Here is a 57,671-nt window from a genome sequence, read left to right as displayed (position 1 = left end):
CGATAGAGGCTGTTCGACGTTTCTTTTTCTTGTGAAGACATAATCTAGTGCTTGAACTTGGACTTAAATGAATAAAATGATGCTGTGGGACACAATAAGAAATCTTCCTGCGTTAAGCAAGTCTTCATCTGAAAAAACTAAGATGATTTTAATAACGCAATTTGACACAACTTGAGCAGTTACATGCTGTACCACTTTGCAAAAATGATGCATAAATAATCAAAGAGAAGCAACATATTTATTGATGGCATATATATTGCTTTATCTAGTTCATAAAACATGAGAAAAACATGGAGTTGCTATGCTGAAAGAAAATCGTAATACAACTTCAAATGGAATTGATGGTTATGAGGCAAAGTTGGTCAATACTTCTGTCTCTACATTAAAAAATTTACCTCTTGCTCGAGGACATGCGCTGTTTAATCAATTTAATTCGGATTTTTTTAATGAAATGCGCGACAGTAAAACGGTAGCTAAAGAATCATGCCAACGGATAGAGCAGTGGTTATCACAGCATACACTTGATGAATTAAAACAACTAAATCAGGTAGCAAAACAACATTTTCTCTATGAGGGTATTACCTTTACAGTGTATGGCGAAGATGAAGGCATTGAACGCACTATTCCTTATGATCTTATTCCTCGTGTGATTGCACGAAAGGAATGGAATAATTTATCACTGGGCTGCGCACAGCGCGTGAAAGCTCTCAATCTGTTTTTACATGATGTCTACCATCAACAAGATATTTTAAAAGCAGGAATTATTCCTGAACTGCAAGTCTTAACGCATGAAGCCTATTTGCCACAAATGTATATGCATGGGCTAAAAGGTAAAATTTATAGCCAAATCAGTGGTATTGATATCATACGTGATCAATCAGGCGAATTTTACGTCCTTGAGGATAATCTTAGAACACCGTCGGGTGTGTCATATATGCTAGAAAGCCGTAAGATCAGTCAAAAACTGATGCCTGAACTTTGCCAGCAAAGCAACATCATGGGGATTGAGCAGTATCCGCAGCTTTTACGTGAAATTCTTGCAGAAAATGCCTACGTCGATAACCCGTTTATCGTGGTTTTAACCCCAGGGCGTTTTAACAGTGCGTATTATGAACATGCCTTTTTGGCAAGGGAGATGGATGTACCCTTAGTGACATCGCGTGACCTTTATGTAGAAAACGATAAGGTTTATGTGAAAACCATCAAAGGTCGACAACAGGTTGATGTAATTTATCGTCGTGTGGATGATGCTTTCCTCGATCCATTATGTTTCAAACCTGACAGTACTTTGGGCGTAGCAGGGCTCATGTCAGCGTATATGCAACATAATGTGGTCATTGCAAATGCACCGGGAACAGGCGTAGCAGATGATAAATCGATTTATCCATATGTGGATAAAATGATTCATTTCTATTTAGGCGAACGAGCGATTCTGAAAAATGTGCCGACCTATCAATGTCGTGAGCAGAACGACTTGGACTATGTGCTGTCGAATATCGAAAAATTGGTGGTCAAAGAAGCACAGGGTTCAGGTGGATACGGCATGCTGATCGGTCCACAAGCCTCTTTACAAGAATTAAATAGCTTTAAAGATAAAGTGGCCGCAGCACCACATTTATATATTGCACAGCCGACTTTAAATTTATCTGTCAGCCCAACCCTAAGTGAGGCCGGTGTTTCGGAACGCCATATCGATGTGCGTCCATTTGTACTGAGTTCTCCATATCGAACTGAAATTGTACCGGGTGGCTTAACTCGTGTCGCGATGCAAGCAGGTTCATTGGTAGTGAATTCTTCGCAGGGCGGCGGTATTAAAGATACGTGGGTAGTAGATGATTTACGCTCATAGCACTCCAATGAAGGAGCAAAACATGATTTTATTAAACAGTAATGCAGAACATATTTTTTGGTTGGGACGTTATTTAGCACGCACTCAATATTTATGCAGTATTTTTCCATTTCAAGATGTCGATACAGCATTGAACTATGCACATGCTTTTTGTTTACCAGCATTTGATGCCGACTCAATGAATGAATTGGTTTTAAATGCCGAGCAACCGGCGTCATTTTCGAGCCAATTTAAATATGCACAAAGTAATATACAGGACTTAAGGGGTGTACTTTCAGCAAAAAGTTATGCAGAACTCAGCCGTTTAATTCGCAATGCGAGTGATAACCCGGGTTATATCTGTGACGTGGTAACAGATTGCCAAGATGTTTTAGAGTCCGAATCTGAAGATGTATTTTTATTTTTTAGTTTAGGACAAGCCATAGAGCAGCTTGATCGTCAGCTACGCATGCAGCAAGACATTCAACACACCCTTGCGAAGATTGAACATATCGTAATCGCTTTAGTTCAGTTTGGCTGGCAAAGTGTGCAAGAGGCATGGCAGGCACTAAAGCAACAACCGAATAGCCAAAATTTTTACCATTTCAGTGATCATATCCAAAATATGTTTGAGGTGGCTGTATGAGGCTCATGATCAACCATCAGACCCATTATGTGTACACTGATGTGGTTAGCAGAAGCATTCAATATATCAAAATGACCCCATCCACTAATGCGCATCAACAGGTGCAAAATTGGGATGTGAGTGTGCCGGGGCAACGTGATATGCAATTGGATACTTTTGGTAATGTGTGGTTGACCACAACGCAGAGCGAACCTTATCTTCAAATGACCATTATGGCGCAGGGCATCGTAAAGATGAATTTGAGTTCAAATGATTCAAATGCGGATGATTTAAACCCGAAATTATTTTTACAGCCAACGCCGAGTACGCAGTGCGATATTCACATGAAAAGTTTTGCCGATTGTTATGTCCCTCGTATCAATCGTGCCAATCTGATTCGTTTGGCTGAAGCGATATTGGCGCATATTCCCTATGTATCGAATCAAACATCGGTACATACTTCAGCGATTGATGCTTTTCATCATAAGCAAGGGGTATGTCAGGATCATAGCCATGTCATGATCGCAATGTGTCGCTATTTGGGTATTCCTGCACGTTATATTTCTGGGTATTTATTTGTACCGAATAGTAGCCACCTTGCCAGTCACGCTTGGGTAGAAGTCTATATCGAAAATAAATGGTTTTGTTTTGATGTCAGTAATCAGTTATTTACACCACAATCACATATTTATGTTGCGATTGGGCGGGACTACTGGGATGTAGCTCCTGTTCGAGGCGTTCGTGATAAAGGTGGTATTGAGTCTATGAGCTCAATTGTACAAGTGCTGAGTTGTTAATCATTTGAGGGGAGAAAAATGACCTATTGTTGTGCATTACGATTAAAAGATGGCATGGTATTTGTCAGTGATACACGTACAAATGCAGGAGTTGACCATATTTCAGTTTTTCGTAAACTTTATACCTTTGGTATTGCGGGTGAGCGATTTATTACCATCCAAACCTCTGGGAATTTAGCTACTACACAAGCGGTCATCGGGCATTTACAAAATAAACTAGAAGTCAAACAAGAGCCGAATCTATATAGTGTAAATACGATGTTTGAAGTGGCAGAACTGGTCGGAAATACCTTAAAAAAAGTTATCTCTGATGTCACCTCAGATATTTTAGAACAAAGTAATTATTACTGTAGTTTATTAGTAGGTGGTCAAATTGGTAGCGCTGATATGCAGCTATATAATATCTATCCGCAAGGTAATTTTATTTGTGCGACACCGGATACCCCATATTTTCAAATTGGAGAAAGTAAATATGGTAAGCCGATACTTGACCGAACTTTGCGTTACGATATGCCACTCGATGAAGCAATGCGTTGTAGCTTAATTTCTTTTGATTCAACGATACGTTCGAATGTGTCTGTAGGTATGCCTTTAGATGCTTTGGTTTATAAAAAAGACAGTTTAGAAATACCAAATGGTAAGCGCATTTATGAAGAGGACCCATATTTCACCATGATCAGTAAAGGCTGGTCAGAAGCATTGCGTCAGGGTTTGATTGAATTGGCAAAACCAACAGCTGACTATTTTCAATAACCATTTGATCAACAAATCGATCAATTTAAAAAGTGAATAAAAAAAGCGAGATAAAAAAAAGCCCAGATTTGATCTGGGCTTTTTGATTTGGCGTAATTAAGCTAATTTACGTACAGGGCGCGCGCTCATACGGCATAATAATTCATAGCCAATGGTTCCGTTCGCTTCTGCAACGTCATCAACCAGACGATCTTTGCCCCAAAGCTCAACTTCAGTGCCTATCGGTGCATGCATACCGGTGATATCAATCGCAATCATATCCATGGCAACACGGCCAATCACACGCGTTTTCTGTCCATGGATGGATACATAGTTTTGTTTAGGGAAGGCACGTGGATAACCGTCACCATAACCAATCGACACAATCGCAAGATTCATTTCTTGTTCTGCAACGAAAGTCGATCCATAACCCACAGATTCACCAGCTTGAATGGTATTTAAAGCAATCACTTCAGCGGTAAAGGTCATCACCGGTTTAAGATCTAATGCTTCTACAGAACGGTCTGAGAAAGGTGTCGCGCCATATAGCATGATGCCTGGGCGAACAAAATCAAAATTCAGTTCTGGCCATTTAAAAATCGCAGCCGAGTTACAGCACGAACCCATGATTGGCGCACAAGCTTCTTTTACGTGTAAGAATTGTTCACGTTGTTGGTCATTTAAAGGATGATTTTCTGCGTCTGCATTGGCAAAGTGCATCGCCAGTACGCAAGTAAAACCTTCCGCCTTTAAAGCATTGATGACATCAATAATTTCAGGCACTTTAAAACCTAAACGGTTCATACCGCTGTTGAGTTTGACCCAAACTTTTAGACCTTGAGCGATATAGGCATCTTTATGTGCACGTAACCAATCTAGTTGTTGCTGATGATGCACCACACATTCAATTTTTTTATCGATGATAATTTGCATTTCATCATCTGAGAAAATGCCTTCAATCAACGTAATAGGCTGTTCATAACCCAGTTCGCGAATTTCTAAGGCTTCTTCTAGGCAGGCAACACCGAAGGCATCACTGTCTTTTAAGGCTGCTAAGCAGTCTTTAACTCCATGTCCATAAGCATTGGCTTTCACCATGCTTACAATTTTAGCGGTTGGGGCAAGTTGTTTGACACGGTTTAAATTATATTGAAGTGCTTGTTGATCAATATAAACTGTAGCTTGGCGCACCCTAAATACTCCTACAGGGTCGATGAATTAATGGATGATAAAGAGTCTTTACTCTTCATCATCATACTGAGCATAAAACTCAGGGGAGAGGTTACTAAATTTGGTGTATTGACCTTCGAAGGCAAGACGCACAGTACCAATTGGACCGTTACGCTGTTTACCAATAATAATTTCTGCAGTACCTGCTTCTTTAGACTCTTTGTTATAAACCTCGTCGCGGTAAATAAACATGATCAAATCGGCATCCTGCTCGATTGCACCTGATTCACGTAAGTCGGACATCACTGGGCGTTTATTAGGACGGTTTTCCAGTGATCGGTTCAACTGTGACAGTGCAATTACTGGGCAGTGCATTTCTTTAGCCAGTGCTTTTAAGCTTCGGGAAATTTCCGAGATCTCGCCAACACGGTTATCACCCATACCGGGTACTTTCATAAGCTGCAAGTAATCGACCATGATACACCCGAGTTTACCGCCATGCATTTTTGCAATTCGTCGAGCACGGGCACGTACTTCCGTTGGCGGTAGTGCAGATGAGTCATCGATATACAAATTCTTTTCTTGGAGATGCACAATAGTACTGGTCACTTTTGACCATTCATCAGCATCCATTTTACCTGAACGTAAATGTCCTTGGTGTACACGACCGAACGAGGATATCAAACGCATCGCAATCGAGTCCGCGGGCATCTCCATAGAGTAAACTAGAGCGGGCAGGTTATTATTAAACAGTACACTTTCAACCAAGTTCATGGCAAAAGTGGTTTTACCCATCGATGGACGGGCCGCCACAATAATCAAATCGCCTGCTTGCATACCTGAGGTTTTATTATCTAGTTCAACAAATCCAGTGGTTAAACCCGTGATACTGCCTTCAGTTTGTGAAAGTTCATTCAACTTATCAAAAACACTAGCAACGACAGAGTTAATAGCTTTAGGGCCTTGTGCTTTGGCGTTGTTGTTGTGTTGCTCGGCAATCGAGAAAATATTGGTTTCTGCGAGATCTAAAATTTCACTGACCGTACGACCTTTGGTGTCATAGGCATTTTGTAAAATTTCTGAGCTGACTTTAATCATGCTGCGTAAAGTGGAAAATTCTTTAATTTTTGCAGCATAAGTTTCAAGATTATAGAAACTTGAAGGTGAATCTGACATCAGTTGCATCAGATATTCTTCGCCACCTGCAGCATCGAGCAAGTTTTGTTTAATCAGCCAGTCATTGACCAAGACCGCATCATAAGGAGAGCTATCTTTTGATAGCTGGTCGATGGCACGGAAAATATATTTATGACGGGTCGCATAAAAATCAGCTTCAGTCAGTACATCACCCACTTGCTCAAAAGATTCTGCAACGGTCATCAGTGCAGCAAGCACGGCTTGTTCAATCGCAAGGTTATGGGGTGGGGTACGAAACTCTTTCAACGAACTTTGTTCTGTGGTTTTTGCTGTTGGCGTAGAGTTTGGCTTGATGGCATTCGCCTGTGACATAAAAATCCCTGATGCTGAAACCATTTAATGTGATGGAAATGGGTGCTAATGACAGTTTTTTCAACTCTTCATTGAACTGAAATGATAGGCGTTTTCTACAGAAATGCGAACAAGTATTTCCGATTAATTCGTCATTCATTGAATTGAATGAAGAGTTAAAAATATAAAAAAGTTGGAGCACTATTTTTTACAGATAAAAAAAGAGCATGCTTACGCATGCTCTTTTGTTTGCAAGAAATTACTCAGCTACGATAGTAACTAGAACTTCTGCAACAACATCATGATGCAATTGGATTGCGATGTTGAATTCACCAGTGTTGCGAAGCGCACCATTTGGTAAACGAACTTCTGCACGGTCTACAACAAGACCAGCATTAGTTAACGCGTCAGCGATGTCACGAGTACCGATAGAACCGAATAGTTTACCTTCGTCACCAGCTTTAGCAGTGATCACGATGTTAACTTCGTTCAATTGGTCAGCACGTGCTTGAGCAGCAGCTAATACTTCAGCTTCTTGTTTCTCAAGTTCAGCACGACGAGCTTCAAATGCAGCAGTGTTAGCTTCAGTAGCAGCAACTGCTTTACCTTGAGGGATAAGGAAGTTACGGCCGTAACCAGCTTTAACTGAAACTTTATCGCCTAATTTACCAAGGTTTTTAATGCGTTGTAATAAGATAATATCCACAGCTCAACCTCACTTATGATTGTCAGTGTAAGGGATCAAAGACAAGTAGCGAGCTTGTTTAATAGCTAGCGCTAATTGACGTTGGTAACGAGCTTTAGTACCTGTAATACGGCTAGGAACAATCTTGCCGTTTTCAGTGATGTACTGTTTTAAAGTGTCGATATCTTTGTAGTCGATGTACGTAACGTTCTCAGCTGTAAAGCGGCAGAACTTGCGACGACGGTAAAAACGTGCCATGTTATGTTCTCCTTATGCTTCAGCAGAGTCTTGAGCTTGTTGTGCTTCTTCACGTTGAGCTTTACGCGCACGTTTTTCTTCAGCACTCTTAGCCAATAGTGACTCTTCAGTGATAGCGTTTTCACGACGGATGATAAGGCTACGAATGATTGCATCGTTGTAACGGAACAATTCTTCTAGCTCATCAAGAGTAGTTTGACCACACTCAACATTCATAAGAATGTAGTGAGCTTTGTGGATCTTGTTGATTGGGTAAGCCAATTGACGACGACCCCAGTCTTCAAGACGGTGGATTTGACCTTCAGCTTCTTTGATGTGAGTTAGGTAACGTTCTACCATACCCACAACTTGATCGCTTTGGTCTGGATGTACCAATAGTACGATTTCGTAGTGACGCATTGTCAGCTCCTTACGGTTTAGGCAGCCCCAATCATTAATTGATTGAAGCAAGGAGTCACAACCAAAGTTGTGTCGCAAAGTTTGCGAAGCGTGAATTTTAGAGCGTTTAGGTTTGAAATACAAGGTATGGATTTAAAATGCTTGAATTATTTATGGTTTAAGGCCGATTAGCGGTACGCAATAAAAACACCACATAACCTTTGAAATAAGGATCTTGAATTAAATGTTTGGGTGCTTGCCAACGGCCATGTTGTACGAGGCCTATTTTATAGGGTAGTTTCAATTTTGAGACTTTATTCAGATAACTCGTGTAATTCTCGATCGTGGCACTACCACGATAAGTTTGAATAGCGATCTCATCAATATTGTGTCGCAATAAACTGAGCGTTTGCTGATCTTGTATATTGGTCCAATCCATTAAACCCGTAATGCTTAAACGATATTTTTGAGGCATTTTCTTTCGTATCTTTTCAAGGAATACCGCATATCGATGGATATTTTGTGTCTTTGCATCAAAATCAATTTGTAAGCCTTGAATCTGATTGCCATTTTTTTCCCAATGTTTAAGCCGCTGCAAAATTTGCTGAATATTGTTATTTGACCATTGTAAATGATGGCTACGGATTACAATCCAAATTTTCTGCTGTGGTTTATGGAGGACTTGAATACCTTGTGGGATAAACTCGGATTGCTTTAACGGTTTATTCCAATTCATTTCACCTTGTAAAATATAGAGCTCCGTGGCTTGCTGTAAGTAGGGGCTACTAGAAATATTGCCCCAAATCCAAAAACTTGAATAATGTGCTGCATTAACACGTTGCTGTATTTCGGTGTGAGCTTGTTGTGTATTTCCAGATTGGGCAGGTGAACAAGCGGAACACAAAACAATGTTCAATATGAACAAAAGTTCTAATGTATTTACCCGCCTCATCACCTGTAAAAGCATTGAAAATTACCAATAATATTTTAAGGATTTAGCCCAACTTGTTTCAGGATAATCCCGTTTGATTTGATCAAACCATTGTTTGCGTACAGACTTACTCACATCTTTGTCTTGGCATTCATTATTACCACTTGGTGCATAACATTGAATAGCGCGATAGAGCGCATAGGCGGTTAATTCAGATTTGGTTCCAGTTTTAATAATATTTTTATATACATCACCGCGTGCAAAATATCGACCTTTAAAACTTTGTGGCGAATCATCTGACTGATAGCTGAGATCGACCATGCTGTAGGCTTGTGAACTACGCGCATACTCACCTAAACACAATTGCAGGCTCAGGTCTTTCGGATTTGCTTGTAATTGCTTGGTCAATGTCGCTAAGTCAGGGCATTTGATTGAATTGCTGACAGTGATGCCTTTCCATAAGAAATTGGCAAATGGTGGTTGATAGCGATATTTCTCCGCAGTATTTTGCTCACTATTAAACTGGGCTGCATTAGTTGGTAATTCGGTATAGGCTTGATTAAATAAATCAAAATTTTGATAAGCCAGTGATTTGTTCAGTAAGGTATAAAGTGCTACATTTTTTTGATCCTGAGTCGCTGCATTATTTTTCACAACACTCACTAAGCTTTGTTCATTTGCAACTTCAACTAAATATAGTTGCTGCAAAAAAGCTTGTTTAATTTTTGCTGAGGGACCGATAAATTGTGCTGTATTTTGCTGCTGAGCATAGTAACGATACAGCATAAGTTCAGCCAAACCACGTTGTTCAGCTGTTTTGCTAATGGAAAGTAGATTTTCCCAATATTGCTGCGTTGTTTGATTTTGTCCATTTGCTTCCAAAATGCGACCTTTCAACATGACTTGGCTCAATTGAAGGTAGCTGCCTATGTTATTCGGCATTTGTTGGGGAAGGTATTTCAAGGCTACTTGTGCTTTGTTTTGCACATAAAATAAGTGGTTCGCCTGCAAATACTGGAACAGTTCTGGCGCGTCTTTAAAATAATTTTTTTGTGCGTTTAATTCAGCCCAGGAAATGACAATATCATCGGAACTGTGTATTTTCCGCATGTGCATCAGATCATAGATAGTGAGGAAAAACGGATCTTTCAAATTTTTGACATTCAGACGCTTACTTTGAAATACATGACGATCTAATTCATAGGGTAGATTGGGCAGTTCTAAGTTATAAACGCTGGATTTAGGATTATTGATTTGCCATACGTATTCATTAATCAGTAAATCATGTTTTCCACTGAGCCAAAATCCACGTCTTAATAAACCGCGTGCACTTGCGACATATTGACCTTGGGGATAGAGCTTAAAGTACTGGGTGATATTATTGAAAAAATTGGTTAATAAACTTTGATTGAGTTTGTCATGATCTAAATCGCCATATTCACCTAAACCACTTTGATAAGCCTCATTTAAAGCACTTCGAATCAACATATATTGTGATGTTTCTTTCAGCCAAGGTTGATCCACATTAGTTAATACTGAATAAATCTTAGTCGCTGTGGAAAAGTTAGCATTGTAAAACGAAATTGTGGCGTTTAAATACGATGCATATTGGCGTGCAGATACTGACCAATTTGGATTTACGCTTAGCAAAGTTAGTTTATTGTCGCAATCATTAATTTTCTGACGTTCGCGAATCAGGGTGTCTTTTTCACTACTTGAAAGCTTACTGTCCTTTTTGACTTGTTCAATAAAGGCTTGTGCGCCATTTTGAATGCTGTTGCAATGTTCGTTAAAACTTAGATCAGGTGTTTTTAAAGGTTTACGTGCATTCGGCAGTTTATTGCTGCTAGTGCTCATGATACTGGAAACTTCAAATGGAACTTTGCTGTAGCTAGTTCGCCAAAGTGTGGATTTATCTTCATGAATATTAAATTTGGCAATACCTAAATCGCTAAGCAACAGCAGCATGTTGGTTTGATTGTCATTTGCAGGTGTGAGCGCAGGGAGTTCATCGCATGCGGTATAAGCATTGGTTTGAATAAGTGTCGACGGTTCACAATAAATATCCATGCCTGCATGACTTTGCATACTAAAGAAAATACCGAATGGAATACTTGATGTGAAAAGGGCAGAGTGAATAAATTTTTTTTGATATGACATAAGGCACAGTTAATTATAGTTGTGTGTGCAATGGTATCAAGTTGGGCTTAGGGTTTGAAGCTATTCATAAATAAAAAAGATAGAGTAAAACTCTATCTTTTTTAAAAAAATACAATTGGCTTTAGAGGAGCAGTGGAAGTAAAACTAAAAATTAAACTAATCACTGTGATCAATTTGACTGAAAACATGAAATATTGTTTTGCCCAAATTTGATCATCTTCAGCTTTGAATCCTTGAATGGTTAAATAAATCCAATACAGACTTAAGGCATTTAGGACAATCATATAAATCCAATTCGCATAACCAAAAAAGAATAAACCGTTCATGGTGATGCAGAACAAAATCACGTAAACCAAAGATTCAACCTTGGTTCGATGAATTGAACGTGCTACAGGTAAAATTGGAATACCTGCATTTTTGTAGTCATCAAATCGGTAAACTGCAATTCCCCAAGAATGAGGCATTTGCCAAAATGCATAACCAATAAAAATCAGCAATGCACCTAAATCAAACTGGTTTGCAACAGCCGTATACCCGATTACAGGTGGCGCTGCGCCAGAAAGACTGCCGATAATGGTTTGATGAATTGTTGTTCGTTTTGTCCATAAGCTGTAAAAACCAACGTATACGACAAAACCAATAACAGCAAAAAGAAAAGCGTAAGCATTTACCCAGAACCATAAAATGCTAAAACCAATTACACCTAAAACTAAAGCAAAAACTAAAGCAACAGGAATCGAGATTGATTTTTTTACCATCGCACGATTTTGTGTGCGTTGCATTTTTGAGTCGATGTCTTGGTCAATAACGTTATTGACAACACATCCAGAAGCGACCACAAAGAGGGTGCCTAAGAGGGTAAGAAGCAACAGAAGGAAATCTACAGAACCTTGGGCAGCTACAAAGTAGCCACCCAAAGCGGTAACAAAGTTACCAAAGAGAATTCCTGGTTTAGTCAGGAATAAATACTTTTTCAGCATGACGACCAGTTTAGATCATCATGTTGAAGTGAAGGTAGTTCATAATCCACACAGAACCTACTAAAAGGATAGCAATTGTGAGGATTGTATAAACAAATGCAATCACGTTCCAGCGTTGCTCTGAAGAAGAGTTCATATGCAGGAAGTAAACTAACTGAATAAGAACCTGAGCAACCGCAGTAATCGCGATTACGGCAACCAATAGACCGCGGCTAAAACCACCTGCCATTACCATACCGAATGGAATTACGGTAAGTAGAACAGAAAGGATAAAACCGATTGTATATTGTTTAACGTTACCGTGAGCTGCACCAGCAGAGTTATGATCGTGACTCATTAGATAACTCCCATCAAGTAAACAACGCTGAATACGCAGATCCAAACGATGTCAAGGAAGTGCCAGAACAAGCTTAGGCAAGCAAGACGACGAGTGTTTGGAAGTGTCAAACCATATTTCTTGATTTGGAACATCAACACAAGCATCCATACCAAACCAGAAGTTACGTGAATACCGTGCGTACCAACTAAAGTAAAGAACGCAGATAAGAACGCACTTGTGCTTGGGCCATGACCAGCATGAACTAAATGATTGAACTCATAAAGCTCCATGCCAATGAAGGCTGCACCAAATACCCAAGTAACTGCTAACCAAGTCAAAACTTGACCAACATTTTTCTTGTATGCTGCAAGAACAGCAAAACCAAAAGTTACAGAAGAGATAAGAAGGGCGAAAGTTTCAGTTAAAACGAAACCTAAAGATTCACCAAACAGCTCTTGTGCACTTGGCGTACCCACTGGAACGTGGCTACTTAATACAGCGAACGCGATGAAGAGTGTCCCGAAAAGAACCAAGTCACTCATCAAGTAAGTCCAGAAACCAAAGACAGTGATGTCAGTATCATCGTGATGATGATGTTCGTCATGTCCGTGGTTGTCGTGATGAAGTACTTCAGCCATTGTCTTAGTCCTTCTTCAAATGTTTTTCAAGAAGCGCGTAGCGTTCATTTTCAATACGTTCAACTTCTGCAGCTGGAACATAGTAGTCAACTTTCTTAGTGAAAGAAGAAACGATGAAGCTGATAATTGAAGCAATGAAAGTTACAACGACTAACCACCAGATATGCCAGATTAATGCGAAGCCCATAACTGTAATAAACATTGCAATTACGAAACCTGCCGCACGGTTTGTAGGCATATGGATGTCTTCGTATGTAGTTGGCTTAGCGTAAGCTACACCATTTTCTTTGTCAGTCCAGAAAGTATCAATACCATTGATCTTTGGAAGATAAGCAAAGTTATAGAATGGTGAAGGAGATGAAGTAGCCCACTCAAGAGTACGACCATCCCAGATATCGCCAGTAACGTCCATGTTGTCTTTGCGTTGAAGGAAACCAACAACGATTTGCATAACAAAACAGAAGATACCGATAGCAACTAATACAGAACCAAATAAAGCGATCGCTAAGTACGGATCCCATTCAGGGTTGTCATATGTATTCAAACGACGAGTCATACCCATGAAACCAAGGATATAAAGTGGCATGAATGCAAAGTAGAAACCGAAGAACCAGAACCAGAACGCTGCTTTACCCCAAGTTTCATTCAATTTCCAACCAAACATTTTTGGCCAGTAGAAAATGATACCCGCGAACATCGCGAACACTACACCACCAATAATTACGTTATGGAAGTGAGCGATAAGGAATAAAGAGTTGTGTACTAAGAAGTCCGCTGGTGGAACTGCCATTAATACGCCTGTTAAACCACCAATACCGAAAGTCACAAGGAAGCCAAGTGTCCAAAGCATTGGAGTTGTATAGGTGATGCGGCCCTTGTACATGGTGAATAACCAAGAGAAGATTTTCACACCAGTAGGGATCGCAATGATCATGGTCATGATACCGAAGAACGCGTTAACGTTGGCACCAGCACCCATTGTAAAGAAGTGGTGAACCCATACAACTAGTGAAAGAACACCAATTGCTACAGTTGCGTACACCATTGATTTGTAGCCGAACAACGCTTTGCGTGAGAACACAGCAGTAACTTCTGAGTAAATACCAAAAGCTGGTAATACCAAGATGTAAACTTCCGGGTGACCCCAAGTCCAAATCAAGTTTACATACAACATTGGGCTACCACCCATGTCATTTGTAAAGAAATGGAAGCCGAAGTAACGGTCAAGTGAAAGCATTGCAATAGTCGCAGTCAAAACTGGGAATGTTGCAACGATAAGCACTACAGTAACTAATGCAGTCCAAGTGAAAATAGGCATGTCCATAAGTTTCATGCCAGGCGCACGCATTTTAATGATGGTAACGAAGAAGTTAACACCAGTAAGAAGCGTACCTAGACCAGAAACCTGAAGTGCCCAGATATAGTAGTCTACACCTACACCTGGAGAGTATTCGATGCCAGAAAGTGGAGGGTAAGCCATCCAACCTGTTGCAGCGAATTCACCAATTGCAAGAGAAGCCATCATTAAGCCCGCAGCGCCGGCGAATAACCAGAAGCTAAGAGAGTTTAATAATGGGAATGCTACGTCACGTGCGCCAATTTGAAGTGGTACAGCAACGTTCATTAAACCAACAACTAGACCCATTGCTACGAAGAAGATCATGATTACGCCATGGGCAGTAAAGATCTGGTCATAGTGTTCTGGGTGTAAGTAACCTTCACCGCCACCTTTTGCAAGGAACAGTTGAAGACGCATCATAATCGCATCGGCAAAACCACGCACAAGCATGACAATTGACACGAGGATATACATGATACCAATTTTTTTATGGTCTACAGATGTGAACCATTCGTTCCACAAGTAGCCCCATTTTTTAAAGTAGGTGATACCAGCAACAATTGCGATACCGCCAAGGATCATCATTGCAACAGTAACCAACACGATTGGGTCGTGTGGAATTGCATCTGGTCCTAACTTACCTAATAAGCTCATGTCTTATTCCCCTGCAACAGTCGCATGTTCAACGCCTGCATGAGCTTCAGAAGCAGCAGCTTCGTGTCCAACAGTAGCTGTATGATCAGCACCGTGGTAGTTGCTCATGTATTTGTTAATCACTGATTCGAACAATTTAGGTTCAACTGAAGAATAGTAAGTCACTGGGTGTGGCTTAGTAGGGTAAGGCTTCATTGCTTCAGCTAGAGCCTTCTCTTCAGGAGTAGTTGCTTTGGCAACTAAAACTTCGATCTGGTGTTTAGAACGGTTGCCGTCACGTAAGGTTGCAAATTCAGCTTGGTCTAAAACAGTTTTTTGAACCGCTTCAGGATTAACTGAAGAACCATTACCAGCTTTAACAGCAGAAACCCATTCAGCAAACTGAGCATCAGTCACAGCATGTGCACGGAAGCGCATTTGTGAGAAGCCATAACCTGAATAGTTAGAAGAGAAACCACGGAAGCCTTCAGCAGGACTAGTTTCATCAGCTAATAAGTTCAAGTGAGTTTGCATACCTGCCATAGCATAAATCTGACCACCTAACGCCGGAATGAAAAATGAGTTCATTGTGAAGTTAGATGTTAAACGAAGGCTTACAGGAGTTTTCTCAGGGAAGCGGATCTCGTTTACAGTCGCGATGCCTTGTTCAGGGTAGATGAAGATCCATTTAAATTGTTCAGCAATAACTTGAACAGTTAAAGGAGCTTTATCTGACTCGAGTGGACGGTAAGGGTCATACTTGTGGGAACCCCACCAAGTTAACCAAGCTAAAATAGCGATAATAATTACGGGAATACCCCAAACTACAACTTCAATTGCAGTCGAGTGTGCCCAAGTAGGTGCATAGTCTGCATCTTTATTTGACGCGCGATATTTCCAACCAAACCAAAGAGCCATAAGTGCTGATGGAATAACTACCAACAACATTAGGTAGATCGCAGTAAGCATGAGGTTTGACTGACCTTCAGCAACTGGACCTTTTGAGTTTAGAAGTACCATATCACCACCACACCCAGTTAAGAGTGCAGCGATCGCAGATAAAGACAATACAGCTAAAATTGTTTGTCTCATTTTACAACCTCGGTGAAGAGTCCCATTCCCTAATTTTTAAAATTGGGATAGCGAATAAAGTGTCGCATGATTGTGATTTTTCAGATATGAAAAAAGTTCACAATGATGTGACACCGCTACGTTGTAGGGCATTATGCCTGATATCGGCAAACTAAGCTATACATAAAGATGCTTTAAATGACTGTATTAAAACCCTATTTTGTTGGTCGGGATTGTGTTTTTTTTATCTGAATTTTATTTTAATTTCAATGTAATGCACAAAAAAGGGATGAGAAATTCATCCCTCAATAAAAGTGAAAGTTATTGGTTTATTACCTTGGTTTTTGCTAACTTGTCATGCAAAGTTTGACGCTTTTTGCCGAAAATAAAAACGGAATCAATGATTGCGCTTAAAGGCATCGATAAAAAGTTCAGAAAAATAAATAAAACACTACGTAAAGTGAAGCCACGCATGAGGTTTACAGGTTGGCTGGTTTCAGCATCTACGATTTTAATTTTGGTGATTTTTTTACCAATACTTTGACCAGATTTAGCAATCAAATACGCTTGAATGAAAAGCATAATGAATAGATAAGCAAACATTGCAATCCAAGCTTGGTTGGGAAACATCTCAACCATTTGTGTTTGTAGTGCTTGTAAAACATTAGGGTCAGCATTTGGGGTCATCACAGCTTGCATAAACTGTTCATTTAGATTGGCAAATTGTGTCTTTTCACTTGGATTAAAAAATGCCGTTAAGATAAAAGTTGCCGGTATCCAAAGCAGTAAATCAACGATCTTAGCCAAAACACGTTTAGGAATACTTGCTAGGCTAGTTTGCAATTGTACAGCCTGAGGTTGTGTGTAGGTATTTGATGGCGTAGTTGTAGTTTGATTTGATTCGAATGCTGTTGGTGCTATATAACCTGCAGGCATATAAACCAACTGACCTTGAGTGAGTTCACCCAAAGCTTTCCATTCGGTCATACCTTGGTGCCAAACCAAGTCCGTGAGTAACACTTGTTGGCTCGCGAGCATTTGGTTAAGTTGTTCTAAGGTATAGGGACCAGCTTGTTGGTTATTTCGTGCCAAGTAAATCTGCATAAAACTAAAATCTCAAAAAACGTCTGTAAAAGTATAAATAAAAAAAAAGACCCACATGTGGGTCTTTTTTTAACACAGTTTATTAAGCTTGTTGAGCTTTTTCTTCAGAAAGGAAGAACCAAGTGTCTAATACTGAGTCTGGGTTAAGCGAAACAGACTCAATGCCTTGTTCCATTAACCATTTAGCTAGGTCAGGGTGATCTGAAGGGCCTTGACCACAAATACCTACGTATTTGCCAGCTTTACGACAAGCATGGATTGCCATAGAAAGAAGTGCTTTAACGGCTGGATCACGTTCATCAAATAGGTGAGAAACGATACCAGAGTCACGGTCTAGACCGAGTGTTAACTGAGTTAAGTCGTTAGAACCGATAGAGAAACCGTCGAAGTGTTCAAGGAACTGTTCAGCTAATAATGCGTTAGTTGGAAGTTCACACATCATGATCACTTTAAGACCGTTTTCACCACGTTTAAGACCGTTAAGCGCTAACAATTCAATAACACGTTTCGCTTCAGCAACAGTACGTACGAAAGGAATCATGATTTGAATGTTAGTTAAGCCCATTTCGTCACGTGCTTTTTTCAGTGCACGGCATTCAAGTTCGAAGCAGTCACGGAAATTGTCAGACACATAACGGCTTGCACCACGGAAGCCAAGCATTGGGTTTTCTTCTTCAGGTTCGTATAACTTACCACCGATTAAGTTTGCATATTCGTTTGACTTAAAGTCAGACATACGAACAATCACTGGTTTGTCAGCAAACGCTGCAGCAAGTGTAGAAATACCTTCAACTAGTTTTTCAACATAGAATTCGATAGGAGATGCATAACCCGCAGTACGTGACATTACAGCAGCACGAGTTTCACGTGGTAGGCTGTCAATATTAAGCAATGCTTTAGGATGTACGCCGATCATACGGTTGATGATGAACTCAAGACGAGCAAGACCAACACCTTCGTTAGGAATTTGAGCAAAGTCAAATGCGCGGTCAGGGTTACCTACGTTCATCATAATTTTGAACGGAAGTTTAGGCATAGATTCGATAGAATTACGTTGGATTTCAAAGTCCAAAGCACCTTCGTAAATAAAGCCTGTGTCACCTTCAGCACAAGAAACTGTCACTTCTTGACCGTCACTCAATACTTCAGTCGCATTACCACAACCTACGATTGCAGGAACACCAAGCTCACGTGCAATAATCGCAGCGTGACAAGTACGGCCACCACGGTTAGTGACAATCGCAGCTGCACGTTTCATTACTGGTTCCCAATCTGGGTCAGTCATGTCAGATACAAGTACGTCGCCGTCTTGAACTTTGTCCATTTCTTTGATCGAAGTCACGATACGAACGCGACCAGAACCAATACGTTGACCGATTGAACGACCTTCACAAATAACATTACCTTTTTGTTTAAGAAGGTAGCGTTCCATTGTGCCCACGTTTTGGCGGCTCTTCACAGTTTCAGGACGTGCTTGAACGATATAGATTTGACCATCATCGCCATCTTTCGCCCATTCGATGTCCATTGCTGAACCGTAATGGTTTTCAATGATCAATGCTTGTTTAGCAAGTTCTTGAAGTTCGTGGTCATTTAAAGCGAATTGTTGACGATCTGCTTTTTCAACGTCTACAACAACCACTGATTTACCAGCAGCGCCTTCTTCACCATAAATCATTTTTTGGTGTTTAGAACCAAGGTTACGACGTAATACAGCGTGTTTGCCTGCATTTAAAAGTGGTTTAGATACATAGAATTCGTCAGGGTTTACAGCACCTTGTACAACCATTTCACCCAAGCCATAAGAAGCTGTGATGAAAACTGCGTCGCGGAAACCAGATTCTGTATCTAGTGTAAACATTACACCAGCTGCACCTGTTTCAGAGCGAACCATGCGTTGAACACCTGCAGATAACGCAACGACGTCATGTGCGAAGTTTTGGTGTACACGGTAAGAAATTGCGCGGTCGTTATAAAGTGAAGCAAATACTTCTTTAATCGCAATAAGGACGTTGTCGATACCACGGATGTTCAAGAAAGTTTCTTGTTGGCCAGCAAATGAAGCATCTGGTAAGTCTTCTGCTGTTGCAGATGAGCGAACGGCAACCGCGATATCAGGGTTGCCGTTTGAAAGAGCTGTGAAAGCCTCACGAATTTCTGTTTCAAGTTCAGCTGTAAGCGGAGTGTCTACAATCCATTGACGGATTTTTGCACCAGTTTCAGCAAGTGCATTTACATCGTCAACATTGAGTGCAGCAAGTTCAGCGTTAATTTTAGCGTTTAGGCCGCTTTGCTCGAGGAATTCACGATATGCTTGAGCTGTAGTAGCAAAACCACCAGGAACAGATACACCAGCATTTGCTAGATGGCTGATCATTTCACCTAATGATGAGTTTTTACCACCCACGAGTTCTACGTCGTGTTTCCCTAATTTTTCTAGACCAATTACGCGCGCTTCCAAAGTTGTTACTCCACTTTTGCAGTATTAATCACTATCTTGGCATGAAATTATAACAAATTACTTAGCATTCTAAATTTACTAAGTGACAGTCATGTAAGATGGTTTACTATAAAGATTATATAGCACTAAGACAAATTTTGGAGGAGAATTTTAATGTCAGAAGGTAAACAGATTCAGCGTAGTGTTTTCTTTGTTTCGGATGGTACCGCGATTACCGCAGAAACACTTGGACACTCACTGTTAGCCCAGTTCCCTCATGTAGATTTTGACATTCATATTATTCCATATATTACCTCTGAAGAAGCTGCTACAAATGTGGTTGCAGAGATCAATCTTAGAGCGCAGCAAGACGGTCAAAAGCCTTTGGTGTTTGATACCCTTGTAGACCCGTATGTACGTGACATTATTAATACTGCAAATGCGATAAATCTTGATGTTTTTGAAGGGCTTATTAGTAAATTGTCTGACGAGTTGGGCACTGCACCTACGACTTTAGTCGGTCAGACCCATGCAGTAACAGATTCTGAGTCTTATAAAGCACGTATTGATGCGGTGCATTTTGCTTTAGATAACGATGATGGGGCACGTACTCGTCATTATGATAAAGCAGATTTGATTTTAATTGGAGTATCACGTTCGGGTAAAACACCAACTTCAATCTATCTCTCTTTGCAATTTGGTATTCGTGTGGCGAACTATCCTTTGACAGAAGAAGACTTGGATGACAACCGTTTACCTGCAGTTTTACGTGAGCATAAACATAAGTTGTTTGGCTTGATGATTGATGCAGAGCGCCTTGTAGCAATTCGTTCAGAGCGTAAGGCCAATAGCCGTTATGCAAGTTTTAGTCAGTGCCAAATGGAACTACGTGCGATTGAAGGTATTTATATTTCTGAAGGAATTAAATACTTAAACGTGTCAGAAATGTCGATTGAAGAAATTTCAACACGTGTTTTACAAATGACCGGACTGAAGCGTCGCATTGGTTAAGTGTAAATTGAGCCACTTTGGTGGCTCTTCTGATAATAATAAATTACCGTATAAATTATATAAAAATAGTATTAATTTCTGGTTTGTCATACTTTTAATGAATGATAAATATTTAAGATATTGATGAAAATTTTCCTCAATATTTAGACTTAAATTTTAAGCAATTTTTGCATTCATTTGTGTACCAATTCGATAAATTTCTTTGCATGAAAATTTATAAAATATGGCCAAATTGACAGCACAAATCTTTTATAAAAATCCGTGTTTTGGTGTATTTTTATCTATGAATTAAGCCTGAATAATCCACTTGATATGAGTTGTGTAAATACAAGATTTAGCTGATATGGTTTAATATTTAATCAATTTTTCAAAAATACTGATTTAAATGCTAAAAAAATAGGCAGAAAATAGAATAAAAAATAATCAAACAGTTGCTTTTGGGTGCTAAATATAAAGAAATGGCACCATTTATTTAATTGATGTGAGTGAAAAATATTCAAATTGATAACATTCAGGCTTTAAAAGCTGATATGAAGTAATATTAAAATTGGATTTTTAGCTGTTATTTTCCTATTGAATATAGTTTAGAACATAAGTAAATGTTGGCTGAACATGAGCATCGGTATAAATTTTCCAACTTATAGTTAGGGATTAAAAGAGTTGTGTAAGACAAAATTAAGCGACTGAAAATTTATTAGTTTGAAATAAAATTTTCATGAAAAATTGATTATAACTATTCAAAATTGCACGTCTATAAACTCGCTGTAGCTGCTGGTGCAGGTCGGAAGCATGATTTAAGTCTGAGCGCTGAAAAAGCATGTAGTACGATTAAAGCTATTTTCATTTATGGATTTTTAAGAATCCTTAGCCTTATCGAATGAAAGTATCCAATATAGTAGGGGAGCTACCAAAAGCCGCCAGAGATGGCTTTTGGTGTTGTGAGTTTTGATCAATCGGATAAATTATAGTAAATGTTATGTGAAAATCATTTCATTGTAATTACTTTTCTTTAGGCTGGTTAGATTCGCTGCGCACAATGACATCACACTCAAACGTATGCTCATCTAAAGCCGTGATTGAATTACTCTGAATTTTTGCAATTGGCCAAGTATTTAAGATGCAATTTGGCTGCTGTAATGCTGCATAATAATGATCAGATTTTAGGAAGGTTTTGTTTTGAATTGCGGTATTTGGACTGAGTAAATGTCTTAACCAATGGTTCGGCACTTGATCTTCTAAAAAGCGAATCGCCAAAATACTCTTAATACGATTGCTAAATAAACGTCGATTTTTTGCAATCAGTGGGTGCTGGATTAATTTATTCAGTAGACGTTCGGTGCGTGGTAAGACAAATTGCGGTTTGATTTGATAGACCATGATGTTATCTGCAACCTGACATAGATGGTGCAATTCAGAGACCACATGCTGATCTATCCCAATAATTGCGATTTTTTGCTTCTTAAAGTCATAATCTTTGATCTGTTCTGAACTGATGATCGTTCCACGAAAGTGTTCAAAATCCTCTAGATGATTATTAAAAATATGGTGGGTTGCATCCTGCTTGTTGGCCATATTTATTCCTTATCTTTTGTTTTTTTAGTTGAGTCTTAGATAGGAATATATTCTGTGATGGGTCAGTCGGGGTAAAGCGTTTTTTCAGTCTGATGAGTCATACAATTTGTCTAGAATTGATTTGCTTGGCCCTTGTCATTTATACATTTCTAGGAGTGAACTGATTTTTTTATGCGTTGTAGTTCATTAACCGCTCAAGCAGATCGATAAAACAATGAGCGACCTGCATGAACAGCTTTTGAGATCTATAAATTTTGTGAGTTTTAAAGTGGTTCATCATCTGATGAGTTATAGTCAAGCTGACTCGTGGTTGAATGTTTAAGTTCGGGTTGGTCGGTATGTGTACGTAAATAGTCCATATCACGAATATTTTTTTGTACAGCAACTGCACCAAACAGACTCATTAGGAAAGCCATCATGTAAAAACCTTTTTCACTTAATGCCAGTTCAGCATTCCATAGACCAATGGCAAGAAGTACGAGGCAAATAATGACGGATGCCCAGCACAGTCCAAAGTAGATTGCAGTGACATGCATTCCTTCTAAACGGTCACGAATGATTTTTTGTAGTGAAACCGATGAAAATAATCCATAAAGCAATAAAATGAGATAAAAGCCTTTTTCATTCAACATCATATTTGCATTGAATAAACCTATGCAAAACACCACAGCGCCTAAGATCAGTGCACACCAACTTGCTGCGATAAATGCGGGTGTGGGTTTATTAATATATTGGCTCATCTGCTTATTTTTCTCTTTGTTTTGCTTATGTTTAATATTTATACAGCAATAAAAATGAGTAAAGCAATTATTTCGTTGAGGCAATGATGGTTTTTAAGTACAGGTTTGGTCGTTGTTAGCCAAAACCATATTATCTGTTGACTGCTATCCGTCTAAAGAGCCACAAAAAATGTAGTCACAATTCTACCTTTAGACGGATTAAACGCTTGGATTAAATCATTAAGCTTAGAGTCTTAAGCCAGATCATTTTTGATTTGCATTAAACGTTCGAAGTTTTCAATGCGCTTATCGGTATCGTAAATGTCGCAGGTGAAAATAAATTCATCAACGTCATATTTGGTGAGTAGGTTTTCTAAACCTGCTCGAACGGTTGCATTTGAACCGACTTGTCCCATAGCGTAGAAATTATCAACAGACATCTTCTCTGCAGCAGACCATAAGCCTTGCATACTGTCGACTGGAGCTTTGAGTTTTAAACTTTGACCACGCATTAAACCTAAAACGCGTTGATAAGCACTCGTTGCCAGATATTCTGCTTCTTCATCTGTTTCAGCAACAACCGTTGGTACGCCCATAGAGACATAAGGTTGATCTAAATATTCGGATGCTTGGAAATTTTCACGATAGAGCTGAATCGCTTGTCCAAGCATGCGTGGTGCGAAATGAGAAGCAAAAGAATAGGGTAGACCTAAACGTGCAGCGAGTTGTGCACTGAATAAACTTGAACCTAGCAGCCATACGGGAACATGTGTATTTTGTCCCGGTGTGGCAATGATGCGCTGGTGAGGTTCAGGTGCTTTGAAGTATTGTAAAATCTCAAGAACATCTTGTGGAAATTGATCTTCGGTTTCCTGACGGCCACGGCGTAGTGCGCGCATGGTGGTTTGGTCAGTACCTGGTGCGCGACCTAAACCGAGTTCAATACGTCCAGGATATAACGTTTCAAGCGTGCCAAATTGTTCAGCGACAACTAAAGGTGCATGGTTGGGCAACATAATCCCACCTGAACCGAGCTTGATAGATTGTGTATTTGCTAAGAGATAACCGAGTAAAACCGCAGTTGCAGAACTTGCGATGCCGTCCATATTGTGGTGTTCGGCTAACCATAGACGTTCATAGCCAAGCTCTTCTGCTCTCTGCGCTAACTGGAGTGCATGTTTGAGCGAAAATTCGATGGTTTTATCATCTCGAACAGGTGCGAGTTCAAGTATTGAAAATTTTGTATCGGCTAGAGTACGCATGTTTTCTCTCAGAGATCTTTATATCGAAATAATACGATATAAAAAGCTGAATGTATATCGAATAAACTCGATATGGTCGTGGGGCGGTGTGAAAAGACAACTTTAGATATATCTAAACTTTTTTATATACAAAAAAAGCACCCGAAGGTGCTGATTTTTTTCATTGAAATATATCGATTAACGTTTACCGTTTTTGTACCAACCTAAGTGACGACCATTGTCTCCACGGTAGCCTCGGTCGTGGTAGCTATAATTATTGGTACGATAGCCACGGTTGTTATAACGACGGTCATAGCGATCATCATAACGACCATTATAACGGTCATCATAGCGACGGTCTTCAGACACTTTTTTACCTAGTGCAGAACCACCAGCTGAACCAAGTGCAGCACCGATATAACCACCGTTTGTGCCGCCCATGTTTTTACCTACGGTATAACCACCTGCGCCACCAAGTGCACCACCGATGATGGCACCATTACGGTCACGTTTGTTTGCCGATGCTGCTGCACCTGCACCACCACCAATTGCTGAACCAATCATTGCGCCAGTTTGTCCGCCAACTTGGTTACCGATTGCTGCACCAACAACACCACCTAAAGCAGATGTTAATGCAGTATTGGTGCTATTACCTGCATGTGTTGCAGTCATAGTAAGTGCTGAAGCGGCAATTGCTGCACTGAATAGAATTTTATTAATTTTCATTTTTAAACTCCTTACGAAGCATGATGTTTATCTGTTGATATCAATATATGAAAACACATAGCGAATATTTGGAGCGTGATGTGAAATAAAATACGTATTCCGTTGCTGCAATGTAAATTTTGCACTTTATTTCTACATGATTGATGACTTGGTTGGAGGGAAGGCAAATCTAAATATTTATCAGGAGCAATAAATAAAGTTGTATTTATCATTTGAAAAAAGGCGATACATAAAAAAAGCACCCGAAGGTGCTATTTTCACTATTCAATAAGGACTCACTAATTTTGAATTAGTGACGACGACGGTAACGTTTTTTGTATTTACGTTCTTGGTGTTTGTCGTAAGCTTTATCTTTAGAGATTTTATTACCTAGAGCAGCACCACCAGCAGCACCTAGTGCAGAGCCGATGTAACCACCGTTTGTACCGCCCATGCTTTTACCAACGGTATAACCTGTACCACCACCTAAAGCACCGCCGATAGCAGATTCTGTACGGTTACGTTTATTACTTGCTACCGCAGCACCACCAGCACCACCAAGAGCAGCACCAATTGTAGCGCCGGTATTACCGCCCATGTTTTTACCAATTGCAGTACCTGCAACACTACCTAATGCACTAGCTGCAGCAACGCGTGTTGTACTATCTGCATTTGCAGACATAGTGAACATAGAAGCAGTTGCTAGAGTGGCTGTCATTAAAAGAGTATTCAGTTTCATAGTTCACTCCATGTCCTTCATAAACGCGAGGACTTTTTCATAATCATTTCGATGGCAGTAAATGTAACAAAACTATTCGCTATAAATATGGAGAGCTTTCTCTTTATTTGGTGATTTGAGTGTCTAGTTTGTATAAGTTTTATTAATATTGTGAAAAAAATGGTCGAATGCAGAAAATCTGTACGACTTTGTGGAGAAAGTTAGGAGTGATGAATTTCACACTTTGATATTTAGGGTCATTGATAGGCCAAAAAACAATATATATGTCATTTCAGACCCATTATCGGTACACTAGCGCCATTATTTTGAATTTTGGCATATCCGTGAAAGTTTAGCGGTTGAGCCTGTGTATTGAGATTTTTTGAAAAATGAAAGAATCGTTACGTTTACGATTAGATCAGCTCTCTGACCGTCACGAAGAATTAAATGCATTACTCGCAGATGTAGAAGTCATTTCAGACAACAAACGTTTCCGTCAGTTGTCACGTGAGCATAGTGATTTATCTGAAATCACTGAAGTTTGGAAAAAATACCGTCAAGCAGAAGAAGATATTGAGACTGCTGAAGTAATGATGACGGATCCAGATTTTAAAGAAATGGCCGTTGAGGAAATCAAAGAAAATAAAGCTTTGATCGGTCAGCTTGAAGCAGACTTAAACATTCTGATGATTCCAAAAGATCCGAATGATGCGAACTCTGCTTATTTAGAAATTCGTGCCGGAACAGGTGGTGACGAAGCTGCAATTTTCTCGGGTGACTTGTATCGCATGTACAGTAAATATGCTGAATCACAAGGTTGGCGTATTGAAGTGTTGTCTGAAAATGACGGCGAACATGGCGGTTATAAAGAAGTGATTTGCCTCATCAATGGTGAAGGCGTATATGGTCGTTTGAAATTTGAAAGTGGTGCACATCGTGTACAGCGTGTTCCTGCAACAGAGTCACAAGGTCGTGTTCATACTTCGGCATGTACTGTTGCGATTTTGCCGGAAATTGATGTAGACACAAGTGTTGAAATTAATCCTTCAGAATTACGTATTGATACCTATCGTGCCTCTGGTGCAGGTGGTCAACACATTAACAAAACTGACTCTGCTGTGCGTATTACCCATATACCAACGGGTACAGTTGTAGAATGTCAGGATGAACGTTCACAACATAAAAACAAAGCCAAAGCGATGGCGCTGTTGGTTTCTCGTTTAGAAAATGCCAAACGTGCGGCGGCAGATGCCGCGACATCTGAAATGCGTCGTGACTTGGTGGGTTCTGGTGACCGTTCTGAGCGTATTCGTACCTATAACTATCCACAAGGTCGTATGACTGATCATCGTATTAACCTAACACTGTATAAGTTGGATGCAGTGATGGAAGGTGATTTGACTGAATTGCTAGATAGTTTGCATCGTGAATATCAAGCCGATCAGTTGGCGTTATTAGCACAGCAGAATGGTGGCTGATGAATATTGCACAGGCTTTGGCCTATCGTGGGGAACCTGAAAGTTATGAACGTCAGGAAAATGCGTGGTTGTTAGAGCATATCATCAAGATTGATTCTTTTGATTTAATCCTGAAAAAGGATCAAGAATTAACAGCTGAGCAAGAACAACAATATGTCGCATCACTTGCACGTATTGCAGCAGGTGAGCCTTTGGCTTACGTCACAGGTTCTCAGCCATTTTGGACGCTAGACTTAAAAGTGACTAAAGACACTTTGGTGCCACGTCCTGATACGGAAGTACTCGTTGAAACTGTACTGCGTTTAGAACTTCCTGAAGATGCTCGTGTGGTGGATTTAGGAACAGGAACTGGTGCTGTAGCATTGTCATTAGCCAGTGAACGTCCAGATTGGTCAATTGTGGCTTCAGATATTTACAAACCTACATTGGAAGTCGCTGAGTTTAATGCCAAAAAGCATGATCTTGAACATGTGCAGTTTGTCTTAGGTTCTTGGTTGAAACCCTTTGGTCGTGCTTTCTTTGATGTAATTGTGTCAAATCCGCCGTATATCGATGCTGATGATGTACACATGAAGGATTTGGCGACAGAGCCTGAACGTGCTTTGGTTGCAGACAATCATGGGCTTGCAGATCTTGAGCAAATCATTCTTCAAGCCAAAAAACATTTAACCGTGAATGGTTGGGTGGTGCTTGAACATGGCTATGACCAAGGTGAAGCGGTCAGACATTTGTTCTTACAAGCTGGGTATCGAAATGTTCGGACTGTAAAAGATTATGGTGGCAATGACCGTGTCAGTTTAGGCCAGTGGCAACACTGATTTGGTGTTAGAGAAATAGTCAAAAATAAAGCGCATTGAATGCGCTTTATTTTATTTTTTTTTTCAATTCACATGTGAATATTTGCATGTGTGCATTTGCAAGTGTGGAAAAATACGTTACTTCACCACATCACGCCAACGCAATAGATATTGTTCTAGATATTTCATCAGGCTATCGGTGATTTTCCCTAAGAGCGCCAATAGAATAATGGCAATAATTACGATATCTGGACGTGAGGTTTCACGACCATCACTGAGCAAATAGCCAATACCTTGCGTGGCTGCAATCAGCTCTGCTGCAATCATAAACATCCATGCCAAACTTAAACTATTGCGTAAGCCTGTAAGTATACCCGGCGATGCTGCAGGTAAAATAATTTCACGAATCTGCCTGAAATATTTCAAACGATAAACTTGTGCAACTTCAATGAGTTTTCGGTCTACACCTTGAATCGCTGCAACGGTATTGGTATAGGTCGGGAAAAAAGCACCTATGGCAATGAGGGTGATTTTTGAGGATTCATCAATACCTAACCATAAGAGCAGTAAGGGAATCCATGCCAAACTAGGGATAGATTTAATTGCTGAAAATGTAGGTTCCAAAAATGCTTCGGCTTGTTTGTTCAAACCGACTAAGAGTGCAAAAATCAGAGCAAGTCCGCTACCAATAAAATAGCCTAAAAATACCCGCCAAGTACTGGTCCAGATATGCTGCCAAAGTTCACCTTCAGATAACTCTATAAATGACTGCCAAAGACTACTCGGAGCGGGGAGTAGATACGGTTCGATAACACCATTTTTGACCAAGATTTCACATAGCAGCAATAAAACCACAGGTAGAGCAAGACCTTTTAAAATCAAGATCAACTTGGGTTTTATATGGTTTGATGAATCGGAAGCGGTCGAAACCGCTGTATCGATTTTGGGTTGAGTCACTGATGATGACATGTTATTTCACAACCTTTTTCGCATAACGTGCATCAAAAAGTTGATCAATCACTTGATTGACATTGGTACCTTTACGAACTAAATCTTCCTCAGTCAAAATCGTGCCAGATTTCTTTAAGGCCGCAATGTGTTTAGCTGTTGGGATATTTTGCTCAAAGTTGGTACGACTTAACTGCAGCTTGGCAACAGCCAATGGAAGCTTGGACTCACGTGCTAATAATTCGGCTAATTTATCTGGATTGGCTTTGGCCCATTGACGTGCTTGTTCATAGGCTTTAATCACAGCTTCAACGGCTTCAGGACTTTGCTGGCTAAATTGTTGTTTGGTACTTAAAACACTATAGCTGTTAAAACCCACATTTCGATACAGCAAACGCGCACCTGATTGTACCTGTGCCGATGCCATGAGTGGATCTAATCCCGCCCATGCATCGACTTGACCACGTTCTAAAGCTGTTTTTCCATCAGGATGTTGTAAATGTACCAATTGCACATCACGTTTATTGAGGCCGACTGTTTCCAAAGACTGCAAAGTAAACATGAATGGATCGGTTCCTTTGGTCGCCGCAATTTTTTTGCCTTTGAGGTCTTTCAGGCTTTTAATGGGTGAGTTTTTTGCCACAACCAATGCCGTCCATTCAGGCTGTGACTGGATGTATACGGTTTTAATCGGACTGCCATTGGCACGACTCAAAACGGCTGCAAGTCCTGCCGTAGAGGCAAAATCCACACTGCCACTATTGAGATACTCTAGTGAACGATTACTGCCTTGGCTAAAGACCCATTTAATTTGTGTCTTGGGTAAAGCTTTTTCTAAGAGTTTTTGTTCCTTCACCACTAAACTGGTTGGTGCATAGTAGGCATAATCCAGTTTGAGTGTCGAAGGAATAGCAGCAAAGATAGAGCTACTGAGTAGGCTGAACGTCAGCGTAGAAAAAATCAGTTTTGGGCTTTTAAATAGGGAAGTCATGTCGTTCACAAACAAGTGTTGAATTATGAGCACATAGATACGACGGAAATATTTCAGAAACAAAACAGAATAAATGCTAAGAATAATAGAAAACGAGATAAGTGTAAAAATCAAATAGAAGTATTTGATATAAAATATTTTATCGGATTTAATTGTGCTGAAATGGTGTTATATAAATTAATGTGTAAGCTTGCATGAAAAATGCTTAGATATTTTAGTGTAATGAATATTCAAAAATTATAGTGAATTACAGACTTAAAATAACTTTTCCAATAAAAAAGCAGCTCTCGCTGCTTTTTATATGTGATCAATACTTACATTGGGTAGTCTTGTAAGCTATCGAAAACTTCAACTTGTTCTAAAGCTGCTGTTTCTACTGCAAGACAGTAAGCAATAATTTTTGCAGTTGCATTCACTAAATTTTCATCTTTTAGATTTGCACCAGCTTGAATTGCTTCAATGTCATCCGCTTGGATATCCAGTGCATGAGCAACTTCAACTGCATTTTCAGTGCTAAAAAATTGTGAGATCAAATTTTGCAAATCGATATCTGCAACAGTTTTAAGCTGTTCATGAAACAGGTCATCAATTGCGTCAATCTGAGTGAAAAGAGAATCTGAAAAGTTTTGAACAAGTTGTTGTTCAAGAACATCAATCATCTTAAGCATAGGAAAGCCTTTCAAGGAGATGCAGGAGAATTGGAAAATAAATAAGCAAATCGCTTTAAATTGAGTGAAAAATAACCTAATTAGACTAAAGTAGCAATCACTCAAGGATGAATGGTCAGTCTATTTATTGAATGTTTTTAAGTTATTGATTTTCTATTAATTAGATGAATATTGAATTTATAAATAGTGAATATCAAATTTTAGGCCTTGAATTCAGGCGCATTATTTTGTCGATACGCACCGGGACTGACGCCTGTCCATTTTTTAAAAGCCCGATGGAAAGCACTCGGATCATGAAAATTCAGTTCTTCACTGATATCTTGCAAGCTTTTATCGGTATGGGTTAAAAAATCGATGGCGGTATCTCGTCGGATATCATTTTTGAGTTGTTGATAACTCACACCTTCACTTTTAAGACGGCGATGCATCGTGGCTTCCGACATATTCATTTTGACCGCCAACTCATAAAACTCTAACCATTCAGCAGGAGGAACGTCTAACAGTTGTTTACGAATTTGGCTGCTAAGTGCATACGGGTTTTTAAAGCGCACCAAGAGGTTTTCAGGTGTTTGTTGTAAGAATTGATACCACGAACGTGTATCTTGTTTGATTGGCAGGCTTAAATAACTGGCATCGAGCTGTATATAGTTTTGACTGGCTTGGTAATGAATATTTTCACAGAAGCGGACTTTATAGTCGTGATCATCAAGTGGTGCATCACATTTAAATTGGATTTGGTTTAATAAAATCCGTTGACCACTTAGCCAGCACAGTAGCGTATGGATGAGCATTAAATATGTGGCATAGCTGAACATGCGTTTAGGCGCATGTTGGTCATAGATCACGATATAAGCAAAGTGATCTTCAATAGTTAAATCACTATGCAAGTCATCTAAAACCAGATTTAAAAATTGTAGGATTTGCTTGAGTGCATCACCCAAGGTGCTGTTATGCATGACCATTTTCGACAGTAGCTTAAAACTGCCACGTCGCATGGCATGCCGATCCATGCCAAAAAATTCATCATCCATCACATCTGCAAGATGAGTCCATAAAGCCGCATATTGTGATACAGAAACTCTGGTTTTACGCGATAGCAGTAACTCTGAGGGTATACCCGCCTTTTGTAAAATAGCAGAAATATCAAAGTGCTTTTTTTGCGCATCGTGTAATGCTTCATGCACCAAGTCGATAGAAATCGTCCCTTTACTGTATTCGAGTCCATGCTTCGGCATATGTGCGGATAGGTCCTTGTTCAGAATTGTCCAAATACATCAGAAAAGATGCAACATTTGGAAATTGTACTGAATAAATTCTCTGTTTACTCTGCATCTTAAGTCGAATTTAAAACAAGATATCGTAAATAGGGAAATGCTATGGACATTAAAGGAAAAGTTTTTGTTGTGACAGGTGGTGCATCAGGACTAGGCGCTGCGACAGCAACACATCTAATTGGCTTGGGTGCCAAAGTGATTATTGTGGATATGAATCATGAGCATGGCGAAGCGATGCAACGTCAACTGGGTGATCATGCCAAATTTGTTCAATTGGATGTTACCGATGAACAAGCGGTCGGCGCTTTCTTTGCACAATTTGAAGCGGAATTTGGTCAACTTAATGGCTTAGTGAACTGCGCAGGTATCGCACCCTCTGCAAAAGTTTTAGGTCGTGACGGATTACATGATTTGGCGATGTTCCAAAAAGTATTAAATATAAATGTTTCAGGTACATTCAATATGCTGCGCTATGCGGCACAACTGATTGCTAAATATGAATTAAAAGCGGGTGAAGAAGAGCGTGGGGTGATTGTGAATACGGCGTCGGTTGCGGCTTTCGATGGTCAAATTGGTCAGTCGGCTTATGCAGCATCCAAAGGGGCAGTGGTTGCAATGACATTACCTCTTGCACGTGAGCTTGCACGTGAATCAATCCGTGTGATGACCATTGCTCCGGGTATTATGGAAACGCCGATGCTCAAAGGCTTAGCACAAAATGTACAAGATGCTTTGGGGCAAATGGTGCCTTTCCCACCACGTTTAGCAAAACCACAAGAGTTTGCAAAATTAGTGACACATATTTTTGAAAATGCCTATCTCAATGGCGAAGTGATTCGTCTTGATGGCGCGATTCGTATGCAGCCTAAATAGTTATTTATTAAAACTGCTTATTCTGGCTTCTACGAAGGAGTCTGATCGAGAATAACTTTGTTGACAGTAGTTCATCTCGTTACTTTTGTTTCGGCAAAAGTAACCAAAACCATTGTCATTTGCAAAACTCGTCATCAAATATTTATTGATTTACAGGTCGCAGAAACATTAGAGATTAATGGCGTCTTGCCTCAGACAGTTGCAAATGACGTCGTCGTGTATCCAACTTTGCTTTATACAGCCAAAGTATTTTTAATTCCGCAGTTATCCAAAATTTAAAGCTATACGCGCTATAAAAGATTTAGAAAAGGAAGTCTCATGATTTTAAATGATGAACAAAAAATGGTTCAGGACATGATGCGAAGCTATTCGCAAGAAAAACTGAAACCAACGGCAGCTGAGCGTGACAAAACGGCAGCATTTCCTGAACAAGAACTTAAGGAACTGGGTGAGCTAGGTGCTTTAGGCATGACGGTTTCGGATGAATGGGGTGGTGCAGGTTTAGACTATGTGTCTTTGGTTGTTGCCTTAGAAGAAATTGCTGCTGGCGATGGTGCGATTTCGACGATTGTCAGCGTACAAAACTCACTGCCATGTGGCATTACGCAACGTTATGGTACAGAAGCACAAAAAGAAAAATACTTAAAAAAATTAGCCACTGGCGAATGGTTAGGTTGTTTTTGCCTAACAGAACCACAAGTGGGTTCAGATGCGAGTGCATTGGAATGTAAAGCGGAGCGTGATGGTGATGAGTGGGTGTTAAATGGCACCAAGCAATTTATTACTACAGGAAAACATGCCCAAGTAGCCTTGGTTTTTGCGGTAACGGATAAGTCTGCAGGTAAAAAAGGGATTTCGTGCTTTTTAGTACCAACGGATGCACCGGGTTATATCGTATCGCGATTAGAAGACAAAATGGGTCAGCATTGTTCCGATACAGCAACTATTGTTTTAGATGACTGTCGTATTCCTGCGGATAGTCTTTTAGGGCAAGAGGGTGAAGGCTATAAAATTGCCTTATCGAACTTAGAGTCAGGTCGAATTGGTATTGCAGCGCAGTCTGTGGGTATGGCCCGTGCGGCATTAGATGCAGCCGTTGAATATGCTAATGAACGAAAGGCATTTGGGGTGGAGATTGTTCAGCATCAAGCCGTGGCATTTCGCCTCGCGGATATGGCCACCCAAATTGAGGCAGCACGCCAGTTAATTTTCCATGCAGCGACGTTAAAAGATGCAGGTTTTCCATGCTTAAAAGAAGCCTCGATGGCGAAACTTTTTGCATCGACGATGGCTGAACGGGTGTGTTCAGATGCCATTCAAATCCATGGAGGCTACGGTTATGTATCTGATTTCCCAGTTGAACGCATTTATCGTGATGTGCGTGTCAGTCAAATCTATGAAGGTGCATCGGACATTCAGCGGCTGGTGATTGCACGTGAAGTCACCAAAGGGTGAAAGGTTAAAAAATAGACTTTAGTCGATGTTCAAACCCTGCAATGGCGTTGATGGTTATGGAAATTGCAGGGCACATCCAAACATGGTTATCTAGGTATAGACAGTCTAAGAATAGGTAATTTACGAATAGATTGTCGAAGAGTATAAGTTTCAAAACTAAAAAACCGACATTGCAATCGGTGTATAGAAAAGCAGTAAAAGCGGATGTGGCAAAGGAATCGTCACTAGTACGCAGCGGTACAACAACAAGATCAATAAACCTCAAAGTCTTGCACTTTGAATCATAGAGAACAGGATAGGAATTGTCGTCATGAAGACACTAGAACAAGCATATCGTGATTTTAATTTTGAAAAAATGGTTGCAGAACAATTGGTCGGTACGCCAAGTTCAATCAATGCTTATGATGAATGTTGTGGGCGCTATGTTGGGCAAAATCGAACTGCACTGATCTGGGAAGGTAAAAATGGTGAATCTGAACAATGGACTTTTGAGCAATTAGATTTAGCTTCTGCACAATTGGCGAATTATTATCAGCGCATTGGGCTAAAAGCAGGTGATTGCATTGCAGGTCTATTACCCCGTACTGCAGAGTTATTGATTACTATTTTGGCAACATGGCGTATAGGGGCAATTTATCAGCCTTTGTTTACGGCATTTGAGTCCAAAGCGATTGAGCATCGGGTGCAAACTGCGGGAACAAAGCTGATTGTAACCAACACTGAGCAACGATCAAAACTTAATCACATTGATTTACCGCATATTTTAAACGTACATGCCGATCAAGCAATTCAAACAGATCCTGACTTTTGGTCAGAGTTGCAATTGCATGACGCCACATTTAACTCAGTTCCCCGTTCATTTGACGATGAATTTTTAATGATGTTTACATCGGGAACGACCGGTTTAGCCAAGTCTGTACCTGTGCCACACAAAGCGTTATTGGCATTTAAAGGGTATATGACACATGCGGTTGATTTGCGTGATGAAGATTCATTTTGGAATTTGGCAGATCCGGGTTGGGCTTATGGTTTGTACTATGGAATTGCAGGGCCATTAAGTTTAGGACACAGCATTATTATGGATGAACGGGCTTTTAGTGTTGATCATGCACTTCAAGTCATCAAAAAATATAAAGTCAGTAATTTGACTGGTTCACCAACGGCTTTTCGTATGTTCTTTGGCTTCAAAGAAAAATTTGACGCATCCCTAAAATCACATTTACGGGTTGTGAGTAGCGCAGGTGAGCCGCTAACGCCTGAAGTGATTCAATGGTTTAATCACGATTTAAACGTCAATATTTATGACCAATATGGGCAAACAGAACTCGGTATGGTGATTGCAAATCATCACGCTTTAGAACACTACAAAAAAGTGGGTTCAGCCGGTTTTGCTATACCGGGTCATCGTTTCGCGGTGCTTAATAAAGACTATCAAGAAATTGAACGCGGTGGCATTGGAACATTGGCATTAGATTGGTCGCAATCTCCACTCATGTGGTTTACAGGATATGGTGGCAATAACCGTAAAGCCTTTGTCGGGAACTACTATTTAACCGGTGATACCGTTCGTTTAAACGAAGAAGGCGGCATTGATTTTGTAGGTCGTGCAGACGATGTCATTACAACGTCAGGCTATCGTGTAGGGCCTTTCGATGTGGAAAGCACATTATTAGAATGTGAAGAGGTTTTAGAATCGGCAGTTGTCGGTAAGCCTGATCCTGAGCGAACTGAATTGGTCAAAGCTTTTGTGGTATTGAAACCACAATATCAAGCAAGTTCTGAACTCATGGATAAACTACAAGCCTATGTACGATCTCGTTTATCCAAACATGCTTATCCAAAAGAAATTGAATTTGTAGATGGATTGCCTAAAACATCGAGTGGAAAAATCCAACGTAATTTATTGAAGCAACAAGAAGTGGCCAAAGCGCAATTAATTCAAAAGGTAAGTTGAATCAATTTATATACGCAAAAAAGGCTGCTTGATGCAGCCTTTTTGAAATTGATATTTGAGCTGGTGAAACCATTCATTCCAGATCATATATGCACTTGACTAACTATGGGACAATCCAAATTAACCTAAAATTAAAGCATTAATTCAAATCAATAAAATCTTTTATTTTAAGTTCAGGGTATTATGTTCAGTATCAAGTTCTTGAGTTTTACCCGTTAAATTGCCCTTCAAAACTTTGAATAAATGGGTGACTTTATTGTCTTTGACATTCCAGAATTCTGCACTAATAGCATTAGCTATCAAAACGCGAACAGTAGGATCAGTCTTGCCATCGAACCAGTTTTCAGCCCAAGGATTCCATAATTTATCGATTAGGGCCGCATCTGTACTGATTTCTCCATGAGCACTAACTGATACATAAATGTCGTCTGAAGGTTTAGCGAATGCTAATCCAAGATGATTACGACCTGCATTGACTGCCTCTACAAGGTCATTGTTTTCTTTCATAAGAAAATAGATATTTTCATGCTCATTCATCTTATCAGAATTAAGCATGGTCATAGGTTGAGAATGAATTTCTTGCTTGTCAGTGACATGGCTAATCATGGTGAAACGCACGTCTTTAATGAGTTTCCATAATTTTTGTCGTTGATCTTGTTCAATGTATTCTTGTGACATTTTTATTCTCCACTTTTAAGTAATTACTTTGGGGATAAAGGGGTAAATATGACTGAGCACAAAGTATTTGAATAATGTGTGTTAGCGCATAAGTTTATCGAACATATTATGTCAGCAATTTAATTCTCACTGAATTCATACATATACCTACGGATTAAATCTCTTTGCATACATAAACGCTTAAAATGTCTTGGATTAAGTTTTATTTTCTGAGGCTAAGGTAGAAAAGAATCATTAAAATGAATCTAATGTAAGCAGCTCTAGTGCAACTAAATATGGTTAAAAATATAACTATATTTATTATTTTTAAAACATGTATACGCTATACCTCTATGATGTTTCTACATACTAAGGTGTCTGAGATACTGTATTTTAAATAGTGTAATTGAAGATACGCTAACTAAGAAAAATACCATGTCTACAGAGCATTTATTTTAACTTTAAGCTGTATATTGTCTTGCTCAAATAGCAGGGTGTTTTTACACTGTTTCGGGTTTGTACTCGAACAACATTTGATGGATATCGGTGTTTTAATCTTTTGCGTGCGATATAAACTCGCCCATTTTTTATGCTTGACGAATTTTAATAAGGAAATACTTTGTCTACGTTTAAATCGAATGAATCAACATCTGAATTTGAATTAAGTGATGATGAAATGCATTTATACAGCCGTCAAATATTGCTTGATGGATGGGACATCGATGCACAAGAGAAGCTAAAACTTGCCAATGTACTCATCGTAGGGTGTGGTGGAATTGGGTGTACCACAGCCGAATTATTGGCACGTGCAGGCGTCGGACAAATTACTTTAATCGATGCAGATCGAATTGAAATCAGTAATTTGCAACGACAAATCGCATATACCAAAAATGACGTAGGTTTTTATAAATCGGAAATTTTGGCTAAACGCTTACAAGCGATTAACCCGCATATCCGAGTGCAAAGCTATACCAAAAAATTAGATGAAAGCAACGCAAAGGCATTGATTTCACAGCAAGATTTGGTTCTCGATGGTTGTGATAATTTCAGCACGCGTTATTTGGTCAATGTGAGCTGCGTAGAAAATAATGTGGCGCTGATTAGTGCTTCAGCGATTGGTTTCCAAGGGCAACTGTTTATGGTCGAAGGAAACGCGGCATGTTATGAATGTCTATTTCCAAAAGAACAACAAGCCAATGAAAGTTTGCGCTGTGCAGACTCGGGTGTGCTTGCAACCACACCAAATGTTATGGCAAGTTTGCAAGCTCATCATGCTTTACTTTATTTGGGTTTAGGAAAGACAGTATTGAAACAAAAACTTTTGTTGTGGGATGGTCTGTCAATGAAACAAAAAATTCTCGCTTTTGAAAAAGATCCAGATTGTCCAATCTGTCAGGCAAGATAAAGCAGCAAGCCCTTATTTTTTTGCTACACTCATGTTAATTATTTTTTTCTAAGACATTATGAAAAACAATATCTGGTTAGATGGAATTCGCTCGGTTGCCCGAATGGGTGAGACCGCAGTGGTCGCGGCTAAAGCCGGTTTTAAATACGCGACAGAAAAACCAAGTAACGCAAAACTCATGCGTGAAACTTTTGAATCACTGGGTTCAACCTATATTAAATTAGGTCAATTTATTGCAAGTACACCTTCTTTATTTCCACGTGAATATGTCGAAGAGTTCCAAGGCTGTTTAGATCAGACACCTTCATTGCCGTTTAGTTATGTGCAGCAGGTATTGGCTTCAGAATTTGCTGGTCGTAATTTAGATGAAATATTTGCTTCAATTGATGAAAAGCCTTTAGCTTCTGCATCGATAGCACAGGTACACGCTGCTAAATTGGTCAGTGGTGAAAATGTTGTTATTAAGGTGCAAAAACCGGGTGTCGAGACGATTCTCTATACAGATTTAAACGTCTTACATTGGGCTACTAAACTGGTCGAAAAAGCTGTACCCAAAGTCAAATTTGCTTCACTTGCAGATATCGTTGAAGAAATTAAAGTTCGCATGGTACGTGAGGTGGACTTTATTGAAGAAGCCCAAAATCTTGACGACTTTGTGAATTATCTGAATGTGACTCAAAACAAAGCCGCAACAGCACCAAAAGTTTATCACCAATATTCAACGCGTCGAGTCTTAACGATGGAACGTTTATACGGCGTACCATTGACTGATTTTGATGTGGTCAAGAAAGTCGCTAAAGATCCATCGCAAGTTTTGGTAACAGCGATGAATACATGGTTTGGCAGCTTGATGTTATGTAATAGTTTCCATGCAGACTTACATGCAGGCAACCTGATGCTGCTTGAAGATGGTCGAGTTGGCTTCATCGATTTTGGTATCGTGGGCCAGTTGAAACCTGAAGTGTGGACAGCATGTATTGCGTTTATGGATGCCCTACAAAAAACTGATTACAACTTGATGGCTGAAAATATGCTGAAAATGGGCATGACGGCTGTCAAAATTGACACACAAGTCTTAGCTGCCGACTTAGAGCGCTTATTTAGCGGTGTGCTTTTGGCTGATCCACAGGAATTATTAACCTCAAATCCTGCCGATTTGAATGACATTATGATGGATATGGTACAAGTCGGAGAGCGTCATGGTATTCGCTTCCCACGTGACTTCGCTTTATTATTCAAACAAATGTTGTACTTCGATCGTTTTATGCGCATCCTTGCGCCGTATACTGATATTTATGCAGACCAGCGCATTCAAATGGTGCAGACTATGGACCCTAATTTATTGTTGAAGCAATAATTTAGCCGCAAGATATAAATAAAATCCTCTTGCTTAAACAGGAGGATTTTATTGATGTTTAAGATTTTATTTTGAGTGTAAGAATGGACGCAATTATCATTGAAGGTTTGAAAGTTGAGACTGTCGTCGGCTGTTTCAATTGGGAGCGTCAGATTATTCAGCCTTTGATGCTCGACCTCAATATTCAAACCAGTTTAGCGCAGGCGGCTCAGTCAGATGAGCTTGAAGATACCTTGAATTATGCTGAAATTTGCGAAATATCAGCCAAAGTCATTCAAACTGCTCAACCTAAATTGATCGAACATGCAGCAAAACTGGTGATTGATGCACTTTTTGCTACCTATGACAGCATTGAATCTATTATGATTAGCATCCGGAAGCCTGCCATTATCGCGCAAGCCAATTCTGTAGGAATTCGTCTTGAACGCCACCGAAACGATTTTCGCCCTAGCTCTGGCGAGTAATTTCAATCCCAAACCGCATTTTCAACAGGCTTTACGTCAAATTCAGGCTTTGGGTCATGTTGAATTTTCCAAAATTTATGTGATTCCTTGTCGTGATGGCATTGGGGCGGATTATTGGAATGCAGCTTGTTTGGTGAAAAGCAGTTTATCTGTAGATGAAATCAGCACCTTACTGAAAAAAATGGAAGCAGACTCAGGTCGTGTTCGTCCGTCTCATAATATCGCTTTGGATCTGGATCTGATCGCGTGGGGCGAAAGCTTAGCGCACATGCAATTTAATCCGAAAAAACTGCCTTTAGCACTCGATGTTAAAATACCAATGTTCGACATTTGGAAAAATGAAATGTTTGAACATCCAGCACATCAATTTCCTATGGTGAGTTGCCAAAAAGTTTTAGTGGATTGAGCGAATGAAACGAAATGTTTTCAATGCACATGAGTGATATTTCAAACTGACCTGAAATACGCTAGATAAACAATAACAAAAATATTCAAATCCTGTCATGGTATGAGCTAGCGTATAGGCTGTCGCAGGATTACATTATCTTTTTAGCTTCAAAATAATGATATGAACTGGACTGATCTGATTCAGCACTATGGCTATATTGCGATTTTTATTGGCACATTGTTTGAAGGAGAAACAGTGCTGATGATTGGCGCCTATGCCGTCCATCAACACATACTTCATTTTCCAATGTTGATTGCGGTGGCGATGTTAGGCAGTTTTATTGGCGATCAGTTTTATTATCAAATGGGCGCTCGCTATGGGCAAAAACTTATCCAATCAAATGCGGTATTTGCACAAAAATTCGATCGTGCGAGCCAGTTTATTGAACGTTATCCTATTTTGACCATTTTATTTATGCGCTTTGCTGGGTTTTAGAACTATTTTACCTATTGCAGTTGGTGTGCGTGCTTATCCTATTTGGAAATATGTGCTGATTAATCTGGTTGCCTGTTTTATTTGGGCGATGTTGGTCGCAACGATTGGCTTCCAAATCAGTCATTATTTACATCTATTTTGGGCGAAAATGCTGCCTTATCATCAAGATATTTACATCGTTATTGCCGTTATTTTATGTATCGTATTCTTCCGTGTGCTCTATACGGTTTTGAAGTGGTGGTGTAAGCATCATCAACATTGATAAAGTGAACGTGGCTGATCTGATAAAGTCGTCAAGACATAATTAAAAGATTTAAAGGGATATTTAGTGAGAGCAATATGGGCTTAGGTTATGGTGCGGGTGCGGGAGGTTTTCTTATTATTTGCTTTGCGATTTTGGTGCTATTTATTGTCATTGCCATTTGGTTGAGTTGGAATAATTGGTATAAAAAGCAAAAAAATCGACCATATAAAGTAAATGCGGTACTTAAAATTGGTTTATCTGGCGTATTGTTTTTCCCTTTATTTGTTGCAGTAACGCTTGGATTGTTTGTGATTTCAGATCTTAGTTCTGACTATGCAGAGTGGCAGCATCAAAAGAAAATTTATATACAGTTGCAGGAACCCTTAAACTTTGGAGAGGTTGTATTACCTGAAGGCACGTGGATTAACCGATCATTTGAAACCGACTATACTCTGGAGCAGATGACTGATATTCGTCAAGGTTTGACATCGGTTCGTTTTCCACAGCCTATTCAAATAGCTGGATTTGATGTTATTGCATTTGAGCTACATCGCCATTTATTGCTTGAGTTGGTACATGATCAAACCGTTATGATGAATAACCAAAAAGAAATTTGTCCGGCAGGATGGCTGCTTGAGTTAGGTGGAGCAGGTTATCCGTCCACTGCACAACGTTATAGTTTGAATTTTGATTGGTTTACACCAAGTCGATGGCAGCCTATAAACTGTTTTGATGGTGAAGGAATTATTGTATTAAAGTCAAAAGATTTCTCATAAAAAAGCCTGCATCATTGCAGGCTTTTTTTCACTATTTATAAAACTTAGCGACAATCATTAGAAAAGCATTAAATGTAATAACTGGTTTTGGTCATCAGCTTAGAAATACCAGTCATGGCAATACGAACTGGAACAGGAAGGTCTACACCACCTGCATTGAGTGCTGTATCACGGTGATGCAGCTCATCTTCATTCATTTGCACTAAGATTTTACGTGAACGTTCGTCTTGTTCAGGAAGTTGGCGGATGTGATCTTCTAAATGCAGGCTCACTTGGCGCTCAGTTTCAGCGACAAAACCTAGGCTGTATTTATCACCGGCAATACCCGCCAATGCGCCCATTCCAAAAGAAAGGCCGTACCAAACAGGGTTGAGCAGACTGGTATGGCTGTCTAATTCTTTTAAGCGGTCTTCACACCATGCTAGATGGTCTTGTTCTTCAATCGCTGCTTGTTCCATTTCACGGCGGACATTTGGCAGTTTAGCGGTGAGTGCTTGGCCATGATAAAGCGCTTGGGCACAAACTTCACCACTATGGTTGACCCGCATTAGACCTGCCACATGGCGTGCTTCGCTGACTGCAAGTTGGGTTTTTTCAGCAACAGACGGATTTTCACGATGTGCAGCTGTTGCTCCGGGAACTAAACTACGTAAGGCTTGATCAAAAGAATGAATAAGTTTGTCGATACCTGTGAATTGACGCATGGATTAATCCTCCAAAGAGACTTGCGTAGTTTTAAGCAAAGGTTTGATGCGTAATAGCAGCCAAATACAAAAGATTGCACTGAGCACTGCGGTTATACAAAAAAGTATTTTAATATCAATCTTTAAAACACTCAGAATGATAATTGAAAATATAGCAGAAGATACCATAAATACCGCATTTAAAATGTTGTTTGCGGCAACGACTCGCGCACGATGTGAGCGTGGAGAATAAGCTTGCATCATGGCATATAGTGGAACAATGTAAAAACCACCGCTAATCCCCAATAAAGTCACGGCAATCATGACATGGTAATAGCTCCACCCTTGATGAAATACTTCCGATAAGGTAATAAGTGGGCCAGTTTGAGTCGGGACGAGGGTCAAACTAAATGCTAAATACAGTGCAAATACCGTTAAACCGACAGCACCGATGGGAACCATCTTAATATTGACTTGAGTGCCGCCCAATTTACGACAAAGCAATGAACCTACGCCCACACCGACAGAGAAAAAGGTCAATAGCAAGCTAACGACATTTTCAGAGGCATGTAGATTTTGCTGAGTCATTTGTGGAATTTGGGTGAGGTAGGTTGCACCATAAAACCAATACCACGAGTTCCCCAATAAAATAGTAAAAATCAGCGGCAAACTTTTGGCATATTTCATCGTTTGGTAACTAGTTCGGAAAAAGTTCCAATCGATTTTTAAATCTGGTGTAGTGACATTTTGCTTAAGAATAAAACGACTGGTGATATAACCTAAAATGGCGATGGTCATTACGGTCAGGCTGATCCACAATAAATTGCCTTGTGATGAAGCAATCACAGCACCACCCAAAATCATCCCGAATAAAATCGCCATGGATGTTGCAGATTGGAACAGCGCATTGCCTGACATTAGCTCATTGGGTTTTAAAATTTCAGGCAAAATCGCATATTTGATTGGACCAAAAAATGTCGAATGGGTTCCCATCAAAAATAGAGCCAACAATAACAACCATAAATGACCGGTCAGAAAGCCAATGCTGCCGATGACCATGATGATAATTTCTAAAATTTTGATACCACGGACAAGTTGTGAACGTTCAAACTTATCTGCGATCTGTCCCGCTGTCGCTGAAAAAATAAAGTAGGGTAAAATAAACAATAATGCAGCTAGATTGTTTAGCGTGCTGATGGGTAATGCCTGTTGTTGGATTAATCCATAGGTGATGACCAACAATAAAGCCTGTTTGTAGACATTGTCATTGAGGGCCCCAAAAAATTGGGTCAAAAACATAGGCAGGAAACGGCGTGTACCTAGCAGATGTTCGTTGTTATTCATAAGCGTCTTGCTACATTAAGTTTTATTAAGAAATGTGAGTGATTGGTAAAATCTCTAAAAAAATCATGTAATATGTTTTTGAGTTTGGGGATGGCGAAAAACCAATAGATATAAGATCTTTAGCTCTACATCTGATTGACTAAGTCCATTACATAATGAAATTTGTTAGAGTTTGCTATGCCTGCAAAAATCAAGTTTAAAAAAACAATGCTTCATCACAGTATGGCTCACTGCATACGACAGCATCATAGCAATAAAAGTCTATATATGAGCATCTTTTTGACCTTGTGTGCTCAGCATAGTTTCGCCCAAACTCCCGCGGAAACTGTTCCAACCTCTGCAGATACAAAAGCAGAGATTGTTACTGAAATCAAGGATGAGGCTGTAAAGCAAGGGCTGTCGACGCCTGAAGCAATTGAAAAAATTGAAAATATAAATGAGCCGGAAGAATCTGTTGATAGCATGAAAATGCTGCAAGAACAGCAGCAAGCAGGAACACAACTACAAGAATTTAAACCCATTGAGTTTGAAGATTTAGAAAACTTACCCGTGACACCTGTTGATCAAAACATGGCGAATGAAATCTTCCAAGTTGCTGAAGAAGCCAAACGTCAGGCGCAGGAGTACCGTGCGACACAACAAACAGAAGTTGCTGTTGCGGACATTACCCAAAAAGAGTTAACGGAAATTAACCAAGCGCCAGTCAATATTGATCAGCTCATGAGTGAAATTCGCTCTGATAATGAAATTACTGCAACACAAAATGAAAATGCCAGTACGCTGCAAGAGCTGAATAATCCAACCGTGGAAGATGATGCAGAGCCAGGTATTTTCAAGCGCTTATTATATAAAGTACGTCCGCCACGTCAGATGAATACGGCAAAAGTGCCACGAATTAGTGCGGATGTTGAAATTACCTCAGCACATAATACCAGTCAGACTTCGAGTAAGGCTTACGGTGCGGCGCTGGAAGATCTCAAAGCCAATATTAAAGGCAAGCTTTCAAGTTTTACTCAAGAGTCTTTTAGCGATTTTCCATCGGCTTTGCCTCAATTACGCAGCTTGTCCAATCAAGCTGCACAAGCTGTAGGTTTTTATCAGTCAGAATTCAAATTTGAAAAAGTGTCTGATAGTAAAGTTCGTGTATTGGTTACACCAAATACGCCTGTGCAAATTCAAAAGCAAAATATTGAATTTTCAGGGGCTGGAGCTAATCAAGCTCAGTTTCAGGTGATTGGTGTTTTACCAGATCAGGAAGAAGGTGACATTCTTAATCATGGTGAATACGAAACGACGAAAGGCCGAATTAATGATGCAGCAACTAATAACGGTTATTTCGACTCGTACTGGCGTTTGCACGATGTAAGAGTGGCTCAACCACAAAATACAGCCGATATCAATTTGCGATTTGAAACGGGTGAGCGTTATAAGCTTGGCGAAGTCGAATTTCGAATGAGTGATCCTAATGCAGAGTTTCCATTGGATCGCGATATTTTAGAAAGTTTGGTGACGTGGAAAGACGGTGCTGACTATACTTTCTGGCGTGTGAATGGTTTGGCTAACAACCTGACCAACTCTCGCTATTTTAACTACACCTTAGTTGATGCGATTCGACCAGACCCAATTGAAAAGCCGCTTGAACTGCCACCAGATATTCAGACCTTGGTCGATCAAAATCAGTTGTCTGAAAGTTCACAAGTAGTGAAAGACAAAACGGAAGTGATGTCGAATAAGGAAGTCACGCAAAAAGTGGTTGATGAAGACCAATTTGCGGGGGTGAATGATGCAGAGCAATCCTCTAAATTACGCAGGTTGCAAGATACGCAAGATGCTAAACAAGCAGAACAAGAACGTTTAAAAGCGCAAGCACGTGAAGATAAAAAAGTCCCTGTGATCGTGACACTAAATGCAGATAAGTTGAATAGTGCAGAAATTGGTGCTGGTTTTGGTACCGACACCGGTACACGTGTTCGTGGCCAGTATCGTCGTGCCATTGTAAACAAACGTGGTCATTCTTTTGACGCGAACATGGAAGTATCCAAAATCCGTCAATCGATTGATGGTCGCTATAACATCCCATATAACCATCCATTAAATGACTATGTCAGTTTGGTTGGTGGTTATGAGCGTGAAGAACGTGACGATGTCGGTCAGGGTGTTAATCTTTCGATTGAATCTGCTGTAGCTGGGGTTGACCGGATTATTAAAAACCCACGTGGTAGTTGGCAGCATACCTTTGGTTTACGTTACCGTTTGGACCGTATTACCGATGACGGCCTAAGTCCTAGTGATGACATTCCAGATGCGTTCTTGGTAAATACCAACAATGAACAGCAGTCTTTGATGTTTGGCTATGAAATTTCTCGAACCGACTCTGATAAACGTGTGAATCCGAGTAAAGGGATTAAGCAAACCTATAAAGTTGAAGTCGGAAGTGAAAGCTTACTTTCAGATGCTGACATGGCGATCTTGAATGCGGGCTGGCGCTTTATTTATTCATTGGGTGAAAATGATAATCACCAGTTCGTTGGGCGCAGTGATTTAGGTTATATTCTGACAGAGAACTTTGATAAAGTTCCTTATAACTTACGCTACTTTACCGGTGGTGACCAAACCATTCGCGGCTTTGATTATAAGAGTTTAGCTGCCGAAGAAAATGGCTATAAAATTGGTGGTCAAGTCTTGGCAACGGGTTCATTAGAATATAACTACCAATTTAAAGAAGGCTGGCGTGCTGCGGTCTTTAGTGACTTTGGTAATGCGTACGATAAAGACTTCAATACACCGACTGCATATAGTGCCGGTGTGGGGATACGTTGGGCTTCTCCAATTGGCCCAATTCGTTTAGATGTCGCTACCGGACTTTCTGACGACAGCAAACCAATTCGTTTACATTTCTTTATTGGTTCACAATTATAATTTTTAGGTGATGTGTTTTTTATGACTGAACAAGAACAGCAAGAACCAGAAAACGAAACGCCGGTAGAGCAACTGCCGAAGAAGCGTCGTATTCTTCGAAGTGTCATTTTGACCTTCGTGTTCGTGCTTATCTTTTTGGTGGCTGCATTAGCAGTCATGTTCTCTACAGACAAAGGCAGTAAGTTTTTACTTGACCGTGTTCTGGAACGTCAGCAAATCATTCACTATGAATATGAAGGTGGTAACCTGTGGCGGGGCATTATTCTACGAAATGTCCTCGTTACGCTAAAACCTGTCGATGTAAAAATTGACCGTGCCGATATTACACTCGGTTGGCGTGCCATTATTAATAAAGAAATTCACTTAAATAAGGCAGATGTTAAAAATCTGCAAATTATTACCAAGACACCACCTAGCGATAAACCTTTTGCATTTAGTGAAATCCGTCTGCCGTTCGTCCTTCGTGTCGATCATGCAGATCTAGATCATATGCTGATTAAAACGCATAGTTCAGGTGTGGATTTTTATGATATTGAATTAAATGAAGCGCTTTGGTCTGGGACGGAATTAAAATTTGAAGATACCCGTATGGATATGGGCTATTTATCTGTGCGCCAAGCGTCTGGGAATATGAAGTTTGAAGGTAAATATCCGCTAAATGCTGTGGGGATTGTCAACTTACCTTCACTACGTGAAAGCTTGAACATTCATGATATTCAAGTGGTGGCTAAAGGATCGTTGGATACAATTCAAGCCGGTGTGGCAACACATACCCCAGATCTTTTAACTGGTTGGGCTGTGGTCCATCCGATGCGTCCACATGTTCCAATGTTTGGTGCGCTCAAATTTAAAAACTATCATTTACCGTTACTGACTGAGCAAAAGCTTTTTGCTAAAAATGGTCTGGCAAAATTCAAAGGGGATATTCAGCGTCTCAATTTAGATTTAGATACGGACCTGAGCGGGGCCAATATTCCTGAGGGTAAATATACTGCGCTCATGAGTACGGACTTGGTCAACCAACTTGATATTACTAACCTAAATGGTCAAGTGATGGGCGGCGCTGTCAATTTGGGCGGCGTGGTGAGTTGGAAAGATCAGGTTGCTTGGGATGTAAGCGGTCGTTTAGATAAAATTAATCCAAAACATAAGTTGATTCCGCAGGTGGTTCAAGATTTTCTACCTGTAAATTTAAACAGTAAGATTGCGTCTAAAGGCACCCTTGAAAAAGGCATGCACCTGATGGCGTTGGTGGATTTTGATCAATATGAAACTTGGAATTTAAAACTCGATCAAGCGCCTGCCAAAAATAATAAAGCTCAGCCGATGCTGATGGATGTGTCTTGGAAAAATATAGATCGTGCAGTGCCATATGTTGGATGGTTGAGTAGTGATTCGGGCAATGTGCAATTGGCGCTTACAGAAGGTCAGCAGAACATTAATGTGGCGACCACAGTGTCACGACATGAAAAAGGTGCTCTGCCTGCTGGACAATATCAAGCCAAATTGAATCTGAAAAATAACAATCTCAATGTCCCTGCCTTTAGTTATGTGGCCGACAAAGGTCAGCTCAAAGGTAACGCAGTTGTAGAATTGCCTGATCAAAAACGTATGCTGAAATGGCAAGCCAATGTACAAGCACAGCAGTTCAATCCACAAACCATCGTGGCTGCTGCGCCTGTCGATCAAATTACAGGGTCATTAAAAGCCAATGGTTATGCAAAACCAAATCAACAGATTATTCAGCTGAATAATATTGATTTGTTAGGCCGACTAGCACAGCAAAATGAAACGGTTCACTTAACAGGTCAATCTACTGCTGCGCTGACTTTCCATGATGAGAAACAAGGGGGAGGCTTTAAAGCTTTTGCTGTGAATTATGATGGTGGCCTCAATGCAAGCCAAGTTGCCGCAAGTAAAGGCAGTTTGATTTTCAAAGTATCTGGCACACCTGAATTAATTAAAATAGCCGAGCTGCGTCATGATGGCGTGGCAGGTAAAATTTCTGCCAATGGACAAGTTTTACTACAAAAAGCCATTGGTTGGGATATTAATGCATCACTGGTGCATTTTAAGCCGCATTATTTTGCCTCAAATGTACGGGGTGAATTATCTGGAAATTTAAAAACCAATGGTGTGTGGTCAGATGCGCTAAAACGAATTCAAATTGAACGTCTGAATTTGGCAGGTATGATCAATAACAAACCTGTCCGTGGTCAAGGTAACTTGGCGATGGTGATTAATTCAAATCAATCCGGCTTTATGCCAAAACAGTTTGAAGCGAATAATTTGCTGTTGGCTTATGCCAATAACCAAATTCAAGCCACTGGTAATGCACAAAATTTACAATTGAAAATTAATGCACCAGCGTTATATGAAATTTATGCAGGTCTACGTGGACGTGCTTATGGCTACTTAAATGTTCAAGCACAGCCACGACTGCAAGCATCTGCCAATATCGCAATAGATGATTTTGCTTTTAATAATTTATTCAGTGTGAAAAAAATACGGGTGCAAGGCGAGTTGCCAACTTCTGCGACTTCACCAAGTTTATTAACGGCAACGATGGATAATTTACGCAGTAACAACCGTGAGATTGTAAAAGGTCAAATTTCACTGGCCGGTACACGTAATGCGCATTTATTAAAAGTCAGTGCTGAAAATAAATTATCAAAATTTTATGTGCAGTTAGCTGGTGGTTTTAACGCACAAAATAATTGGCTTGGTCAGATTCAAAAAGGCGATTTTGACTCCTTGCGTACACGTCTTGTGCAGCGTCAAAATGCATCGATTATTTACAACACTGCACAGTCTGACTTATTTGTTGGCGCGCATTGTTGGATGAGTCAGCAAAGTGAATTATGTTTTGATCAGCCGATTCGTGTGAATAAAAACCGCGGCAATGTATCCTTTGTGACAAAGAACCTAGACTTAAATGATTTTGCAGCATTTATGCCTGAAGGCCTGGCGATTACGGGTAAAGTGAATGGTTATGCAAAAGCGTCTTGGGGGAAAGGTGCAAAACCTAAAATTGATGCACGTTTAGTGACTCGTGACGGTTTACTTGGTTTAGCCGCTGAAGATCCACAGTATTTAGCATCCACTTTAAAATATGATGAAGTTGGCTTGATTGCGAAAAGTGTCGCTGAAGGGCTACAAATTCGACTCGATACCAAAGCCCCAGATATTGGTACAGGTTATGCCAATATTATTATTGATCCGTATAAAGCCAATAAACCGATCCGTGGTGAAGTGGCCTTTAACCAAGTTCAATTGAAAATCTTAAAACCATTTATACAAGATGTCCGTTCAATGGGCGGTACGTTGTCTTATGCGGCAAAAATTAGTGGAACATTGTCTCAGCCTTTAATGGATGGTGAGATTCGAGTGAAAAATGGCTCGATTAGCATGATTTCATTACCTGTGAACTTGACCAATATTCAGTTGTATTCTGCTGTACGTCAAAACCACGCGACGATTGATGGTGCATTTAACAGTGGGCGTGGTGTAGGCAAATTAACCGGAAATATTGACTGGAAAAATGATCCACGTATCCAGTTGAATTTAACGGGTAATGAAATGTTGGTCCGTCAAGCGCCATTGATCACCGCTGTTGTAACGCCTGATTTATCTTTAGATGTGCTGCCTTTCAGTAAGAAATTAACCTTAAAAGGTAAAATTGATGTGCCGCGCGCATTGATTTCGATGCCGGAATCTTCTGCAACAGTGGTTGGGGTATCTTCAGATGTACGTGTGGTACATGAAGGTGATAACCAACTTGAGATCTTAAAATCGGCACGTCCTTGGGATATTCGCGCTGACGTACAGGTGAATATTGGTAATCAAGTGATTTTCCAAGGTTTTGATAGCCGAATTCCGTTGATTGGTCGTTTGAATTTGACACAACGTGGTTTAGAAACAGCAATGCGTGCCAATGGTGCAATCGGTGTTTCCCAGCGTGTGAAAATCGAAGCTTATGGTCAAAGTCTGGACTTGAACCGTGCGATTGCCCGTTTCAATGGACCATTGGCGAACCCAACTTTAGATATTGATGCCAATAAAGCCGTACAAGGCAGTACCGTTGGTGTTCGTGTGACGGGTACAGCATCAAGTCCTGCAATTCAGGTGTATAACGATGCAGGTCTGTCTGAACAAGAAGCCTTAAATGCCTTAATTACAGGTCGTATTAATGAAGGAAGTTCAGGTTTAAGTCAGGCGGAAGGTTTCCGTTCTGATGTGAACAACACGATTGCTGCAGCCGGTATTAGTATGGGCTTGGGTGGTACACGTGCATTGACCAATCAAATTGGTCGTACATTTGGTTTGAGTGGTTTGGCATTGGATGCTCAAGGAACAGGGGATGATACTCAGGTTTCTGTGACTGGTTATATCACACCTGACTTATTCATTCGTTATGGCGTCGGAGTATTTACACCAGTGAATAAACTGACCTTACGTTATCAAATGAATCAACGTTTGTACTTGGAAGCGAGTCAGTCTTTAGAACGAGCAATCGACTTGTTCTATAATTGGCGCTTCTAAGAGAAGTCAAAATTTGAATATAAAAAAATGCAGCTTAGGCTGCGTTTTTTATGCAAATAATGAATTGAGAAATCAATCTTTAAACGTATCATTCAGTGCCTGTTGTACTGCTTCAACACGAGTCTTGCAGGCTTTATAGGCTTGCATCGACTCTTCAACGATTTTCATAAGATTATCAATATCGGGTTCTTGCTGAGATTCGAGTAATTCAGCATTACGTTTTAAAACTTCATAGCCTTCTTTAAAACTTAGAGTATCAGTCGTCATGATTTTTTACCTGTATATGTTGAATGTCAGCCGTGATGACACCGTCTTGCATTTCAATTTCAATCGGTGAATGCGTTGAAGGCTGAAGATTTTTCGTTGCGCGAATGGCGTGACCTTGCTGCCGGACGATGGCATAACCTTTGGAAAGCACATGAGCAGGGTTTTGCAGTAAAGTCTCACGCATGAGTATTTCAATATTCTGTGCAGCTGTTTTAAGTTGTAACTGAGCAAAATAAGCAGTGTTATCTTGGTATTGCTGTAAGAGCCGAGTTGAGTCATTGATTTGACTTTGAGACAAGGTCTTTATGACCTGTAGTAACTGATCATTTTGACTTTGATACAGGGCAATTTGATGTTGAGAGCGCAGTTGAATGCTTTGTAATGCCTCTAAAACTTCCTGAGTTCGCTCAACAATATGATTACGAATCCCCCCGATCACTTTACTCGGGGTGTCGAAAGAACGATGTGCAATTTCATCTAAGATCGTACGGTCTTTTTCATGGCCGATACCGACCCAAATTGGCACGCTACGCTTAGATAGAAGTACAGCCAAATCATAATCATTCAGATAAGCAAGATCGTTAACAGCACCGCCACCACGAATAATCACGATCAAATCTGGCGCAGTTTGAAAGTCATTGGCCCATTGTCTTAAACCCAGTGCTAAAGCATCTCGGATACTTTGTGCTGCGGTATTTCCTTGAAAGGTTGCAGCATGATAGACAAATTCACACACGCCAGCATGTTGTAGCGCATCTGCATCTTTTTTAAAGTCACCTAAGCCAGCCGCATTTTCTGGTGCAATAACCAAGACATGCTGAATATCAAATGGCGCAGGCAAGTTTCGATTTTTATGAATCAGACCTTCGCTGGTGAGCTTTTCTAAAATTTGTTGATAACGTCGAGCCAGATCACCCAAGGTAAAACTCGAATCAATTTCTTCGATATTGACTGAAAAGCCGTACTGCGGGTCAAATTTGGCACGCACTTTAACCAAGACATTTAAGTCACGACTGAGCTCAATGCCGCTTTCACGTTCAAATTTTCCGACAACTTTATTTGCAGTAAATTTCCAAATTGTGGCCTTACAACTGGCAATGACTCTATCACTTTCTTGTTCTTTTTCAGCCAATTCTAGATAGTAATGTCCACCTTTGATGTTTAAATTTCGAATCTCGGCTTTGACCCACACGGCATCATCAAAAGCCAACTGAATGACTTCTTTGACCGCAGATAGGTATTCGCTCAGCGTTAATTGAACATCAGACATAATTTAAAATAGGAGAATATAAAAATGAATATTCATTTAAATACTAAATAAATATTCAGCAATTGCAAATGATCATTTCGGTTAAAACAATAGAAGGACTAAGCGGCGCTACAACATAGTGTTTCATTTCACACGAAGCAGTTCGTTCCAATTACTCAGGTAAGCGGGGGAACACAGATTTTTTTTCATCCGCCATGTTGCAGCATCGTCCTGCGCTAAGCCGATCGAGACAAAATGATGCCCAAATTTTTTTTGAATATCGTCGATGGTGTCGGACAGTTTCAAACGGCTTTGTCTTAACGCCATATCGCAAAACAAATCTGGGGTAAAGTTTTGTTTTGGAATGATTTCTAATAACACCACACCGGCTTTTTTATATTTAAATCCCGCTTTAAAGATTTTTTCGGCGGCACGCGTTGCTGCTTGGGTGATACTAATTAAGTCATCGGTATGCTCATTCAGTGTAATGGCCAGATAAGGTGCGTATTTTTCAGTAGAATTAAAGCGACTCGTTTGAATAAACACTCCCACCATACGACATAGAGAATGATCTGCTCTTAAACGTGTGACGGCTCGCGCGATATATACACGAATAGAGGCTTTAATATCTTCCAGTTCGTAGACTGGCTGACCATAGGAACGACTACTGATAATTTGCTGTTTGCTCGGTGCTTCTTCTTCAATAGACAGACAAGATAGACCTTGCAGTTCCAAGACGGTTTTTTCCATCACCACACTAAATTTTTTTCGAATATCTTTAGGCTGTGCATTGATCAGATCTAAAACATAATGAATGCCAAGCTGATTCAGGGCTTTTGTATGATTGCGACCGACGCCCCAAACTTCATTGACTGGTGTCTGCGCAAGGAGTTGTTCTGAGGAACAAGGGTCCATTTCAACTAAATTGCACACACCGTTCAAATAAGCATTTTTTTTGGCAAAATGGTTGGCCATTTTGGCTTCCGTTTTAGAGCGACCAATCCCGACACAGCAGGTTAAACCTAGCCATTTTAGGATCGTATCTCGTATTTCTTTGGCATATAGGCTCAAATCAAACAGTTCTTGATAGGCAGTGAAATCTAAAAAACACTCATCGATCGAGTAAACTTCACGGTCTTCGGGGCCGACATACAGGCCTAAAATATTCATAAATCGATTAGACATTTCGGTGTAGAGAGCATAGTTACTCGACAACACCTGAACATGATGCTGTTGGATTAAATCCTGAATTTGATAGACCGGCACAGCCATTTTAATACCGAGGTCTTTGGCTTCCTGACTTCGAGATACAACACAGCCATCGTTATTGGACAGCACGACGACAGGGACATTATTGAGCTTTGGGTTAAAGACACGCTCACAACTGACGTAGCAGTTGTTAAGGTCAACTAACGCAAATATTTTATTTGCAGCTTTCATGGTGAATTCTTGTGTTTAGGTGTGTGATGAGCGCTTATAAAATTGCTTTAAATTAAAGGTCACAACACCCTGAACAACGATAGATTCGCTATCTGAAGGGATAATATGCGCATAGGCTGGATTTTCTGCTTTTAGCCAAATTTTGGGTAAGACTTTATTGGGGTCACCAAAAATGTCGGCAATTTCTTCTTTTGACATTTTTGCGGTGATCATCAATCGCTTTAAGGTGATTTCACGATTATCAATCAGTGCAACCACGATATCGCCATGTTTGGCTTCTAAGCTACGATCGACTAAAAAAGTATCATTAATTTCAAAGCCGGCGTTGAGTAAAGACTCGCTATCGACATGCGCAATAAATGTAGCGAGCGGGTTAATTACCAAATAATCATTTAGGTCTAAGACTTTTTCAAAAACATCTTTATTGGCGAAAGCTGGGCCAGCAGGAATACGTTCCAAGGCAACGGGAAGTTCAATACGGGTATTTTTCTGAACAGGCTGAACATTGAGCGAAGAATCCAAAAATGGATCCATAGATAGTTCTTGAGATTGCCTTTCAAGCAGGGCATTGATGGTGGGACTGGGTTTGCCATCTGCGCCCATGAGCTGTTGCAAAGACGACCAAGCTTCGTCCGAAAAATAAATCGGCAGTTTTTTTGACATATTTTGCTCCTACGCAACGTGGCGTGTTTGAAGAAAAGTACTTTTTTAGCATACGCGTTGAGCAGGTCATTTTTCAAATTTATAAAACCTTTAAAATCAAAGCTGCGACAAGTTTAGTCGTTTTAAATATTGCAAAAATCATCATCAGTTCAAAGAAAATGACGTTCTGTATTTTGAACATAGGGCACATTGCTGCCTAATTACAGAAAGTGGAATGACAACTAAAAATTTCAATAAACAACTCGTTTATTTGGCACAAACTTGATAAGTTAAATTTTTATATTCAGAAATAGACATGATGAAAAATATATGGATTTTAGCTGCACTGACAGCATTTATGGCGGGTTGTAGTACAACACAGCAAACTGAAACGACACCAGAAAAAATTGGTATGGCAAATCCAGCCAGCCAGTATTGTGTAGAACAAAAAGGTAAACTTGAAATTCGTGATGAAGCAAATGCTCAGGTCGGGTATTGCCATCTGCCAAACGGACAAGTGGTTGAAGAGTGGGCATTATTCCGTAGTAGCCAAACTGAATGTGTAGCTGATAAGGCTAAGACGCTGATTGGCCAAGCAAAATTGACTGAAGATCAGATCAAGGCGATTAGCCAAGCTCAAATTGTCCGTTTAGTAAAACCTGGGCAGCCAGTAACAATGGATTATCGTGTAGAGCGCGTCACCGTCACTGTAAATCCAATCAATAAAAAGATTATTCAAGCAACTTGTGGTTAATTCAAACGCATAAAAAAGGCCCGAAAGGGCTTTTTTTGTTTGTTCGGCTACAACTAATTTAAATGACAAATCCATTACGATCTTTTATATTGCCCCTCGTAAGGAGAAGTTCATGAAAAAGTTATTTGCTTTATCCGTTATGGTGGCTTTGGTCGGCTGTGCTGAAAAAAAACCATTAACCCCTGAAGAGCAGTGGCAGGGTTACTGCCGCAGTGTAGGTAATGCTGCACGTACGATTATGTTAGATCGTCAAAATGCAATTGAAAAAGACAAAGCAGTTGAGCATGCCAACAAAATTGAGGATGAAACCACCAAAGGATTTATCCTGAACATCATTGATGAAGTTTATGCCTTGCCGCAAGCTGAGATTAATACTGATGTTGAAAAAGCACGTGAAAAAATTCGTGCTGAGTTTACTGAAAAATGTATCGCAACACCGCATACTGAAATGCCAGATTATAAACCGTTCTAAGGAACGGTTTTTTATGCGAGAAAGCGCGTAAAGCAAAACCTAAAGGCTCTATTCAGCAGTGAGTAGTTACAACGGGGCAACTATCCGTTGTTTAGCCATATGATGGAGTTCATGCTTATTTTGCGAATGCATATTTATCTTCGGGTTACTTTGAATATGAGATGCTTAAAGATTTTAAAATAGCCTAAGCAGAGCGGAATACAAATTGTGACAACTTGCTAAATCATAAATATAGAAAAGCAAATCTTTTTAATGAATAATGAAATGGAGAATAAAAAACAGTAAAGGAGCAGAATATGGACGTTATAGGTTATATGCATCACTCAGATCTACTCCTAGAAGATGAACAAGGCGTAGCAATTATCGGTGGTGGGAACTACGTGCTCAGCATTGGAGATAAAGTCACATTACGGCAAAAAATAGATGAATTTTCTCAGCGTTATTTGGTCGATATCAGCTTTGCAAGTAATCAACATCAAACCACATGTCAGGACGAATGGTGCCTCAGATTTACAGGCGATCGAGCAGAACTTCGGCAATATATCACTGCAACCACTGTACACTAAGGTGGAATATCCAATACTGATAAAAACAGGCAACATTTAGTTGCCTTTTTTTGATGGTTAATTTTAGTCAAAAGTTAATATGCGCAAGAAAAGCGTGTTCTAAGTATTGATTTTGCTTAATGTATAAACGATATGAGGATCATTTATTTATAAAATAACGGGCATCACGAAGAAACACTTGTAGTGCATTAACTTTTAACTGGAATTTTAGTAAAATTTAGCAGTCCATATTATTTGCGTAGCTTTATTTAAAGCAGGAATGCGTAAATAATTTTTTAAAAAAGAGGAATAACACCGTGCTAGAAGCTTACCGCCAACACGTTGAAGAACGTGCCGCACTCGGAGTCCCACCGAAGCCACTTGACGATGCTCAAACAGCTGCATTAGTTGAATTATTAAAAAACCCACCAGCTGGCGAAGAAGCATTTTTAGTTGATTTACTAGAAAACCGTGTTCCAGCGGGTGTTGACCAAGCTGCATACGTTAAAGCTGCTTTCTTGGCTGCTTTGGCAAAAGGTGAAGCGACTTCTCCACTAGTAACTAAAGAACGTGCGGTTTACCTACTAGGTACTATGCTTGGTGGTTATAACGTTGCTCCTTTAGTTGCACTTCTTGATGATGCAGAGCTTGGTGAATTAGCTGCTGACGCACTTAAGAAAACTCTTCTTGTATTTGATGCCTTCCACGACGTTGCTGATAAAGCAAAAGCGGGCAATGCGAATGCACAAGCAGTTATGCAATCTTGGGCAGATGCTGAATGGTTCACTAGCCGTAAAGACGTTCCTGAAGAAATCAAACTTACAGTTTTCAAAGTAACTGGCGAAACGAACACAGACGACTTGTCACCTGCACAAGACGCGTGGAGCCGTCCAGACATTCCGTTACATGCTAACGCAATGCTTAAAAACGTACGTGACGGTATCAATCCAGAAGTTCCTGGCGAAGTTGGTCCACTTAGCCAAATCAAAGAGCTTATCGCGAAAGGCAACCAAGTTGCTTACGTAGGTGACGTTGTTGGTACTGGTTC

The 57,671-nt window shown here is 40.0% G+C and carries 55 protein-coding genes (2 of these 55 cut by a window edge); 24 read left to right on the top strand and 31 right to left on the bottom strand.

What is annotated here, in order from left to right; translation table 11 throughout:
* On the bottom strand, positions 1-41 hold the beginning of the coding sequence (locus FTT92_RS11260) for a YafY family protein (protein WP_078193976.1). 958 nt of this gene lie to the left of the window's left edge; the window shows 41 of its 999 coding nt (coding positions 1-41); the start codon lies at positions 39-41; its stop codon lies off the left edge, out of view.
* A 260-nt stretch (positions 42-301) separates the two neighbouring features.
* Here FTT92_RS11260 and FTT92_RS11255 point away from each other — a divergent pair, with 260 nt between their 5' ends.
* The 4 genes from FTT92_RS11255 to FTT92_RS11240 are packed head-to-tail and all read left to right on the top strand — an operon-like array spanning position 302 to position 4,003.
* Positions 302-1,849 (top strand): circularly permuted type 2 ATP-grasp protein, encoded by a 1,548-nt coding sequence (locus FTT92_RS11255; RefSeq protein ID WP_180172147.1) that lies wholly within the window; start codon positions 302-304, stop codon positions 1,847-1,849.
* 22 nt (positions 1,850-1,871) lie between these two features.
* Positions 1,872-2,474: an alpha-E domain-containing protein gene (locus FTT92_RS11250; RefSeq protein WP_180172146.1), complete on the top strand. Its 603-nt coding sequence runs from the start codon at positions 1,872-1,874 to the stop codon at positions 2,472-2,474.
* Positions 2,471-3,250 (top strand): transglutaminase family protein, encoded by a 780-nt coding sequence (locus FTT92_RS11245; protein ID WP_180172145.1) that lies wholly within the window; start codon positions 2,471-2,473, stop codon positions 3,248-3,250. Before FTT92_RS11250 ends, FTT92_RS11245 begins: the two co-directional genes overlap by 4 nt.
* A gap of 18 nt (positions 3,251-3,268) precedes the next feature.
* Entirely contained in the window at positions 3,269-4,003 is a 735-nt protein-coding gene (locus tag FTT92_RS11240; protein WP_180172144.1) for a proteasome-type protease, read from the top strand.
* Between the two features lie 96 nt (positions 4,004-4,099).
* On the opposite strand, the gene alr is transcribed toward FTT92_RS11240, so the two are convergent.
* The 14 genes from alr to ppsA all read right to left on the bottom strand — a co-directional run bounded on the left by alr (position 4,100) and on the right by ppsA (position 19,597).
* A complete protein-coding gene (alr, locus tag FTT92_RS11235; protein ID WP_180073997.1) occupies positions 4,100-5,173 on the bottom strand; it encodes an alanine racemase in 1,074 nt (357 codons plus the stop codon).
* A gap of 48 nt (positions 5,174-5,221) precedes the next feature.
* Positions 5,222-6,661: a replicative DNA helicase gene (dnaB, locus tag FTT92_RS11230; RefSeq protein WP_180035272.1), complete on the bottom strand. Its 1,440-nt coding sequence runs from the start codon at positions 6,659-6,661 to the stop codon at positions 5,222-5,224.
* Positions 6,662-6,899: 238 nt separating this feature from the next.
* Entirely contained in the window at positions 6,900-7,346 is a 447-nt protein-coding gene (gene rplI / locus FTT92_RS11225; protein WP_078188585.1) for a 50S ribosomal protein L9, read from the bottom strand.
* A 9-nt stretch (positions 7,347-7,355) separates the two neighbouring features.
* Positions 7,356-7,583: a 30S ribosomal protein S18 gene (gene rpsR / locus FTT92_RS11220; protein WP_004278792.1), complete on the bottom strand. Its 228-nt coding sequence runs from the start codon at positions 7,581-7,583 to the stop codon at positions 7,356-7,358.
* Between the two features lie 12 nt (positions 7,584-7,595).
* Positions 7,596-7,982: a 30S ribosomal protein S6 gene (rpsF, locus tag FTT92_RS11215; RefSeq protein ID WP_004696436.1), complete on the bottom strand. Its 387-nt coding sequence runs from the start codon at positions 7,980-7,982 to the stop codon at positions 7,596-7,598.
* A gap of 157 nt (positions 7,983-8,139) precedes the next feature.
* Complete coding sequence (locus FTT92_RS11210) at positions 8,140-8,928, bottom strand: DUF3142 domain-containing protein (protein WP_180172143.1); 789 nt, start codon at positions 8,926-8,928, stop codon at positions 8,140-8,142.
* A gap of 6 nt (positions 8,929-8,934) precedes the next feature.
* Entirely contained in the window at positions 8,935-11,052 is a 2,118-nt protein-coding gene (locus FTT92_RS11205) for a hypothetical protein (RefSeq protein ID WP_180172142.1), read from the bottom strand.
* Between the two features lie 101 nt (positions 11,053-11,153).
* The gene (cyoE, locus tag FTT92_RS11200; RefSeq protein ID WP_180093565.1) at positions 11,154-12,032 is read right to left on the bottom strand and encodes a heme o synthase; all 879 of its coding nucleotides are present in this window, start codon (positions 12,030-12,032) and stop codon (positions 11,154-11,156) included.
* A 10-nt stretch (positions 12,033-12,042) separates the two neighbouring features.
* On the bottom strand, positions 12,043-12,369 hold the full coding sequence (locus tag FTT92_RS11195; RefSeq protein WP_078188582.1) for a cytochrome o ubiquinol oxidase subunit IV: 327 nt from the start codon (positions 12,367-12,369) through the stop codon (positions 12,043-12,045).
* Positions 12,369-12,989: a cytochrome o ubiquinol oxidase subunit III gene (gene cyoC, locus FTT92_RS11190; RefSeq protein ID WP_078188581.1), complete on the bottom strand. Its 621-nt coding sequence runs from the start codon at positions 12,987-12,989 to the stop codon at positions 12,369-12,371. Before cyoC ends, FTT92_RS11195 begins: the two co-directional genes overlap by 1 nt.
* 4 nt (positions 12,990-12,993) lie before the next feature.
* Complete coding sequence (cyoB, locus tag FTT92_RS11185) at positions 12,994-14,982, bottom strand: cytochrome o ubiquinol oxidase subunit I (protein WP_078193968.1); 1,989 nt, start codon at positions 14,980-14,982, stop codon at positions 12,994-12,996.
* A 3-nt stretch (positions 14,983-14,985) separates the two neighbouring features.
* The gene (gene cyoA, locus FTT92_RS11180) at positions 14,986-16,053 is read right to left on the bottom strand and encodes a ubiquinol oxidase subunit II (protein ID WP_078193967.1); all 1,068 of its coding nucleotides are present in this window, start codon (positions 16,051-16,053) and stop codon (positions 14,986-14,988) included.
* A gap of 300 nt (positions 16,054-16,353) precedes the next feature.
* On the bottom strand, positions 16,354-17,136 hold the full coding sequence (locus tag FTT92_RS11175; RefSeq protein WP_078193966.1) for an RDD family protein: 783 nt from the start codon (positions 17,134-17,136) through the stop codon (positions 16,354-16,356).
* An 82-nt stretch (positions 17,137-17,218) separates the two neighbouring features.
* The gene (gene ppsA / locus FTT92_RS11170) at positions 17,219-19,597 is read right to left on the bottom strand and encodes a phosphoenolpyruvate synthase (protein WP_180172141.1); all 2,379 of its coding nucleotides are present in this window, start codon (positions 19,595-19,597) and stop codon (positions 17,219-17,221) included.
* A 153-nt stretch (positions 19,598-19,750) separates the two neighbouring features.
* Here ppsA and FTT92_RS11165 point away from each other — a divergent pair, with 153 nt between their 5' ends.
* Positions 19,751-20,587, top strand: coding sequence for a pyruvate, water dikinase regulatory protein (locus FTT92_RS11165; RefSeq protein ID WP_078193964.1), 837 nt, complete (start codon positions 19,751-19,753; stop codon positions 20,585-20,587).
* A gap of 999 nt (positions 20,588-21,586) precedes the next feature.
* Here FTT92_RS11165 and FTT92_RS11160 read toward each other — a convergent pair.
* From FTT92_RS11160 to FTT92_RS11140, 5 genes are all read right to left on the bottom strand, one after another.
* The gene (locus tag FTT92_RS11160; RefSeq protein WP_180172140.1) at positions 21,587-22,159 is read right to left on the bottom strand and encodes a flavoprotein; all 573 of its coding nucleotides are present in this window, start codon (positions 22,157-22,159) and stop codon (positions 21,587-21,589) included.
* Positions 22,160-22,422: 263 nt separating this feature from the next.
* Positions 22,423-22,899, bottom strand: a complete 477-nt coding sequence (gene yiaA / locus FTT92_RS11155; RefSeq protein WP_180007913.1) for an inner membrane protein YiaA — start codon at positions 22,897-22,899, stop codon at positions 22,423-22,425.
* 233 nt (positions 22,900-23,132) lie between these two features.
* Positions 23,133-24,140 (bottom strand): LLM class flavin-dependent oxidoreductase, encoded by a 1,008-nt coding sequence (locus tag FTT92_RS11150; RefSeq protein ID WP_180172139.1) that lies wholly within the window; start codon positions 24,138-24,140, stop codon positions 23,133-23,135.
* Positions 24,141-24,317: 177 nt separating this feature from the next.
* A complete protein-coding gene (locus FTT92_RS11145) occupies positions 24,318-24,845 on the bottom strand; it encodes a hypothetical protein (protein ID WP_111884284.1) in 528 nt (175 codons plus the stop codon).
* Between the two features lie 289 nt (positions 24,846-25,134).
* A complete protein-coding gene (locus tag FTT92_RS11140) occupies positions 25,135-25,563 on the bottom strand; it encodes a glycine zipper domain-containing protein (RefSeq protein ID WP_180172138.1) in 429 nt (142 codons plus the stop codon).
* Positions 25,564-25,931: 368 nt separating this feature from the next.
* On the opposite strand from FTT92_RS11140, the gene prfA reads away from it, so the two are divergent.
* Positions 25,932-27,020: a peptide chain release factor 1 gene (gene prfA, locus FTT92_RS11135; protein ID WP_078188570.1), complete on the top strand. Its 1,089-nt coding sequence runs from the start codon at positions 25,932-25,934 to the stop codon at positions 27,018-27,020.
* Positions 27,020-27,838: a peptide chain release factor N(5)-glutamine methyltransferase gene (prmC, locus tag FTT92_RS11130; protein ID WP_180172137.1), complete on the top strand. Its 819-nt coding sequence runs from the start codon at positions 27,020-27,022 to the stop codon at positions 27,836-27,838. Before prfA ends, prmC begins: the two co-directional genes overlap by 1 nt.
* A gap of 117 nt (positions 27,839-27,955) precedes the next feature.
* Here the strand turns inward: prmC and FTT92_RS11125 are convergent, their stop codons facing one another.
* The 4 genes from FTT92_RS11125 to FTT92_RS11110 form a co-directional block, all read right to left on the bottom strand.
* Positions 27,956-28,717, bottom strand: coding sequence for an ABC transporter permease (locus FTT92_RS11125; protein WP_373684115.1), 762 nt, complete (start codon positions 28,715-28,717; stop codon positions 27,956-27,958).
* Between the two features lie 70 nt (positions 28,718-28,787).
* Positions 28,788-29,756, bottom strand: coding sequence for an aliphatic sulfonate ABC transporter substrate-binding protein (locus FTT92_RS11120; protein ID WP_180172135.1), 969 nt, complete (start codon positions 29,754-29,756; stop codon positions 28,788-28,790).
* Positions 29,757-30,070: 314 nt separating this feature from the next.
* Positions 30,071-30,424, bottom strand: a complete 354-nt coding sequence (locus FTT92_RS11115) for a hypothetical protein (RefSeq protein ID WP_180133145.1) — start codon at positions 30,422-30,424, stop codon at positions 30,071-30,073.
* A gap of 200 nt (positions 30,425-30,624) precedes the next feature.
* Positions 30,625-31,659, bottom strand: a complete 1,035-nt coding sequence (locus tag FTT92_RS11110; RefSeq protein WP_180084828.1) for an AraC family transcriptional regulator — start codon at positions 31,657-31,659, stop codon at positions 30,625-30,627.
* Positions 31,660-31,800: 141 nt separating this feature from the next.
* Between FTT92_RS11110 and FTT92_RS11105 the strand changes: the two genes are divergently transcribed.
* From FTT92_RS11105 to FTT92_RS11090, 4 genes are all read left to right on the top strand, one after another.
* Positions 31,801-32,571, top strand: coding sequence for a 3-hydroxyacyl-CoA dehydrogenase (locus tag FTT92_RS11105; protein WP_180172134.1), 771 nt, complete (start codon positions 31,801-31,803; stop codon positions 32,569-32,571).
* Between the two features lie 57 nt (positions 32,572-32,628).
* Positions 32,629-32,850: a hypothetical protein gene (locus FTT92_RS11100; protein WP_180004948.1), complete on the top strand. Its 222-nt coding sequence runs from the start codon at positions 32,629-32,631 to the stop codon at positions 32,848-32,850.
* Positions 32,851-32,889: 39 nt separating this feature from the next.
* Positions 32,890-34,026 (top strand): acyl-CoA dehydrogenase family protein, encoded by a 1,137-nt coding sequence (locus FTT92_RS11095; protein ID WP_168377726.1) that lies wholly within the window; start codon positions 32,890-32,892, stop codon positions 34,024-34,026.
* Between the two features lie 310 nt (positions 34,027-34,336).
* Positions 34,337-35,980 (top strand): AMP-binding protein, encoded by a 1,644-nt coding sequence (locus FTT92_RS11090; RefSeq protein ID WP_180172133.1) that lies wholly within the window; start codon positions 34,337-34,339, stop codon positions 35,978-35,980.
* Positions 35,981-36,142: 162 nt separating this feature from the next.
* Here FTT92_RS11090 and FTT92_RS11085 read toward each other — a convergent pair whose 3' ends face one another.
* A complete protein-coding gene (locus FTT92_RS11085; RefSeq protein ID WP_180172132.1) occupies positions 36,143-36,658 on the bottom strand; it encodes a pyridoxamine 5'-phosphate oxidase family protein in 516 nt (171 codons plus the stop codon).
* 655 nt (positions 36,659-37,313) lie between these two features.
* Here FTT92_RS11085 and FTT92_RS11080 point away from each other — a divergent pair.
* The 7 genes from FTT92_RS11080 to FTT92_RS11055 all read left to right on the top strand — a co-directional run bounded on the left by FTT92_RS11080 (position 37,314) and on the right by FTT92_RS11055 (position 41,766).
* Positions 37,314-38,042 carry a HesA/MoeB/ThiF family protein gene (locus tag FTT92_RS11080; RefSeq protein WP_180172176.1) on the top strand — a complete coding sequence of 243 codons (729 nt, stop codon included), beginning with the start codon at positions 37,314-37,316 and terminating at the stop codon, positions 38,040-38,042.
* Positions 38,043-38,100: 58 nt separating this feature from the next.
* Complete coding sequence (locus FTT92_RS11075) at positions 38,101-39,399, top strand: AarF/ABC1/UbiB kinase family protein (protein ID WP_078193949.1); 1,299 nt, start codon at positions 38,101-38,103, stop codon at positions 39,397-39,399.
* An 83-nt stretch (positions 39,400-39,482) separates the two neighbouring features.
* Positions 39,483-39,863, top strand: a complete 381-nt coding sequence (folB, locus tag FTT92_RS11070) for a dihydroneopterin aldolase (RefSeq protein ID WP_180004951.1) — start codon at positions 39,483-39,485, stop codon at positions 39,861-39,863.
* Complete coding sequence (locus tag FTT92_RS11065; RefSeq protein WP_078193947.1) at positions 39,820-40,269, top strand: 2-amino-4-hydroxy-6-hydroxymethyldihydropteridine diphosphokinase; 450 nt, start codon at positions 39,820-39,822, stop codon at positions 40,267-40,269. Before folB ends, FTT92_RS11065 begins: the two co-directional genes overlap by 44 nt.
* 162 nt (positions 40,270-40,431) lie before the next feature.
* On the top strand, positions 40,432-40,746 hold the full coding sequence (locus FTT92_RS16760) for a DedA family protein (protein WP_257231683.1): 315 nt from the start codon (positions 40,432-40,434) through the stop codon (positions 40,744-40,746).
* A gap of 25 nt (positions 40,747-40,771) precedes the next feature.
* Positions 40,772-41,008: a hypothetical protein gene (locus tag FTT92_RS16755; RefSeq protein WP_257231682.1), complete on the top strand. Its 237-nt coding sequence runs from the start codon at positions 40,772-40,774 to the stop codon at positions 41,006-41,008.
* Positions 41,009-41,085: 77 nt separating this feature from the next.
* Positions 41,086-41,766 carry a hypothetical protein gene (locus tag FTT92_RS11055; RefSeq protein WP_180172131.1) on the top strand — a complete coding sequence of 227 codons (681 nt, stop codon included), beginning with the start codon at positions 41,086-41,088 and terminating at the stop codon, positions 41,764-41,766.
* A gap of 68 nt (positions 41,767-41,834) precedes the next feature.
* Here the strand turns inward: FTT92_RS11055 and coq7 are convergent, their stop codons facing one another.
* Positions 41,835-42,470: a 2-polyprenyl-3-methyl-6-methoxy-1,4-benzoquinone monooxygenase gene (gene coq7, locus FTT92_RS11050; protein WP_180035796.1), complete on the bottom strand. Its 636-nt coding sequence runs from the start codon at positions 42,468-42,470 to the stop codon at positions 41,835-41,837.
* Between the two features lie 3 nt (positions 42,471-42,473).
* Complete coding sequence (locus FTT92_RS11045) at positions 42,474-43,793, bottom strand: MFS transporter (protein ID WP_180172130.1); 1,320 nt, start codon at positions 43,791-43,793, stop codon at positions 42,474-42,476.
* Positions 43,794-43,970: 177 nt separating this feature from the next.
* Between FTT92_RS11045 and FTT92_RS11040 the strand changes: the two genes are divergently transcribed.
* Entirely contained in the window at positions 43,971-46,712 is a 2,742-nt protein-coding gene (locus FTT92_RS11040; RefSeq protein WP_180172129.1) for an autotransporter assembly complex family protein, read from the top strand.
* A gap of 21 nt (positions 46,713-46,733) precedes the next feature.
* Positions 46,734-51,254, top strand: coding sequence for a translocation/assembly module TamB domain-containing protein (locus FTT92_RS11035; protein ID WP_180172128.1), 4,521 nt, complete (start codon positions 46,734-46,736; stop codon positions 51,252-51,254).
* A 72-nt stretch (positions 51,255-51,326) separates the two neighbouring features.
* On the opposite strand, the gene xseB is transcribed toward FTT92_RS11035, so the two are convergent.
* The 4 genes from xseB to FTT92_RS11015 all read right to left on the bottom strand — a co-directional run bounded on the left by xseB (position 51,327) and on the right by FTT92_RS11015 (position 54,873).
* The gene (xseB, locus tag FTT92_RS11030; protein WP_078188551.1) at positions 51,327-51,521 is read right to left on the bottom strand and encodes an exodeoxyribonuclease VII small subunit; all 195 of its coding nucleotides are present in this window, start codon (positions 51,519-51,521) and stop codon (positions 51,327-51,329) included.
* The gene (gene xseA / locus FTT92_RS11025) at positions 51,511-52,791 is read right to left on the bottom strand and encodes an exodeoxyribonuclease VII large subunit (RefSeq protein ID WP_180131829.1); all 1,281 of its coding nucleotides are present in this window, start codon (positions 52,789-52,791) and stop codon (positions 51,511-51,513) included. The genes xseB and xseA overlap by 11 nt, the downstream gene beginning before the upstream one ends.
* 123 nt (positions 52,792-52,914) lie before the next feature.
* The gene (locus FTT92_RS11020; RefSeq protein ID WP_078193941.1) at positions 52,915-54,210 is read right to left on the bottom strand and encodes a Y-family DNA polymerase; all 1,296 of its coding nucleotides are present in this window, start codon (positions 54,208-54,210) and stop codon (positions 52,915-52,917) included.
* A 15-nt stretch (positions 54,211-54,225) separates the two neighbouring features.
* The gene (locus tag FTT92_RS11015) at positions 54,226-54,873 is read right to left on the bottom strand and encodes a LexA family transcriptional regulator (protein WP_078193940.1); all 648 of its coding nucleotides are present in this window, start codon (positions 54,871-54,873) and stop codon (positions 54,226-54,228) included.
* A gap of 298 nt (positions 54,874-55,171) precedes the next feature.
* On the opposite strand from FTT92_RS11015, the gene FTT92_RS11010 reads away from it, so the two are divergent.
* The 4 genes from FTT92_RS11010 to FTT92_RS10995 all read left to right on the top strand — a co-directional run.
* Entirely contained in the window at positions 55,172-55,606 is a 435-nt protein-coding gene (locus FTT92_RS11010) for an I78 family peptidase inhibitor (protein ID WP_180004959.1), read from the top strand.
* Positions 55,607-55,718: 112 nt separating this feature from the next.
* Complete coding sequence (locus FTT92_RS11005; protein WP_078193938.1) at positions 55,719-56,078, top strand: hypothetical protein; 360 nt, start codon at positions 55,719-55,721, stop codon at positions 56,076-56,078.
* 296 nt (positions 56,079-56,374) lie between these two features.
* Positions 56,375-56,644, top strand: coding sequence for a hypothetical protein (locus FTT92_RS11000; RefSeq protein WP_180172127.1), 270 nt, complete (start codon positions 56,375-56,377; stop codon positions 56,642-56,644).
* Positions 56,645-56,940: 296 nt separating this feature from the next.
* Positions 56,941-57,671 carry the beginning of a bifunctional aconitate hydratase 2/2-methylisocitrate dehydratase gene (locus FTT92_RS10995; RefSeq protein ID WP_180131839.1) on the top strand. 1,909 nt of this gene lie beyond the right edge of the window, so the window shows 731 of its 2,640 coding nt (coding positions 1-731); the start codon lies at positions 56,941-56,943; its stop codon lies off the right edge, out of view.

The sequence above is a fragment of the Acinetobacter sp. YH12023 genome, from assembly GCF_013420135.1.
GTDB lineage: Bacteria > Pseudomonadota > Gammaproteobacteria > Pseudomonadales > Moraxellaceae > Acinetobacter > Acinetobacter amyesii.
This window is presented reverse-complemented; position numbering and strand designations above follow the sequence as displayed.

Bases quoted from the DNA above. Each gene is read 5' to 3' on its own strand.
- FTT92_RS11075 (WP_078193949.1), top strand. From the start codon at position 38,101: ATGAAAAACAATATCTGGTTAGATGGAATTCGCTCGGTTGCCCGAATG.
- FTT92_RS11040 (WP_180172129.1), top strand. From the start codon at position 43,971: ATGCCTGCAAAAATCAAGTTTAAAAAAACAATGCTTCATCACAGTATG.
- rpsR (WP_004278792.1), bottom strand. From the start codon at position 7,583: ATGGCACGTTTTTACCGTCGTCGCAAGTTCTGCCGCTTTACAGCTGAG.
- yiaA (WP_180007913.1), bottom strand. From the start codon at position 22,899: ATGAGCCAATATATTAATAAACCCACACCCGCATTTATCGCAGCAAGT.
- FTT92_RS11210 (WP_180172143.1), bottom strand. From the start codon at position 8,928: ATGCTTTTACAGGTGATGAGGCGGGTAAATACATTAGAACTTTTGTTC.
- cyoB (WP_078193968.1), bottom strand. From the start codon at position 14,982: ATGAGCTTATTAGGTAAGTTAGGACCAGATGCAATTCCACACGACCCA.
- FTT92_RS11205 (WP_180172142.1), bottom strand. From the start codon at position 11,052: ATGTCATATCAAAAAAAATTTATTCACTCTGCCCTTTTCACATCAAGT.
- FTT92_RS11240 (WP_180172144.1), top strand. From the start codon at position 3,269: ATGACCTATTGTTGTGCATTACGATTAAAAGATGGCATGGTATTTGTC.
- FTT92_RS11140 (WP_180172138.1), bottom strand. From the start codon at position 25,563: ATGAAACTGAATACTCTTTTAATGACAGCCACTCTAGCAACTGCTTCT.
- cyoC (WP_078188581.1), bottom strand. From the start codon at position 12,989: ATGGCTGAAGTACTTCATCACGACAACCACGGACATGACGAACATCAT.
- FTT92_RS11080 (WP_180172176.1), top strand. From the start codon at position 37,314: ATGCATTTATACAGCCGTCAAATATTGCTTGATGGATGGGACATCGAT.
- folB (WP_180004951.1), top strand. From the start codon at position 39,483: ATGGACGCAATTATCATTGAAGGTTTGAAAGTTGAGACTGTCGTCGGC.
- FTT92_RS16760 (WP_257231683.1), top strand. From the start codon at position 40,432: ATGAACTGGACTGATCTGATTCAGCACTATGGCTATATTGCGATTTTT.
- FTT92_RS11150 (WP_180172139.1), bottom strand. From the start codon at position 24,140: ATGCGTACTCTAGCCGATACAAAATTTTCAATACTTGAACTCGCACCT.
- FTT92_RS11020 (WP_078193941.1), bottom strand. From the start codon at position 54,210: ATGAAAGCTGCAAATAAAATATTTGCGTTAGTTGACCTTAACAACTGC.
- FTT92_RS11250 (WP_180172146.1), top strand. From the start codon at position 1,872: ATGATTTTATTAAACAGTAATGCAGAACATATTTTTTGGTTGGGACGT.
- FTT92_RS11255 (WP_180172147.1), top strand. From the start codon at position 302: ATGCTGAAAGAAAATCGTAATACAACTTCAAATGGAATTGATGGTTAT.
- FTT92_RS11045 (WP_180172130.1), bottom strand. From the start codon at position 43,793: ATGAATAACAACGAACATCTGCTAGGTACACGCCGTTTCCTGCCTATG.
- FTT92_RS11105 (WP_180172134.1), top strand. From the start codon at position 31,801: ATGGACATTAAAGGAAAAGTTTTTGTTGTGACAGGTGGTGCATCAGGA.
- FTT92_RS11195 (WP_078188582.1), bottom strand. From the start codon at position 12,369: ATGAGTCACGATCATAACTCTGCTGGTGCAGCTCACGGTAACGTTAAA.
- FTT92_RS11010 (WP_180004959.1), top strand. From the start codon at position 55,172: ATGAAAAATATATGGATTTTAGCTGCACTGACAGCATTTATGGCGGGT.
- FTT92_RS11035 (WP_180172128.1), top strand. From the start codon at position 46,734: ATGACTGAACAAGAACAGCAAGAACCAGAAAACGAAACGCCGGTAGAG.
- cyoA (WP_078193967.1), bottom strand. From the start codon at position 16,053: ATGAGACAAACAATTTTAGCTGTATTGTCTTTATCTGCGATCGCTGCA.
- rpsF (WP_004696436.1), bottom strand. From the start codon at position 7,982: ATGCGTCACTACGAAATCGTACTATTGGTACATCCAGACCAAAGCGAT.
- FTT92_RS11085 (WP_180172132.1), bottom strand. From the start codon at position 36,658: ATGTCACAAGAATACATTGAACAAGATCAACGACAAAAATTATGGAAA.
- coq7 (WP_180035796.1), bottom strand. From the start codon at position 42,470: ATGCGTCAATTCACAGGTATCGACAAACTTATTCATTCTTTTGATCAA.
- FTT92_RS11000 (WP_180172127.1), top strand. From the start codon at position 56,375: ATGGACGTTATAGGTTATATGCATCACTCAGATCTACTCCTAGAAGAT.
- FTT92_RS11090 (WP_180172133.1), top strand. From the start codon at position 34,337: ATGAAGACACTAGAACAAGCATATCGTGATTTTAATTTTGAAAAAATG.
- FTT92_RS11115 (WP_180133145.1), bottom strand. From the start codon at position 30,424: ATGCTTAAGATGATTGATGTTCTTGAACAACAACTTGTTCAAAACTTT.
- FTT92_RS11110 (WP_180084828.1), bottom strand. From the start codon at position 31,659: ATGCCGAAGCATGGACTCGAATACAGTAAAGGGACGATTTCTATCGAC.
- FTT92_RS11165 (WP_078193964.1), top strand. From the start codon at position 19,751: ATGTCAGAAGGTAAACAGATTCAGCGTAGTGTTTTCTTTGTTTCGGAT.
- FTT92_RS11145 (WP_111884284.1), bottom strand. From the start codon at position 24,845: ATGAAAATTAATAAAATTCTATTCAGTGCAGCAATTGCCGCTTCAGCA.
- FTT92_RS11160 (WP_180172140.1), bottom strand. From the start codon at position 22,159: ATGGCCAACAAGCAGGATGCAACCCACCATATTTTTAATAATCATCTA.
- FTT92_RS11175 (WP_078193966.1), bottom strand. From the start codon at position 17,136: ATGCAGATTTACTTGGCACGAAATAACCAACAAGCTGGTCCCTATACC.
- prmC (WP_180172137.1), top strand. From the start codon at position 27,020: ATGAATATTGCACAGGCTTTGGCCTATCGTGGGGAACCTGAAAGTTAT.
- cyoE (WP_180093565.1), bottom strand. From the start codon at position 12,032: ATGCTGAAAAAGTATTTATTCCTGACTAAACCAGGAATTCTCTTTGGT.
- FTT92_RS11095 (WP_168377726.1), top strand. From the start codon at position 32,890: ATGATTTTAAATGATGAACAAAAAATGGTTCAGGACATGATGCGAAGC.
- FTT92_RS11005 (WP_078193938.1), top strand. From the start codon at position 55,719: ATGAAAAAGTTATTTGCTTTATCCGTTATGGTGGCTTTGGTCGGCTGT.
- xseB (WP_078188551.1), bottom strand. From the start codon at position 51,521: ATGACGACTGATACTCTAAGTTTTAAAGAAGGCTATGAAGTTTTAAAA.
- FTT92_RS11015 (WP_078193940.1), bottom strand. From the start codon at position 54,873: ATGTCAAAAAAACTGCCGATTTATTTTTCGGACGAAGCTTGGTCGTCT.
- FTT92_RS11120 (WP_180172135.1), bottom strand. From the start codon at position 29,756: ATGACTTCCCTATTTAAAAGCCCAAAACTGATTTTTTCTACGCTGACG.
- FTT92_RS11055 (WP_180172131.1), top strand. From the start codon at position 41,086: ATGGGCTTAGGTTATGGTGCGGGTGCGGGAGGTTTTCTTATTATTTGC.
- FTT92_RS11245 (WP_180172145.1), top strand. From the start codon at position 2,471: ATGAGGCTCATGATCAACCATCAGACCCATTATGTGTACACTGATGTG.
- dnaB (WP_180035272.1), bottom strand. From the start codon at position 6,661: ATGTCACAGGCGAATGCCATCAAGCCAAACTCTACGCCAACAGCAAAA.
- prfA (WP_078188570.1), top strand. From the start codon at position 25,932: ATGAAAGAATCGTTACGTTTACGATTAGATCAGCTCTCTGACCGTCAC.
- xseA (WP_180131829.1), bottom strand. From the start codon at position 52,791: ATGTCTGATGTTCAATTAACGCTGAGCGAATACCTATCTGCGGTCAAA.